Raw genomic sequence first — 57,476 nt, 5'->3', positions numbered from 1 at the left:
GTCAGCTGCGCGACCGCGCCCGCCGGCACGTGCTGTCCCGGGTCGACCGCGAGCAGCACGGACTGGACGGGGTGCGCAGCCGCCCGGCCCTGGCCGCCCCGCACCGGATGCTGGACGGGCGCGGGCAGGAGGTGGACGGCCTGCTGGAGCGGGCCCGGCGCACCCTGCGGCACCGGCTGGACCACGCGCAGAGCGACCTCGGCCACACCCTGGCCCGGGTGGTGGCGCTCTCCCCGGCGGCCACCCTGGAGCGCGGCTACGCGGTGCTCCAGCGGGCGGACGGCACGGTGGTGACCGACCCGGCGCAGGTCGCGCCCGGCGAGGGGCTGCATGCCCGGGTGGCGGGCGGCGGCTTCGACGTCACGGCGGCCGACGCGGGCTGACGCTGTCACCCGCACCCCCTACGCTGGCACGCATGGCAGAGCAGCAGGAGCAGCAGGACGCGGCGGCGCCGAACCCGGACGACGCGCTGGGCTACGAGCACGCCCGGGACGCGCTGCTGGACGTCGTCCGGCAGCTGGAGAACGGCGGGACGTCGCTGGAGGAGTCGCTGGCCCTGTGGGAGCGCGGCGAGCAGCTGGCGAAGGTGTGCCAGCGCTGGCTGGACGGCGCCCGGGCCCGGCTGGACGCCGCCCTGGCCGCCGAGGAGGGCGCGGGCCCGGGCGGGGAGTGAGGCAGGTCACATTCGCTTGGGGAATCGTTGAAACTTCACCTATGTTGGATGAAGTGACCGGCTGCGGCCGATCATACCGACGAACCCCCTTTCGCATGAGGTGCAGAAGCATGACCACCGACGCCCTGGTACTCGACGCCGCCGCCCAGGACCTGCTGTTCCGCGAGGCCCGCACCGCGAACACCTTCACCGACGAGCCGGTCACCGAGGAGCAGGTCCAGGCCATCTACGAGCTGGTCAAGTACGGCCCGACCGCCTTCAACCAGCAGCCGCTGCGCGTCGTCCTGGTCCGCTCGGCCGAGGGCCGCGAGCGCCTCGTCCAGCACCTCGCGGACGGCAACAAGGCCAAGACCGCCGCCGCCCCGCTGGTCGCCGTCCTCGCCGCGGACAACGAGTTCCACGAGGAGCTGCCGACCCAGTTCCCGCACTTCCCGCAGGCCAAGGACGTCTTCTTCTCGGAGCGCAGCGTCCGTGAGCAGTCCGCCACGCTGAACGGCGCCCTGCAGGCCGCGTACTTCATCATCGGCGTGCGCGCCGCCGGCCTGGCCGCCGGCCCGATGACCGGCTACGACGCCGAGGGCATCAACAAGGAGTTCTTCGGCGACGGCGAGCACTCGGTGCTGGCCGTGGTCAACATCGGCAAGCCGGGCGACGACGCCTGGTTCCCGCGTTCGCCGCGCCTGGCCTACGACGAGGTCGTCACCACCGTCTGATCCGCCCCGCGCGCAAGGGCCCCGCACCGGTTCGTCCGGTGCGGGGCCCTTCGGCGTCGTCCAGGGTGCTCCGGCGCGTGCCGGGCGGGGTGGAACGGGGGCGGGCTACTTGAGCGCCTGCGCCAGTTCGGCCAGCTCCTCGTAGGAGGCGGTGCCGGTGAGCAGGGTGGTCCCGGGGCCGGTCTGCACGGTCAGCGCGCGGGCCTTGTCGCCCTGCACGCGCTCCCAGGCGCGGCCGGCCACCTCGGCGGTGCCGTCCGGCTTGGCGCCCGTCACGTAGGCGGCCAGCAGGGAGTCGCGCGGCACGTCGCTCTGCTCGACCGCCGCATACTGGCCGGAGGGGGTCACGAAGCCCAGGTGCCAGGCGTTGCCCCTGCCGTTGTTCTGGTCGGCCGGCTTGTAGCTGACCGAGGTGGCCCGCCACTTGTCGGACAGCCCCTCCGGGGAGAGCACCGGGTACGGCGCCGCACGCCTGGCGGTGGAGGTCTCCACCTTGTACGCGACCTCGTGCACCGGGTCGCCGTTGGCGTCGTGCGGGAGGAACAGGTACCCGATCCAGACGACGAAACCGACCACCAGCATCGACAGGACCATGTCCCGTACGGTCTGCCGGCCCCTCATGCCCTTGTTGTCTGCTGCCACCCCCACATGGTGACTCATCCACATCCCGGGGCGGTCACCAGGGGTATTCACGTCCGGGTGAAACGGGATGAACAGGCGTTTTCCGCCACAGAGCAGCGACCCGCGCCACAGACAGTCATCTCGTGGGCAGATACGATCGCAATACCCTCACCACGGCGTTCGACCTGGCAGTAGTCGGGCGCTCACTGGTCGTCGCGTACAGAGAGGTAACGACGATGTCCACGCAGTACCCGCACCAGCTTCCCAGTGCCCTGGAGGTCGCGCCCGAGGCTCCGGACCGGAACCTCGCGCTCGAACTCGTCCGGGTCACCGAGGCGGCCGCGATGGCCGCCGGCCGGTGGGTCGGCCGGGGTGACAAGAACGGCGCGGACGGCGCCGCCGTGAAGGCGATGCGCACCCTCGTCTCGACCGTCTCGATGAACGGCGTCGTCGTCATCGGCGAAGGCGAGAAGGACGAAGCCCCGATGCTCTACAACGGCGAGCGGGTCGGCGACGGCACCGGCGCCGAGTGCGACGTCGCGGTCGACCCGGTGGACGGCACCACGCTGACCGCCAAGGGCATGAACAACGCGGTGGCCGTACTGGCCGTCGCCGACCGCGGCACCATGTTCGACCCCAGCGCCGTGTTCTACATGGACAAGCTGGTGGCCGGGCCGGAGGCGGCCGAGTTCGTCGACATCACCGCCCCGGCGGCGGTCAACATCCGCCGGGTCGCCAAGGCCAAGGGCAGCGCCGTCGAGGACGTCACCGTCGTGGTGCTCGACCGCCCGCGCCACGACGGCCTGGTCCGGGAGATCCGCGAGGCGGGCGCCCGGATCAAGTTCATCTCGGACGGCGACGTGGCCGGCGCCATCATGGCCGCCCGCGAGGGCACCGGCGTCGACCTGCTGATGGGCGTCGGCGGCACCCCGGAGGGCATCATCGCGGCCTGCGCGATGAAGTGCATGGGCGGCGTGATCCAGGGCCGGCTGTGGCCCAAGGACGACGCCGAGCGGCAGAAGGCCCTGGACGCCGGCCACGACCTGGACCGGGTGCTCACCACGGACGACCTGGTCAGCGGCGAGAACGTGTTCTTCGTCGCCACCGGCATCACCGACGGCGAGCTGCTGCGCGGCGTGCACTACCGCTCGGAGACCGCCACCACCAGCTCGCTGGTGATGCGCTCCAAGAGCGGCACCATCCGCGAGATCAACTCCACCCACAAGCTCTCGAAGCTGCGGGCGTACAGCGCGATCGACTTCGACCGCGCCAACTGAGCCCGGGTAGGCGGTAGCCCGGTCCGCCTGGCTACCGCCTGCCGGGCCCCACGGCGACGTGCTTCGCGGCCCCGGCGGAATCCCCCTCCGCCGGGGCCGCGGCGCACCGTCCTCCCGCTCTCGGGCCCGCCCTCACCCGGCTATCCGGCGCCGACCGGCCGCCGTCACCCGGGCCGCCTCGCGCAGCTCCGCGTCCCGGCGGCGGCGCCGGGCCAGCACCACCCGCCGCTCGGCGGCCGTCAGCCCGCCCCAGACCCCGTACGGCTCCGGCTGGGCCAGCGCGTGCTCGCGGCACTCCAGCAGCACCGGGCAGCGGGCGCAGACCTGCTTGGCCTGCTCCTCGCGCGACAGCCGGGCCGCCGTCGGCTCCTTGGAGGGCGCGAAGAACAGCCCCACCTCGTCCCGCCGACACGCGGCACCGGTGTGCCAGGGATTGTCCTCGCCCGCGGGGGAACCCGCCGGGCCGCCCGGGGGCTGCGGCTGCGGCCGGACGCCGGGGCGGCGCTCCAGGACCTGCGCGGCGGCGACTGGCGAGGTGGTGCGGGACTCGATCGGATGCAGCACGGCCGTACTCCTGACGAGGCTCTCGGACACGGGGACCCCTCGCTCCCCCGCCGGCTGCGAGCCCCCGCTGTCCAACCCCGGCACGGCCGCTCGGCCGCCTCCGGTGCGCAGCCGTCCAAGAAGCGATGTGCGGAAGGAACTACCCCGCTCGGCCGCGATTCATGCACACTGCACGCAATCGACTACGCAGAGCACTGGCCGCAACGCCGAGCGCCCGGCCGGGAGTTGGCTCCCGGCCGGGCACTGTGCAGGTCAACGACGGTCAGTCGGTGCCGAGTTGACGGCGCACCCACTCCTTCAGCTTCTTGCCGCGGCGCGGCTTGGCCTCGCAACCGCCGAACAGCGCAAGGCCCTTGACCCGGACAACCGGAGCGTACGGGTCCGCCGCGGTCTGCTCGCGGACGTCGAAACCGCCGAAGATGCCGATGCCGGACCCCTGGAGGCTCACGTTCTCCGGGACCCGGATCTGGACCCCGCCGAAGATCGCCGTCACCGTGATCTCCACCTCGGGGGACTCGAACACGGCGTCGCTCAGGTCGATGTCCACACCACCGAACGCGGTGAAGGCGCTCAGGTGCGAGCCCACCCGCCAGCGGCCCTTGCGGGACGCGCCGCCGAAGATCGCCACCACCGTCGGGGCCTCCTGGCGCGCCGGCTGCTGCGGCGGCGGCCCCTGCGGGGCGCTCAACGGCTGCTTCTCGAAGGACAGCGGGCGGGCCGGCAGGTCCCGGGTCAGCGGCGCGAGGTCGCCGAAGGTCTTCGAGGCGTACGCGGCCTCGATCCGCTCGGCGTGCTCGTCCGCGTCCAGGCGCCCCTCGGCGTAGGCGTCGCGCAGCAGCTCCGCGACCTTCTCGCGGTCGGCGTCGGAGACGCGCAGCTCCGCCTCCGCGGCCGGCGCGTGCGGCCGCGCCGCGGCCCCGGCCTCGGGCCTGAGTTCGGGTCTGCTCTCTGACTTGGGTTCGGGTTTGGTCATCGGTACGGGCGCCGGCACCGGCGGCTGCCCCGAATCGTCGTGCGACGGCGAGTTGTCCACGGGGTCAGCCTAGTCGCTCGCACTCCTGCGCGAGTGAGCCCGGTCACGCAAGGCTGCCCTGTCCGCGTGCCGACTTCCGGCGGGTCCTACCCTGGATGGTGCTTCGCCGACGCAGCCGCACCACTGGACCCCTAAGGACCGCCCCGATGGCTCCCACGCCAGACTTCGAGTACAGCGACCTGCTCCCCCTGGGCGCTGACCCGACCCCGTACCGCAAGCTCACCTCCGAGGGCGTCTCCACCTTCGAGGCCGGCGGTCGCACCTTCCTCCAGGTCGAGCCCGAGGCGCTGCGGCTGCTGACGGCCGAGGCGATGCACGACATCTCGCACTACCTGCGCCCCGCCCACCTCGCCCAGCTGCGCCGCATCCTGGACGACCCGGAGGCCAGCCCCAACGACCGCTTCGTCGCGCTCGACCTGCTGAAGAACGTCAACATCTCGGCCGGCGGCATCCTCCCGATGTGCCAGGACACCGGCACCGCGATCGTCATGGGCAAGCGCGGCCAGAACGTGCTGACCTCCGGCGGCGACGACTCCGCCATCGCGCGCGGCGTGTACGACGCGTACACCAAGCTCAACCTGCGGTACTCCCAGATGGCCCCGGTGACCATGTGGGACGAGAAGAACACCGGCAACAACCTGCCGGCCCAGATCGAGCTGTATGCCACCGACGGCGACGCGTACAAGTTCCTGTTCATGGCCAAGGGCGGCGGCTCCGCCAACAAGTCGTACCTGTACCAGGAGACCAAGGCCATCCTGAACGAGGCGAGCATGCTCTCGTTCCTGGAGCAGAAGATCCGCTCGCTGGGCACCGCGGCCTGCCCGCCGTACCACCTGGCCATCGTGATCGGCGGCACCAGCGCCGAGTTCGCGCTGAAGACCGCCAAGTACGCCTCGGCGCACTACCTGGACAACCTGCCGACCTCGGGCGACGCCAAGACCGGCCACGGCTTCCGCGACCTGGAGCTGGAGGCCAAGGTCACCGAGCTGACCCAGAAGATCGGCATCGGCGCCCAGTTCGGCGGCAAGTACTTCTGCCACGACGTGCGCGTGGTCCGCCTGCCCCGCCACGGCGCCTCGCTGCCGGTCGCGATGGCGGTCTCCTGCTCCGCCGACCGCCAGGCGCTCGGCAAGATCACCGCCGAGGGCGTCTTCCTGGAGCAGCTGGAGACCGACCCGGCGAAGTACCTGCCGGACACCACCGACGAGCACCTGGACGACGACGTGGTGCGCGTCGACCTCGACCAGCCGATGTCCGCGATCCGCGCCGAACTCTCCAAGTACCCGGTGAAGACCCGGCTCTCGCTCACCGGCACCCTGGTGGTCGCCCGCGACATCGCCCACGCCAAGATCAAGGAGCGCCTGGACGCCGGCCAGGGCATGCCCAAGTACCTCCAGGACCACCCGGTCTACTACGCGGGCCCGGCCAAGACCCCCGAGGGCTACGCCTCCGGCTCCTTCGGCCCCACCACGGCCGGCCGGATGGACTCCTACGTCGACCAGTTCCAGGCGGCCGGCGGCTCGATGGTCATGCTCGCCAAGGGCAACCGCAGCAAGCAGGTCACCGACGCCTGCGCCCAGCACGGCGGCTTCTACCTCGGCTCGATCGGCGGCCCGGCCGCCCGCCTCGCCCAGGACTGCATCAAGAAGGTCGAGGTGCTGGAGTACGCCGAGCTCGGCATGGAGGCGGTCTGGCGCATCGAGGTCGAGGACTTCCCGGCCTTCATCGTCGTCGACGACAAGGGCAACGACTTCTTCCGCGAGACCACCGAGGGCCCGCTGATCACCAGCCTGCGCGTCCGCTCCAAGGAGTAACCCCGCGCGGGACCAACCCCGCACGCCCCCGAACCGCCCCGGCCGCCCCGCGCCCGGGGCGGTCTTCGTTCACCAGTCGCATGGCATCCGGTACCGGGGACTCGCACCATTGCGGTACGGACATCCGGTACCCGAGTGGAAGGCCGTCCCATGGCGATCAGTGCGAGCGAGGCGCGCACGCAGCTCTTCCCGTTGATCAAGAAGGTCAACGACGACCACGCGCCGATAAGGATCACCTCCAAGGGCGGGGACGCCGTGCTGATGTCCGCGGAGGACTACGACTCCTGGCAGGAGACGATCCACCTCCTGCGCTCCCCCGCCAACGCGCAGCGGCTCATGGAGGCCGTCGCCCGCGACAGGGCCGGCCACCCCGGCGTCACCAGGACCATGGAGGAACTGGAAGCGCTGGCGGGTGAGGTGTGAGGAGCGTCCATTTCGACCCCGACGGCTGAGAGGACTTCCTGTTCCGGCTCGGGTCCAACCGGAAGATGGCTCAGCGGATCACCCGCCTGACCGGCGAGATCCAGCGGGACCCCTTCGACGGCATCGGGAAGCCCGAGCCGCTGAAGGGCGACCTGGCCGGCTACTGGTCGCGGCGGATCGACGACGAACACCGGCTGGTGTACCGGGCGGACGAGAAGGAGGTGAAGATCCTCAAGGCCCGCTACCACTACCAGTAGCAACCGCGGGCCGACCCACCCGGCTCAGGCGTCGAAGTCGTACTCCAGGACGTAGGAGGCGGCGTCCAGGATCATCTCGTTGAGCTCGACGACCTGGCCCTCGTCGGCGAAGGCGGTGCGGCAGATCAGGATGACCGGGGTGCCGGCGGACAGCTCCAGGCGGGCGGACTCGTCGGCGCCGGGCATCCGGGAGCGGACCTCCTCGCGGAAGTGCACGGGCTTGGCGCCGATCTCGGCGAGCCGGGCGTAGGTGCCGCCGGGGCCGGTGTCCTCGCGGGTGATGGCGGTGCCGGAGACCAGCACGGCGGGCAGGTAGGAGGTCGAGAGCAGCACCGGCTTGCCGTCCAGGACGAAGCGGCGGTGCCGCACGCACATCGGGGCGCCCGGGTCGACCCCGAGCACCCGGGCCACGTGCTCGGGCGCGCCCCGCTCGGTGACGGACACCTGGTCGACCACCAGGCTGCGGTTGTCGATGTCCGCCGACCATATCGACCGGCCGGACCCCCACTGCCCCTGCGCCAGCCGCTGGATGCCGCGCCGGCGCAGCGGCCGGAAGTCCCGGACGAACACCCCGGCGCCGCGGCGCGCCTCGGCGATGCCCTCGCTCTGCAGCACGCCCAGCGCCTGGCGGGCGGTCATCCGGGCCACGCCGTACTCGTCCATGAGGTCGTTCTCGCCGGGCAGGCGGTCGCCCGCGCGGTACCGGCCGGTGTCGATGGCCTCCTTCAGCGCTTCGGCGATCCGCTGGTACTTGGGCTGCTTGTCGCCATTGCTGCCGGTCATCGCCGCTCCCTCTGCCTGGGACAAATCGTAGGCGTGCCCGCGGTCGCCGGTAAGGAGATACGACCGTTGACATCTCTAGAGATATTAGCTTCTCTAGAGATGCTGGCCAGTCGCCGACCAGAGCGAGGAGCAGCACGGTGAGCACCCGACAGCGCAACGCCCCGGCCTACCGGCCCCACGTGGGTGAACTCGTCCTCGACCGGAGGACCGGACGCACCGGCATCTACATGGACACCATCGGCGGCGAGCACTACCTGCGCCCCGAGGGCGGCGGCCGGGAATGGGCCGCGGAACCGCACCACGTCGCCCCCGCCCCCGAGACCCGCGATTCAGCCGAATACGATCTTCCCCGCCAATTTCGGCAAAACGCAGACAAACGGCAGCATTCCGACCACCGCAATACCCCCGGGTGAATCGGTAATTCCGGAACGTGCCCCGGCCACCGTCGGGCACGTTACGGATATCGCCGGTCACCATGAGTGCACCACTGGTGCGTTTCGGCCACCGGCCGACACCGACGCGGAATTGGCGTGCCCATAACCGACCGCGCCCCCACGCCCGGACGGGGGCGCGGGGGCACCGGGGCCGCGACCCGCTTACGGGTGGCCCATGATGATGTTCTCCGGCTCGTACGTCTTGCTCGGCTTGCCGGTGGCCGGCTCGGTCGGCTGGTCCAGGTACTCGCCCTCGTCGCCGAACGTGCCGTTCTCGAACGCGTCCTTCTGCTCGTCGGTCGGCGCGGCGTACTCGGCCGGGTTCGAGGACACGGCCACCGCGTCCTCGACAGCCTTGCCCGCCTCCACAGCGGCGGCCGGGGCCTCGGTCTTCGTCCCGTTCTCGGGCGTCGACAGCACCGGGGTCTCGCTCTGGTCGTTGGCCATTGGGCGGCCGCCTTTCGGTCATCAAATGTGTTCAGCCCGACCTTCGTGGCGCGGGCGCGGGGACAGTATCGTAGGGTTGATTAAATGTCCGATAAACATCGTGCGGCTTGCGGTGCCGTCCGGCAGAGTCGGGCGTCCGCCTAAGCTGAAGCACCGCGGCGGACCGCCGAGCGCCCTTTCACGGAATCAACACCACAGGCCATCGGGGGACTTCATGGAGTTTCGGGAGACGCCGCAGACCCCTGCGCTGCGCTTCCAAGTCCTCGGTCCGGTCCAGGCCTGGCTCGACGGCAAGCCCCTCTCCCTCGGGTCCCCCCAGCAACAAGCCGTTCTGACCACTCTTCTGCTGCACTCCGGGCGCCCGGTCACCACACAGGACCTGGTCGATTCGCTCTGGGGCGAACGGCCCCCGGCTCAGGCCGTGGCCGCACTCCGCACGTACGTCTCCCGTCTGCGCTCGGTCATCGAGCCCCGCCGGGAGGTCCGCAGACCAGCCGAACTCCTGGTCTCGGTCGCCGACGGCTACGCCCTGCGCATCCCCGGCGAGGCTCTCGACCTGGCAATCTTCGAACGGCTCTCCGCCGACGCCGCGGCCGCCCGCACCTCGGGCGACAAGCACGAGGCGCACCGACTGCTGACCCAGGCGCTGGACCTGTTCAGCGGCCGCCCGCTCACCGGCATCCCCGGCCCCTATGCCGACACCCAGCGGCTGCGGCTCGGCGAGCGCCAGGTCGACGCCGCCGAAGAGCTGTGCGCCGCCGCCCTCGACATCGGCCTGCACGCCGAGATCGTCGTCGAGCTCAACAACCTGACGACCGAGCACCCCCTGCGCGAGCGTCTGCGCGAGCTGCTGATGCTGGCGCTGTACCGCTGCGGTCGCCAGGCCGAGGCACTCGGCGTCTACACCGACACCCGCAAGCTCCTGATCGAGGAGCTCGGGGTGGAACCGGGCGTCGGCCTGTCCTCGATGCACAATCGCATCCTCGCGGCCGATCCGGCGCTCACCCTCCCGGCCGTACCCGCTCCCGCAGCTCGCGAGGACGGCCCGGCCGCGCCCCCCGCTCCAGCCCAACTCCCGGCTGACGTCTCCGACTTCAGCGGCCGTTTGAATCTGGTGGGCGACCTCTCCGCGGTCCTGATGAACGCCACCGGCCAGGCCGTGGTGGTGACCTCACTGGCGGGCATCGGCGGCGTCGGCAAGACCACCCTCGCCGTGCACGTCGCCCACCGCGTCCGCGCCGAGTTCCCGGACGGACAGCTGTACGTCGACCTGCGCGGAGCCGGCTCCTCGCCCGCCGACCCGGTGGTCGTCCTGGGCGACTTCCTGCACGCCCTCGGCGTCGCGGAGAGCCCCGACTCGCTGGAACAGCGCGCCGCCCTCTACCGTTCGCTGCTCGCCAGCCGACGGATGCTGATCCTGCTCGACAACGCGCGCGACGCCGACCAGATCCGACCGCTCATCCCCGGGGTCTCCGGCTGCGCGGTGCTCGCCACCAGCCGGTCCCGGCTGGCCGGCATCCCCGGCGCCCAGCTGTTCGACGTCGAGGAACTGACCCCGGAGGAGGCGCTGGCGCTGTTCTCGGCCATCGTCGGGGAGCAAAGGGTCGCCGCCGAGCCGGAGGCGGCCATGAAGGTCGTCACCGCCTGCGGCTTCCTGCCGTTGGCCGTCCGCATCGCCGCCGCCCGGCTGGCCAGCCGCCCGCGCTGGAGCGTCTCCGACCTGGCCCGTCGGTTAGCCGACCAACGCCGTCGGCTGGACGAACTCCAGCTCGGCAACCTCGCTGTGGAGACCACCATCGGGCTCGGCTACGGACAGCTGTCCGTGGACGAGGCCCGCGCCTTTCGGCTGCTCGCCCTGATCGACTCCCCCGATATCCCGCTGGCCGCCGCCGCGGCGCTGCTCGGGGTGGACGAGTACGCCGCCGAGGACCTCGCCGAGGCGCTGGTCGAGGCGAACATGCTGGAGTGCTTCACCCCCGGCCGCTACCGCTACCACGACCTGCTTCGGCTCTACGCCCAGCGGAAGAACGAGCGGATCGGGGACACCGGGGAGCAGGAGCGGGCGGTGTCGCGGCTGCTCGACCTGTTGATCCCGACCGTCCGCAACGCGGCCCGGACCATCGAACCGGACGACACCGAGCCCGAGCTGCTGGCCACGCCCTCCTCACCGGGAATGGGCCTGCCGACCAGCGGCTCCGCCCAGGACTGGCTCCGGACCGAGGGCGCCCTGCTGCTCAACGCCATGGCCGCGGCGGCGAACGGGCCCAGCAGCGCCCAGCACGCGGCGATCGACCTGCTGATCCTGCTGTACGGTCTCGGCCCCGACCCCACCCACGGTCCTCAGGTACGGCCGATCCTGGAGACCCTCGGCCACGCAGCGGAGCAGCGCGGCGACTCCGCCGCACTCGCGCGGGTCCATTTCGCCCTCGGCGCCCTGAAGTCCGTCACCAGCGACTTCCAGAACGCCGAACACTCACTGCGCCGCAGCCTCGACCACCAGGCTCCGGACGACCCGTCGGTCCTGCTACTGGCCACGGCCAACACGCTGGGCGTGATCCTGAGCGTGGGGAACCGCCCGGCCGAGGCCCTGCCCTTCCTCGAACAGGCCCTGGCCATCAACCGGCAGGTCGGCACGGCGTTCGGGGAAGCGCGGATCGTCAGCAACATCGCCCGGGTGCAGCACCGCCTCGGCATGACCGAGACGGCGATCCGGTCCGCCGGTGAAGGCGTCGCCGCCGCCCGGGCCTCCAAGAACGGCCCGCTGCTCGCCCAGACCCTCTACCAGCTGGGCGTGGTGCTCTCCGGTGCCGAGGCCGTCCCGCACCTGCGGGAGGCGCACCGGCTGTACCGGGCCCAGCGGAACCCGCTGTGGGAGGGCTACACCCTGGCCCGCTTGGCCTCCGCCCTGCTCGTCGCCGACCAGCACGCCGAGGCGGCCTCGGCGGCCGGCGAGTCACTGGCGCTCGGGCAGGAGATGGACTCCGCCTACTGCCAGGGCCTGGCGAACGCCGCACTGGGCGAGGCCCTGTTGGCGCTCGCCCAGCCGGCTCGTGGACTCGCCTGCCTCCAAGAGGCCCATGCGATCTTCACACGGCTCGGTGTGCCTGAGGCCTCCCCCGTGGCGGACCTCATCTCCCAGCAGCACACCGAGCCCTTCTCTCCCCCCGCGCCGTAAGGCTTCCGCTCCCCCACGGACAACCTCCCCCGTTCCGCGCGTCGGCGCCCCCGCAGCCCCCCGGCTGCGGGAGCGCCCTCAACGCTTCCCCGGCGCTGGACTCCACTGTGCACCGCGCCGATTGACGTTCGATAAACGTCCGATAGTCAGCCCGCGGATGGACAAAACCGCAGGTCATCGACCTTCCCCGGGCGCATCGTCCGGCGTGCGGGGCCACGCGCACAACCCCGTCCGCACCCTCGTGCTTCCGCAACCCGGGCCACAACGGCCCAAGCACGGCGAGTTGGCCGGAAACGGACCCCATGGCGCAGTGATCACGCATATTCTCAGATGCCAGTACGCACACGAGTGTCGGCCGGAAACGCGTCGGGGTGCAGTCCGTCCGTGTGGTGCGGAGAGCGTGACGTACCGCCACCGGCAGCGGCCCCCGGGGCCGCGGAGGAGCCACCGGAGGCCACGGGTGGAAGGGTGCCTCGCAACGTGACGACCGGACAGATATCCGACCCGTTCCCCGTCGGCGAGGACGCCGGCGACGACGAGCCCGAGGTACGGCGGCGGCGGGCGGCCCGGGCGCTGCAGGCGGTCGCCTTCGACACCATCGGCGCCGGGTACGGCGAGGCCTTCCCGGCCAAGGACGGCCAGCTGGCCTGCGGCCGTCGGCTGCTCGCCGAGCTCGAACCGGGCGCCCGGGTGCTGGACGTCGGCTGCGGCACCGGTGACCCGACCGTCCGCCAGCTGGCCGCGGCCGGTCTGCGGGTGACCGGCGCGGACCTCTCCGACGGGATGCTCACGCTGGCCCGGCGGACCGTCTTCCCGGGCGGGTTTGCGCCAGTGTTCCATCGGATCGACCTGTACGATCTGGCCACCGAGCGGGCGGACCGGGTCTGGAACGCCCCCGACCTGGGGTCGGAGGGCCGGGGCCGCTTCGCCGCGATCACCGCGTTCTTCTCGCTGATCCTGCTGCCGCAGGACGAGATCCCGACCGTGCTGGGGCAGCTGCGCGAACTCCTGCGGCCGGCCGGACTGCTGGCGCTCGGTATGGTCGAGGCGGACCTGGATCACGTTCCGCTTCCGTTCCTTGGCAGAGAGCTGCGGATCAGTGGGTATCTGAGGGAGGATCTGGAGCGGGTTCTGGTCTCGGCCGGCTTCGCCGTCGAGGAGTGCTCGGGGCATCCGTACGCACCGGCCAGTACCTCGCTGCCGCCGGAGGAACAGCTGTTCCTGTGCTGTCGACGCGTCGGCTGATCGAACCGGGACAGGACCGGCCGCACCCGTGGCCGACGCAACAGAACAGCTCACCGACCACACCGAATCCAGGACAGGCAGCCGTGCGCGACCAGCTCAAGACCGAGGCGGAGCAGCCGCCCGCCGTCCCGGGCCAGCGCCGCCAGGTCCCGGCCGCGACAGCGGGCCCGACACCGCCGGCCCCGGGCCTGACGGCGGCCCCGGTCCCGGCCCTGGCAGCGGCCCCGGCCGCCGCGCGACGGACGGGCGCACGACCGGAGCGCACCGAGATGGCGGACCGCCTGGCGTACCTCGACTCGGCGACCCGGCGGATCAACAGCGCCCTCGACCTCGCCGCGACGCTGCGCAACATCGGCCGGGTGCTGGTCCCGACGCTCGCCGACGCCGCCGTCATCCACCTGCGCGACCCGCTGCCCAACGTCGAACGCGAACCCGGGTTCCCGGAGGAGCTGCGGATACACCACAGCACCGGCACCCGGATCGGCCGCCGCGGCCGCCCGAGCGGCATGGACGACCGGCGCCGCTCCCGCTACGGCGCCCGCTCGACCGCCGACGGCGGCCCGGCCACCCCGGTGACCCGCGGCGGGGCGCTCGCCCACGCCCTGCTGAGCCGCCGCCCCGCCGACCCCGCCGTCCTCGGCACCCCCTCCGCCGAGCGCGCCGAGACGCTGCTGCGCGAGCTGTACGGCACCCGCGGGGTGGCCCGGCTGGCCGCCGGCACCTCCGTCCTCGCCCTGCCGCTGCGCGGCCGCAAGGCCGTGCTCGGGCTGCTGATACTGATCCGCCGCCCTCCCGAACGCACCGGCCGCCCGGTCTTCGACGCCGCGGACACCGCGACCGCGGCGCACCTCGCCACCCAGGCCGGGCTGGCCGTGGACACCGCGCTGCGCTACGCCCGCGAGTGGGAGATCGCCAACGAGCTCCAGCGCAGCATGCTGCCGCTGCGCCTGCCGCAGTCGCACGGCGTCCGGATCGCCCAGCGCTACCTGCCCGGTGAGCGCGGCGCGCAGGTCGGCGGGGACTGGTACGACGCCGTCCCGCTGCCCGGCAACCGGGTCGCCCTGATCGTCGGCGACGTGATGGGCCACTCGCTCACCTCGGCCGCCATCATGGGCCAGCTGCGCACCAGCGCCCAGACCCTGGCCGCCCTCGACCTGCCGCCGCACGAGGTGCTCTACCACCTGGACGAGCAGGCCCAGCGGCTCGGCCGCGAACAGCACCTGGCCACCTGCGTCTACGCGGTGTACGACCCGATCGCCAACCGGGTGGTGATGGCCAACGCCGGGCACGTCCCGCCGGTGCTGGTCCGCCCGGACGGCACCGCCGAGCTGGTCGAGCTGGACTCCGGGGCGCCGATCGGCGTCGGCGGGGTGGACTTCAACTCCGTCGAACTGCCCGCGCCGCCCGGCTCGGCGCTGCTGCTGTTCACCGACGGCCTGGTGGAGACCCGCACCCGCCCGATCAGCGACGGCCTGGAGGTGCTGCGCGCCCGGATCGCCGCCGCCCGCTGGCAGTCCCCCGAGCAGCTGTGCCAGGAGGCGCTGCGGATCCTGCCGCCCGGCGACCGGGGCGACGACATCGCGCTGCTCGGCGCCTGCTTCGACGGCATCCCGGCCGGGGACGTCGCGCACTGGTACCTCCAGCCGCGCAACGAGACGCCGGGCCGGGCCCGCCGGCTGGCCGCGCACACGCTGCGCCGCTGGGGGCTGGACGAGCTCAGCGAGGCGACCGAGCTGATGGTCAGCGAGCTGGTGACCAACGCCGTCCAGCACGCGACCCGGCCGGTCACCCTGAGCCTGGTGCGCACCACCCGGCTGCGCTGCGAGGTCGGCGACGACAGCCCGCTGCTGCCGCGCCCGCGCCGCACCGGGCCGGAGGACGAACGCGGGCGCGGGCTGCAGATAGTCGCCCGGTGCGCGGACCGCTGGGGCGCGACCAGGCTGGGCACCGGCAAGGTGGTCTGGTTCGAGCAGCGGCTGCCCGTCCAGACCTGACGGCGCCCGGCGGGAACGGGTCCCGCCGGACGCCCGGACTGCCCCCGGGCCTCAGACCCGGGCGGGCTCCCGCGCCGGCCCCTTCTCCAGCTCGGCGATCAGCTGCTCGCCCTCCATGTCGACCTTCGGCACGACCTTCTCCAGCCGCTTCGGGAACCACCAGGCGGCCCGGCCGAACAGCGCCATCGCGGCCGGCACCAGCGCCATCCGCACCACGAAGGCGTCCACCAGCACGCCCACCGCGAGGGCGAAGCCGATCGGCTGGACGATCGGGTCGTGGCCGAAGACGAACGAGCCGAACACCGCCACCATGATCAGCGCGGCCGCCGTGACCACCCGGGCCCCGTTCTTCACCCCGCCGACGACCGCCTCGCGCGGCGCCGCCCCGTGGACGTGCTGCTCCTTCATCCCGGAGACCAGGAACAGCTCGTAGTCCATCGCCAGTCCGAACAGCACGCCGATCAGCAGGATCGGCACGAAGCTCACCACCGGCCCGACCTTGGGCACGTCGATCAGCCCGTCCAGCCAGCCCCACTGGTAGACCGCGACCACCGCGCCGAGCGAGGCGGTGATGCTGAGCAGGAAGCCGGCCACCGCCTTGAGCGGGACGAGCACCGAGCGGAACGCCAGCGCCAGCAGCACCAGCGCGATCCCGACGATCACCGCGAGGAACGGCGGCAGCGCCTGGCCGAGCTTGGTGGAGACGTCGATGTTGGCGGCGGTGGTGCCGGTGACGGCGATGTCCGCGCCGGTCGCCGCCCTGAGCTCCGCCTTCTGGCCGCGGATCTCGTTGACCAGCGCCTTGGTGTCCTCGTGGTCCGGGCCGGTCCGCGGGATGACGGTCACCAGCGCGGTGCCGCTCGCCTGGTCGACGGTCGGCGGCAACAGCGTCGCCACGCCGTCGAGGGTCTGGAGCTTCGCGGCCACGCCCTGCACCGCCTGCTCGGGCCGCGGCGCGCCGTGGGCGTCCACCACGACCACCAGCGGCGCGTTGAAGCCCGGCCCGAAGGCCTCGCCCACCAGGTCGTACGCCTTGCGCGCGTCCGTCCCGGCGGCCTGCGAACCGCCGCTCGGCAGGCCGAGGTTCAGGCTCGCGGCGGGCACCGCCAGGGCGCCCAGCCCGGCCAGCCCGACCAGCAGGACGGGCAGCGGGCGGCGGACCACGAAGCGGCCCCAGCGCTCGCCCAGGGTGGTGCGGCCGTTGGTGGCCAGGGCCCGCTTCCAGACCGGCAGCCGGTCGATGGCCCGGCCGGTGAAGCCCAGCACGGCGGGCAGCAGCGTGATCGCGACCAGGACGGCCACCACGACGGCCGCGGAGGCGGCCAGGCCCATCACGGTGAGGAAGGGGACGCCCGCGACGGAGAGCCCGGCGAGCGCGACGACCACGGTCAGACCGGCGAAGACGACGGCGCTGCCGGCGGTCGCGGTGGCCCGGGCGGCGGCCTCCTCCGGCGCCAGGCCCTCGTCCAGGTGGCGGCGGTACCGGAAGAGGATGAACAGCGCGTAGTCGATGCCGACCGCGAGGCCGACCATCAGGGCCAGCACCGGCGCGGTGGTGATGATCTCGAAGGAGCCGGTGAGCGCCAGCAGGCCGGCCATCGTCACGCCGACGCCGACCAGCGCGGTCAGCAGCGGCAGCCCGGCGGCGACCAGCGTGCCGAGGGTGACCACCAGGACCACCCCGGCCACCACCAGGCCGATCGCCTCGCTGGCGCCCTCGATCTGGGCCATGGTGTTGTAGGCGTCGCCGCCGAAGGCCACCTCCAGGCCGGCCGCACGGGCCGGCTCGGCGGCGGCCTTCACGGCCTCGCGCTGCCCGTCGGTGACGTCGGCGAGCTTGTGGTCGAAGGAGACCAGGGCGATCGCGACCTTCCCGTCCGGCGAGAGCGCGCCGGTGGCGTACGGGTCGGGCACCGCGGCCACGCCCGGCACCTGGGCCATCCGGGCGACGGCCTCGCCGACCGCCCGGCCCGCCTCGGGCGTCCCGATGCCGCCGGGGGCGCCGGCGGCGAAGACGACCTGCGCGGAGCCGTGGCCCTGCGCCGGGAAGGTGTCCTTGATCCGGTCCAGGGTGGCCTGCGCCTCGGTGCCCGGGACCTTGAACTCGTCGGTGGTCTTGCCGGCGAAGGCGCCCGCGGCCCCGCCGACGGCGATGAGCAGGGCGATCCAGACGGCGACGACGGCCCGCCGTCGCCGGAAGCAGAAGCGGCCCAGTCGGTACAGGTACGTGGCCATCGGCGGTCCCTCGGGTCGGTCAGGGCAGGTCGCGTCCCACCGTAGACCGAACTTTGTCGGGTGACAAAGTTGGCCGACAAGATCGTGCGACGCAGTTGCCCGACCATGGCGCTACCCTGGCGGGATGGCACACGTCCCCGCCTCCGAACGCCGACCGCAACTGGTCCAGGCCGCCATCGACCTGATGACCAGGGAGGGGATCGCGGCCGGCAGCACCCGCGCGATCGCGGCCGAGCTGGGCGTGGCGCAGGCGACGGTGCACTACACCTTCGGCACCAAGAAGGACCTCTACCGGGCGATCGTCGAGCGGCTGACCTCCGACTTCGTCGGCGAGGTGCGCGCCGCCTCCCCGGGCGACGGCGCGTTCGGCGAGCAGGTCCGCACCCTGGTGCAGGCGCTCTGGGAGGCCGCCACCGGCGAGCACGGGCACTGCGTGCTGCTGAGCGAGTTCGGGGCGCTGGCGCTGCGCGACCCGGACATGCGGGAGATCATGCTGGAGATGCAGCACGACATCGAGGGCACCGCCGTCGAGATGCTCGACGCCCTCGCGGCCGCCCACGGCCTGACCCTGGCACTGCCCGCCCGCCGGATCGCCGTCCACTTCCTCGGCGGCTTCGACGGCCTGACGGCCCGCCACCTGACCCTGCGCAACCCCGGCGACCGGCCCGACCCGGACACCCTGGAGGCGCTGGAGCTGCTGGTCGCCACGACGGTCGGGCTCTGCCTGGGCACCCCGGCCGCCCGCCCCGAGCCGGGCTGGCACGGGGACCGGGACGGGCTCTGAGCCGGGACTGGCCCTAGGACACGATCCGGACCGGCAGCTCCACCAGCACCTCGCGCAGCGCGGCCGCGAAGCGCTCGTACTCGGCGCTGCGGGCCGAGCCCGGCCGGACGGCCAGCCCGATCCGGCGGCCGGGCGCCGGGGCGGCGAAGCGGACGGCGGCCAGCCGGTCGGTGCGCCCGGCCTCGACGTCCAGTGCGGTGGCGGGCAGCAGGGTCACCCCGAGGCCGCCGGCGACCAGCTGGACCAGGGTGGACAGGCCGGCCGCCCGGGTGGTCGAGCCCGCCGGGTCGGCGCCGACCTCGCGGCAGATGTCCAGCGCCTGGTCGCGCAGGCAGTGGCCCTCCTCCAGCAGCAGGACCTCCAGGTCGAGCAGCACGTCGCGCGGTACGTCGATCCGACCGGCGAGCGGGTGGGTGGGCGGCGTGAGCAGGACGAAGTCCTCGTCGAACAGCGGGATGTCCCTGGTCGGCGAGGTCCCGCCGGCCGGCAGCGCGAGCAGCAGGACGTCCAGCCGCCCGGCGGCCAGGCCCTCCAGCAGCGAGGGGGTGCGCTCCTCGTGGACGTGCGGCTCCAGGTCCGGGAAGCGGTCGCGGACCAGCCGCAGCACGGTGGGCAGCAGGTAGGGCGCGACGGTCGGGATGACGCCGAGGTGCAACGGCCCGGTGAACGGGCGGCGGGCGGCCTCGACCTCCTCGGTGAGGGCCTGCAGCGAGGCGAGCACCCGGCGGGCGTGCTGGTGCACGCGCTCCCCCAATGGGGTGACAATCACCTTGCGCGTCGTACGCTCGACCAGTTGTGCGCCCAGCGACTCCTCCAGCGCCGCGACCGCCCCGGACAGCGCGGGCTGGCTGGTCCCGGTGGCGGCGGCGGCCTCCCGGAAGTGCCGGTGCTCGGCCACCGCGACGAAGGCCCGCAGCTGGGCGACGGTCGGGGTGCGCGGGCTGCGGACTGTGGCGCTCGACACAGTCGGGTCGGCCTTCGTGCCGCCGCTCCTGCGGGAACCCGGCCGCGACGTGGGGGATTCGCTACTGATAACAATCTCCGATCAGACACATCCAGTGTAGCTATTTCCCTGATCAGTCCACGATGTGGAACTGTGAGCGGTGTCCGGATTCCGGACAAAGCTCCCCTCATCTCACTTCAGGAGAAGCGAACGTGCTCACGATCGGTGACAAGTTCCCCGAGTTCGACCTCAAGGCCTGTGTCGACCTGGATGCCGCGAGCGCCTTCGCCGACATCGACCACAAGTCCTACGAGGGCAAGTGGAAGGTCGTCTTCTTCTGGCCGATGGACTTCACCTTCGTCTGCCCGACCGAGATCGCCGCGTTCGGCAAGCTGAACGACGAGTTCGCCGACCGCGACGCCCAGATCCTCGGCGTCTCCGGCGACTCCGAGTTCGTGCACCACGCCTGGCGCAAGGACCACAAGGACCTGCGCGACCTGCCCTTCCCGATGCTGGCCGACATCAAGCACGAGCTGATGCGCGCCTGCGGCGTCGAGGGCGAGGACGGCACCGCCCAGCGCGCCGTCTTCATCGTCGACCCGAACAACGAGATCCAGTTCGTCATGGTCACCGCCGGCTCCGTCGGCCGTAACCCCAAGGAGGTCCTGCGGGTGCTGGACGCCCTGCAGACCGACGAGCTGTGCCCGTGCAACTGGAACAAGGGCGAGGACACCCTCGACGCCCAGGCCCTGCTGGCGGGCTGACCCATGGCTCTCGACGACCTGAAGGCCGCCCTCCCGGACTACGCCAAGGACCTCAAGCTCAACCTGGGCTCGGTCATCGGCAACTCCGACCTCCCCGCCCAGCAGCTCTGGGGCACCGTGCTGTCCTGCGCGATGGCCACCCGCAGCCCCGGCCTGCTGCGCGAGCTGGAGCCCGAGGCCAAGGCCAACCTCTCCCCGGAGGCGTACACCGCCGCCAAGGGCGCGGCCGCGATCATGGGGATGAACAACGTCTACTACCGGACGCTGCACCTGCTCTCCGACAAGGAGTACAGCACGATGCGGGCCGGTCTGCGGATGAACATCATCGGCACCCCGGGCGTCGAGAAGGTCGACTTCGAGCTCTGGTGCTTCGCGGTCTCGGCCATCAACGGCTGCGGCCAGTGCCTCGACTCGCACGAGGCCGTGCTGCGCAAGGCCGGCGTCGAGCGCGAGGTCGTCCAGGCCTCGATGAAGATCGCCGCCGTCCTCCAGGCCGTGGCCGGCGTCCTCGACTCCGAGGCCGCCCTGGCGGACGTCACCGCCTGACGCACCCCGGCACCCCGACGGGCCCCTCCCGGACACCATGTCCGCGAGGGGCCCGTCGTCGTTCTCCCGCGCCGGTCGCCCCGGCACGGCGGGGGGTCAGTCGGTGGCGGGCGCGGCCGACGGGGCGGGGTGGGCGGCCGCGGTGCGCTCGGCGGCGGGTTCGGCCGTGCGCCCCGCCGTGCGCTCGGCGGCCTCACGGGCGGCTTCGAGCGCGGTGAAGACGGCCTGGCCGGCCTCGTTGCGACGGCGCAGGTGGGCGACCACGGTGTTGGTGACGGCGATCAGCGGGACGGCGACCACCGCGCCGCCGATGCCGCCGATGATGCCGCCGGCCGCGACGCCGAGGACGACGCCGAGCGGGTGGACCCGGACGGCCCGGCCGAGGATCAGCGGCTGGAGGATGTGGCTCTCCACCTGCATCACCGCGACCAGCACCACCAGCACCATCAGCGCCGTCCACGGCCCCTGGGTGACCAGCGCGATCAGCACCGCCACGGTGCCGGTGATCAGCGCGCCGACCAGTGGGACGAAGGCGCCCAGGAAGATGATCACGGCCAGCGGCAGCGCCAGCGGCACGCCCAGCAGGTCGACGCCGATGCCGATGCAGAGTGCGTCGATGAAGGCCACGCAGACCGTGCCGCGCACATAGGCGGTGAGCGTCGCCCAGGCCTTCGGGCCGGCCCCGGCCATGGCGAACCGGGAGTGCCGGGGCAGGCCGCGCAGCGCCCAGTTCCAGATCTTCGCGCCGTCGTAGAGGAAGAAGAAGGTGGTGAAGAAGGTCATCAGCAGCGCGGTCAGCACCTCGACGGCGATCTGCGCGCCGGTGATCGAGGCCGAGGTGAGCTGATCGGTGTTGGTGGTGATGGCCTTGGTGATCTGGTTGGCGAAGTCGGTGATCTGCTGCTGGGTCAGGTGCAGCGGCCCGGTGACCAGCCAGTCCCGCAGCTGGTTGACGCCGGTCTTCACCTGGGTGGTGACGTCCGAGAGGTTGGTCGACACCTGCCAGACGACGAACCAGCCGACCAGCCCGATCCCGGCCAGACCGCTGAGGAAGACCCCGCCGGCCGCCAGCGAGCGCGGCACGCCGTGCCGGCGCAGCCAGGAGACCGAGGGCTCCAGCAGCGCGGTGATCAGCAGCGAGGCCAGCACCGAGAAGGCCACCAGCCGCAGCATGTCGACCACGTAGAAGACGACGTAGAGCGCGGCGCCGAGCAGCAGCAGCCGCCAGGTCGACTCGGCGGCCACCCGCAGGCCCCACGGCACCGCCTCGGCGGGCGTGGCCGGGCGGCCGGGGTGGTACTCCCGCCCGAGCCCGACGTGCGCGGCCGGGGCGGCCGGGGCCGGTTGGGCCACCGGAGCCGTCGGGGCCGGCGCGGCGGACGGCGGGACCGGCTCGGCCGCCGGGGCCGGGTCGGCCTGCGGCACCGGAACGGCCCGCGGGACCGGGACGGGGCCCGGCGCCTCGACGAGTGCCGGGACGTGCCCGTCCACGAGCGCCGGCACCGGCCCTTCGGCCAGTGCCGGGAGTGCCGGTTCGTGCGGGTCGGCCGCCATCGCGGCACGCCGGCGCCGTTCGATCACGGCGGCCGCGCTCGCCACCACGGCCATGCCCTTGGCCACGGCCTTGAAGGCCTTTCCGCCCCGCGCCATCCTCGCTACCACCGCTCCCCTGCCGAACCCGCCGTGTCCGGCGGTACGCCGCGGGTCCTGCCGCGGCCGTCAGGGATGACGCTACCCGCCGGAGGAGCGGCGAGTCCGGTCGCCGGTCCGTTCGACTCGAACCGTCCATCCCGATGAACCGGACAAAACGCAAGGTTCCATGCGGTTTCGGACACGGTTCACCGGGGAGGAGTCGGGACGAGACCCCGGAGCCCAGCCGCCGAGGTCGCCCCACGGCCAACTGCCGGCGGACCGGCCGGTGCGGGGAGCAACCAGGACCCCTCCCCGCGCCCCGCGTCCGCAACCGGGGCCGCACCGCCCGAGGGCGCACTGGTCAGCGCCGCCCGGGCGGCGCGGTCCGCCCCCTCGCCGCGAACCGAAGAACAGCCGAACCGGAGAACGTCCTGGCCGGAGAACGCCACGGCCCCCGGTCGCTCGCCCGAGGAGGGCGAACGGCCGGGGGCCGGGTGGAACCGCGCCGCCGGAGCGGCAGCCGTTTCCTAGTACCAGTTGTGCGCCTGCCAGAACGACCACGCACCGCAGGGGCTGCCGTAGCGGGAGTTCATGTAGCCGACGCCCCACTTGATCTGGGTGGCCGGGTTGGTGCGCCAGTCGGCACCGGCCGAGGCCATCTTGGTGCCGGGCAGCGCCTGGACCAGACCGTAGGCACCGGAACTCTTGTTGGTCGCGGTGTAGTCCCAGCCGCTCTCGCGCTTCACGATCTGACTGAAGCACTGGAACTGCGCGTCGTTGCCGACGATCTGCCGGGCCAGGTCCTGGACCGAGCCGGGGCTGACCGAGACGGGCGGCGCGCTGTCCTCCACCGCGCTCATCGCGGAGCGGGACTTGGAACGGTTCGCGGCGGCCTCGTCGGCCTTGCGCTTGTCGTCCGCGGCCTTGGCGGCCTTCTCCGCGTCGGCCTTGGCCTGGGCGTCAGCCTTCGCCTGGGCGTCCGCGGCGGCCTGCTGGCGCGCGGCCTCCTCGGCGGCCTTCTGCTCCGCGGCGGCCTTGGCGGCAGCGTCGGCGGAGGCCTGCTGGGCGGATGCCTGCTGGCCGATGTTGTCACTGATGGTCTGCGCCTGGGCGCCAGAGGGGACTTCGGCAAGCAGGGTCGCGCCCGCGACGTCGACCGTCTGCGTCGTCTTGCCCTCGCTGCCCGAGGCCATGCCCACGACGGCACCGACAGCGGTGACGGCGGTGGCGGAGGCCACAGCGACTCCCCGGACCGAGATCCGAGTCACATGGATTCCTTCCAGCATCGCCCACGCGTGACCGTACGGGCGCAACATGCCCCTTGACACTGACCTCCGCACGGTGCACTGGTCACGGGAGGTGCTGGCCCGGCGTCCGGCCGAGGTGAGTCGACCAGGCGTTGGAATCGGGCGGCGTACGGCTCAACGTTCTTCAATTGTGCGTCCACCGACCGGAGTTGGTGGACCTTCCGGGGCCTGACCTCCGGTGGCCGGAAGCCCTGCCGCGCCGTACGCGGGGCCTGACAGAACCCTCACCATGCCGCACCGGGTACGGTCGACGCAATTCCCGCCCGCGTGGCGCATGTCACATTCACCGCACGGCAGTTCCCCGGACGGAAAGCACTCGATGTGATGAAACGGACGGGGCCCGCTCCCTCAGGAGCGGGCCCCCGGCCATGAGTTGACCGTATTGTCCGACTATGCCCTCGGAGGGCGGATCACGGGTGGATGTCCTCCAGCATCTCCGTGACCAGCGCCGCGATCGGCGAACGCTCCGAGCGGGTGAGCGTGATGTGGGCGAAGAGCGGATGACCCTTCAGCTTCTCCACCACCGCCACCACGCCGTCGTAGCGGCCCACCCGGAGGTTGTCCCGCTGCGCCACGTCGTGGGTGAGCACCACCCGCGAGCCCTGGCCGATCCGGGACAGCACCGTCAGCAGGACGTTCCGCTCCAGCGACTGCGCCTCGTCCACGATCACGAAGGCGTCGTGCAGCGAGCGCCCCCGGATGTGGGTCAGCGGCAGCACCTCCAGCATCCCGCGGGAGATGACCTCCTCGATCACGTCCGGGGTGGTGACGGCGGAGAGGGTGTCGAAGACCGCCTGCGCCCAGGGGCCCATCTTCTCCGCCTCGGAACCGGGCAGGTAGCCCAGCTCCTGCCCGCCGACCGCGTACAGCGGCCGGAAGACCATCACCTTGCGGTGCTGCCTCCGCTCCAGCACCGCTTCCAGCCCCGCGCACAGCGCCAGCGCCGACTTCCCGGTGCCGGCCCGGCCGCCCATCGAGACGATCCCGATCTCCGGGTCGAGCAGCAGGTCCAGCGCCACCCGCTGCTCGGCGCTGCGCCCGCGCAGCCCGAACGCCTCGCGCTCCCCGCGCACCAGCCGCACCCGGCCGTCGCCGGTAACCCGGCCGAGCGCGCGGCCGCGCTCCGAGGTCAGCACCAGACCGGTGTGGACCGGCAGCTCGGCGGCCCCGTCGACGTCCACCCCCGCGTCGTGGCCGACCGAGAAGAGCGCGTCCACCTGATCGGCCGGGACGTGCAGCTCGGTCATGCCCGTCCAGCCCGAGGTGATCGCCAGCTCGGCCCGGTACTCCTCGGCGAGCAGGCCCACCGAACTGGCCTTGATCCGCAGCGGCAGGTCCTTGGACACGACGGTGACGTCGTAGCCCTCGGCCTGGAGGTTGCGGGCGACCGCGAGGATCCGGGTGTCCGCCTCACCGCCGCCGGCCCGGTAGCCGACCGGCAGTATCGACACGTCGGAGTGGTTGAGCTCGACCCGGATGGTGCCGCCGAGCTCGCCGACCGGGATCGGCTCGTCGAGCCGGCCGTGCCGGATGCGGTAGTCGTCGAGCAGCCGCAGCGCCTGGCGGGCGAAGTAGCCCAGCTCCGGGTGGTGCCGCTTGGCCTCCAGCTCGGTGACGACCACCACCGGGAGGACGACCTCGTGCTCCTCGAAGCGGGTCATGGCGAGCGGGTCCGCCAGGAGCACGCTGGTGTCGAGAACGTACGTGCGCCGGTCTGGTGTCCGGCGGCTCTTGGAACTGACCACTAGGCCTCCAGAGCGGATGACCCTGCGTCATCCGCGGCAAGCCGGCCCCCGCTGCCCCGGTGGCCTCGGGACCGGACTGACTGGAGTATTCCCAGGCGGGGAACGGTGCATTCGCGCCCCCGGCGAACTGACGGATCATTGCCGGTGAACGTTTGGCCTCGCCCGGGCGCCGGGTAGGCCAGGCCTACGGCGGTCATTTCCTCCGGACGGCCGGACCTGGGACGACGGCCCCCCGGACACGGGGTCACCGCCCCCGAGGGCGCGGGGCACCGGCCCCGGGAACGCGGGGCACCGGCCCGGGGACGCCGGGCCGGAACCGGCCGATCCGGGACTACAGCCCCAGCCGCCGGTGGCGCTGCTCGTAGGCGCGCAGCGCGCGCAGGAAGTCGACCTTGCGGAAGGCCGGCCAGTACGCCTCGCAGAAGTAGAACTCGCTGTGCGCGCTCTGCCAGAGCAGGAAGCCGGACAGCCGCTGCTCGCCCGAGGTGCGGATGATCAGGTCCGGGTCGGGCTGGTTGCGGGTGTACAGGTGCTCGGCGATGTGCTCGACGGTCAGGACCTCGGCCAGTTCCTCGATCGAGGTGCCGCGTCCGGCCTGCTCCTGGAGCAGCGAGCGGACGGCGTCGGCGATCTCGTGCCGACCGCCGTAGCCGACCGCGACGTTGACCGTTATCCCGTCGATGTCGGCGGTCTGGTCGGCGGCCCGCTTGAGCACGTCGGCGGTGTGCTGGGGCAGCAGGTCCAGCGCGCCGACCGGGTTGACCCGCCAGCGGCGGGCGGCGGCCAGGCCGGTGACGGCGTCCTCGATGATGCCGAGCAGCGGGACGAGCTCGTCGGCCGGGCGGTCCAGGTTGTCGGTGGAGAGCATCCAGAGGGTGACGACCTTGACGTGGGTCTCGTCGCACCAGCCGAGGAACTCGCTGATCTTGTCGGCGCCGCGCTGGTGGCCGTACGCGGTGGAGCCGCCCGCCGCCTTGGCCCAGCGGCGGTTGCCGTCCAGGATCACGCCGATGTGGCGCGGGGTGCTCGCGAGGTGGACCTCGACCCGTCGCCCGTAGAGCCCGTACATCCCGCCGAGCAGGGTGCGCAGCCCCGGCGTCCGTTCGGCGACATCGCGCAGACCCATGTTTCCCGGCCCCTCCGTGCTCGTTGCAACTGGTGCGTCTCCGCCCCCGGCGCAGCCTACTCCGGCGCGCAGGTGCACAGTAAAGCCGCAGGTAGCGGTCTGGTCACGGTCCTGTACGAAGTCTGTCCCGACGGGCGTGTCGGGGGTCCTCCGGACGGGTGGCGGGGTCTCCGCGGGGCCGCCGCAGGGCCTCCCGGGCGCGGACACGGAACGGTCTCCGAATCCTTAACGGAACCGTAAGCCGTTCTTCCGATGCTTGACGACCAGCAATGGTCTAGTCCAGCTTTTGATCCGGGACGGAACGATCCTCCTGCTCCGCCCCGCAGGCTCACTTCGGACCTCCCCTCCCCCACACGCGGCCGCCGCGCCCCCCACCGCGGCGGCCGCTCCTCCCCCAGGAGCGTCACCCCATGGCCCGTACGCTGAACCAGCCTTCGCACAAGCGCCGGCGCAGCCCCCTCCCGGCCGTCGCGGCCGGCGCCACCGCCCTCGCCCTGGCCGGCGGCGGCCTCGCCCTCTTCGCCGGCGGTGCCAGCGCGGCGGTCGGCAACCTGGTCGCCAACGGCGGCTTCGACGGCGGGCTCGGCGGCTGGACCTGCACCGGCGCCGCGACCACGGTGTCCTCCCCGGTCCACTCCGGCACCGGCGCGCTCCAGGCCACCCCGGGCGCCGGCGACACCGCCGAGTGCGCCCAGACCATCAGCGTGCTGCCCAACACCAGCTACACGCTGAGCGCGTGGGTCCAGGGCCCGTACGTCTACCTCGGCGCGCGCGGCACCGGCGGCACCGACCCGTCCGTGTGGTCGAACCAGAACAGCTGGAACCAGCTGTCCACCACCTTCACCACCGGGGCGAACGCCACCAGCGTCACCGTCTACCTGCACGGCTGGTACGGCCAGAGCGCCTACCTCGCCGACGACGTCGCACTGGTCGGCCCCGGCGGCACCGGCACCCCGTCGCCGACCGCGACCCCCACGCCGACCCCGACGCCGACGGCCACCGCCTCCCCCACGGCCACCGCGACGCCCACCCAGACGGCGACCCCGACCCCCACCGGGACGCCCACCCAGACCCCGACGGCGACCCCCACCGCCACGCCGACCAGCACCACCCCGCCGGTCACCGGCCTGCCCGCCCACGCGGTCACCGGCTACTGGCAGAACTTCGACAACGGCTCGACCGCGCAGCGGCTGAGCGACGTCCAGAGCGCGTACGACATCATCGCGGTGTCCTTCGCCGACGCCGTGCCGACCAGGACCGGCGCGATCAGCTTCACCCTGGACCCGGGCCTGTCCAAGGCCCTCGGCGGCTACACCGACGCCCAGTTCCGCGCCGACGTCAAGGCCAAGCAGGCGGCCGGCAAGAAGGTCATCCTCTCCATCGGCGGCCAGAACGGCGCGATCACCGTCGGGGACGCCACCGCCGGCGCCAACTTCACCAACAGCGCCTACGCGATCATCAAGGACTACGGCTTCGACGGCATCGACGTCGACCTGGAGAACGGCGTCCAGGCCGGCCCGCTCGGCGACGCGCTGCACGCCCTGCAGGCCAAGGTCGGCCCCGGCTTCGTCCTGACCATGGCCCCCGAGACCATCGGGATGTACAACACCTCCGGCGCCTACTTCCAGCTGGCGCTGAAGACCAAGGACATCCTCACCGTCGTCAACACCCAGTTCTACAACTCGGGCGGCATGAACGGCTGCGACGGCAAGGTCTACAACCAGGGCACCATCGACTTCATCACCGCGCAGGTCTGCACCCAGATCCAGGGCGGCCTGCGGCCGGACCAGGTGGGCATCGGCGTCCCGGCCTCCAGCCGGGCGGCGGGCGGCGGCTACGTCTCGCCGACCGTGGTGAACAACGCGCTGGACTGCCTGGCCACCGGTAACAACTGCGGCAGCTTCGTGCCGCCGGCCAAGTGGCCGACCATCCGCGGCGCGATGACCTGGTCGACCAACTGGGACGCCAACAACGGCAACGCGTTCTCCAACACGGTCGGCCCGTTCGTCCACAAGATGCCGTGACGGCCGGGAGGCCGTGACCCCCTAGAGCCCAACTCCCCCGGCGCGCCGCTCCTTGAGGGTGGGGCCTGCGCGTCGGCGGCGGGGCCCGTCGTACCGACCGGTACGGCGGGCCCTTCCGTTTCCCCTGTCCCCTCTATTAGGGGCGGGGTCCGGAAGGGGCGGTGGCGGGGTCCTCCGGGGGCCGGGAGCGGGGCCGGGAGCGGGGTGGACCGGAGGCCGGGGCGGCTCCCGGTCGTCGCCTGGTACGGCTCCGCTCACCGCGCCAGGACCGCGGTGAGCGCGCCGAGCAGCAGGAACGGGCCGACCGGGAGGTCGAGCCCGCGCACCGGGCGGCGGCGGGCCAGCGCGGCGGCGGCCCGCAGGGTGCCCCACAGCCCGGCGAGCACCATCGCGGCGAACAGCCCGCCGAGCGCCACCGACCAGCCGAACCAGCCGAGCAGCCCGCCCAGGGCGAGCCCGAGCGGGGAGTCCCCGGGGCCCAACGCGCCCAGCCAGACGGCCAGTTCGAGGACGCCCCCGACCGCCAGCGCGACCAGCAGGCAGCGCAGCAGCGCACCCGGGTCCCGCTCGGCCTGCGCCGCGACCAGCAGCAGCGCCGCCACCCCGCCGAGCAGCGGCACGGTCAGCCCGTACGGCAGCCGGCGCACCCGCGCGTCGACGAAGCCGAGCGCCACGCCGAGCGCCGCCGCCCAGCCCAGGGCCAGGGTCACCACCACCAGGCGGTCCGCCGCGTACGCCACCGCGACGGCGACCGCCGCCGCGACCGCCTCCACCGTCCAGGGGCCGGCGCCCAGCCGCTCCCGGCAGCCCGGGCAGCGCCCGGTCGGCGGCAGCAGCCGCACCGCGCGCCCGCAGGACGGGCAGGCCTCGCACCAGGGCTCGCCCTCCGGCACCGCGAAGCGGGCGATCCGCCCGCGCAGCGGCGGAGCCGCCAGGAGACCGACCAGCACCGCCGCGACCACGACCGGGACCACCGGCGCACCCCCTCCTCGACCGACACGACCGACACGACCGGCCACATCCTCCCGCGCCGGGCGTGTGCCGTCCGTCTCGTTCCACGGAACGGCGCGGCGGCGCTCCTCGCATACAGGAGCATTCCGGACATTCGACTGCCGGTTCACAAGGCCGCCCGCCGCCCTCGCCTGCCGATCCAAGGGGGCCGTTCCGACCCTCCGAAGCACCCCCGCGGAGACCCGCCGCACGGCCCCTCCGTACCCCTAAAGTAGGCGGACATGCAGGTCATCCAGTCCAGCAAGCTCGCCAATGTCTGCTACGACATCCGCGGACCGGTACTCGACGAGGCGATGCGGCTGGAGGAACAGGGCCACCGCATCCTCAAGCTCAACACCGGCAACCCGGCCACCTTCGGTTTCGAGGCGCCCCCGGAGATCCTCCAGGACATCCTGCGCAACCTCGCCACCGCGCACGGCTACGGCGACTCCAAGGGCCTGCTCTCCGCCCGCCGCGCGGTGGTCATGCACTACGAGGACCGCGGGCTGCACGGCCTCTCCGTCGACGACGTCTTCCTCGGCAACGGCGTCTCCGAACTGATCCAGCTGGCCATGACCGCGCTGCTGGACGACGGCGACGAGGTGCTCGTCCCGGCCCCGGACTACCCGCTGTGGACCGCCTCGGTCTCGCTGGCCGGCGGCACCGCCGTGCACTACCGCTGCGACGAGCAGTCCGAGTGGTACCCGGACCTCGCCGACATCGAGGCCAAGGTCACCGACCGCACCAGGGCCATCGTGGTGATCAACCCGAACAACCCGACCGGCGCGGTCTACCCGCGCGAGGTGCTGGAGGGCATCGCCGAGATCGCCCGCCGGCACGACCTGGTGGTCTACGCGGACGAGATCTACGACAAGATCCTCTACGACGACGCCGAGCACGTCCCGCTGGCCACCCTGGCCCCGGACCTCTTCTGCGTCACCTTCAACGGGCTGTCCAAGGCGTACCGGGTCGCGGGCTTCCGCTCCGGCTGGATGGTGCTGTCCGGCGACCGGCACCGGGCCCGCAGCTACATCGAGGGCCTGACCGTGCTCGCCTCGATGCGGCTCTGCGCCAACATGCCCGCCCAGCACGCGGTGGCGGCCGCGCTCGGCGGGCGGCAGTCGATCCGCGACCTGGTGCTGCCCGGCGGCCGGCTGCACGCCTCGCGCGACGCCGCGTACAAGCTGCTCAACGACATCCCCGGGGTCAGCTGCGTCAAGCCCAAGGGCGCGCTGTACGCCTTCCCCCGGCTGGACCCCAAGGTCCACAAGATCAAGGACGACGCCCGGATGGTGCTCGACCTGCTGCGCTCCCAGCGCATCCTGCTGGTCCAGGGCACCGGCTTCAACTGGCCCGAGCCGGACCACTTCCGGCTGGTCACGCTGCCCCGGCCGGAGGAGATCACCGACGCGGTGACCCGGATCGGCGACTTCCTGAGCGGCTACGTCCAGCCGTAGCCACCGGGCCCGACGACACCCGGGACGGCTCCTGGGACGGCTCCCGGGAAAACACTACGGCCGGAGTTCCGGCCCGGGCGATCTCCTTGGTCGGGGGAAAATCGCCCGGCGGAACTCCGGCCGTCCTGCCGCTCGGCGGGGCGCGCGGTTCGTGCCGCGCGCCCCGCCGCTACCGCGGCTGAGGCTCAGGCTCAGCCGAGGCGCGCGACGAGGTTCCGGTACTCGTCCCACAGCTCCTTCGGGGTGTGGTCGCCGAAGGTCTCCAGGTGGGCCGGCACGAGCGCGGCCTCCTGGCGCCAGATGTCGGCGTCCACGGTGAAGAGCAGGTCGAGGTCCTCCTTGGAGAGGTCCAGGTCGCCGAGGTCGAAGCCCTCGACGGTCGGCAGCACGCCGATCGGGGTCTCGACGCCCTCGCCGGTGCCCTCCAGGCGCTCGACGATCCACTTGAGCACGCGGCTGTTCTCGCCGTAGCCGGGCCAGACGAACTTGCCCTCGGCGTCCTTGCGGAACCAGTTGACGTAGTAGATCTTCGGCAGCTTGGCGGCGTCCGCCTGGGCGCCGACCTTCAGCCAGTGGGCGAAGTAGTCGCCCATGTTGTAGCCGCAGAACGGCAGCATCGCGAACGGGTCGCGGCGCAGCTCGCCGACGGTGCCCTCGGCGGCGGCGGTCTTCTCGGAGGCGATGTTGGCGCCCAGGAAGACGCCGTGCTGCCAGTCGAAGGACTCGGTCACCAGCGGGACGGCGGTGGCGCGGCGGCCGCCGAACAGGATCGCCGAGATCGGCACGCCCGCCTGGTCCTCCCACTCCGGGGCGATGGTCGGGCACTGCGCGGCCGGGACGGCGAAGCGGGCGTTCGGGTGGGCGGCCGGGGTGCCGGACTCGGGGGTCCAGTCGTTGCCGCGCCAGTCGGTCAGGTGCGCCGGGGGCTCGTCGGTGAGGCCCTCCCACCACACGTCGCCGTCGTCGGTGAGGGCGACGTTGGTGAAGACGGTGTTGCCCCAGAGCGTCTCGATGGCGTTGGCGTTGGTGTCCACGCCGGTGCCGGGGGCGACGCCGAAGAAGCCGGCCTCGGGGTTGATGGCGTACAGGCGGCCGTCGGCGCCGAAGCGCATCCAGGCGATGTCGTCGCCGATCGTCTCGACCTTCCAGCCCGGGACGGTCGGCTGGAGCATGGCCAGGTTGGTCTTGCCGCAGGCCGAGGGGAAGGCCGCCGCGACGTACTTGACCTCGCCGCTCGGCGGGGTGAGCTTCAGGATGAGCATGTGCTCGGCCAGCCAGCCCTCGTCGCGGGCCATGGTCGAGGCGATGCGCAGCGCGTAGCACTTCTTGCCGAGCAGGGCGTTGCCGCCGTAGCCCGAGCCGAAGGACCAGATCTCCTTGGTCTCCGGGAAGTGCGAGATGAACTTGGTGCTGTTGCACGGCCACGGCACGTCCGCCTGGCCCTCGGCGAGCGGGGCGCCGACGGTGTGCACGGCCTTGACGAAGTCGCCGTCCTCGCCGAGCTGGTCCAGCACGGCCTGACCCATGCGGGTCATCACGCGCATGGAGACGGCGACGTAGGCGGAGTCGGTGATCTCGACGCCGTACGCGGCCAGCGGGGAACCGACCGGGCCCATCGAGAAGGGCACGACGTACATCGTGCGGCCCTTCATCGCGCCGCGGAAGAGGCCCTGCTCGCCCTGGAAGATCTCCCGCATCTCGGCGGGGGCCTTCCAGTGGTTGGTCGGTCCGGCGTCCTTCTCCTGCTCGGAGCAGATGAAGGTGCGGTCCTCCACGCGCGCCACGTCGGACGGGTCCGAGGCGGCGTAGTAGGAGTTGGGGCGCTTCTCCTCGTTGAGCTTCTTGAAGGTGCCCTGCGCCACCAGCAGGTCCGCGAGGCGCTGGTACTCCTCGTCGGAACCGTCGCACCACTCGATGCGGTCCGGCTGGGTGAGCTCGGCGATCTCGCTCACCCAAGCGAGCAGCTGCTTGTGGCGGGTGGGCGCGGATGCGCTGAGAGCAGAGATCTCGTACGACACGATCGCTCCGTTTCACGCCATCTCGGCGTGGAGATGGCGTCGCGGGGGTCTGAGGGTGCTTGCAGCGTAGCTCCGGACTCAAGGCCGGAACGCGGCGAAGCGTCGAAATTGACGCACCCTTTACTACAGCCAGTATGATTACTCATCGGTAACATGCCGACCGACCCCGCGACGGAGTGCGCGGCGCCACACTCCAAATACTCCAAAACGTCTAAGAGTGATGATCGCCACTTCCTACGCGTGAGTAACCTACGGAGCCGTAGGTAACGGGTAGCATGCTGCGCATGACTGCTGCTGCGCTCGCGGAGAGTGCACTCACGGAGAGCAAGCCGAAGTGGCGCGGCTGGCTGCACGCCGGAATGTTCCCCGCCACGGTGGCCGCCGGGATCGTGCTGATCTGCCTGGCCGACTCCACCCCCGCCAAGATCGCCTGCGCGATCTACTCGGTCAGCGCCTGGCTGCTGTTCGGGGTCAGCGCGGTGTACCACCGCTTCAACTGGGGGCCGCGCGGGGACGCCGTACTGCGCCGGCTGGACCACGCGAACATCTTCCTGATCATCGCGGGCACCTACACGCCGTTCACCATGCTGCTGCTCAAGGGCGCCGACCAGCAGGTCCTGCTCTGGGTGGCCTGGGGCGGCGCGCTGGCCGGGATCGCGTTCCGGGTGTTCTGGGTCGGCGCGCCGCGCTGGCTGTACACACCGGTGTACCTCGCGCTGGGCTGGGCCGCCGCCTTCTTCCTGCCGGACTTCCTGCGCGCCGGCGGGGTCGCCGTCCTGGTGCTGATGATCGTCGGCGGGGTGCTCTACAGCATCGGCGGCGTGGTGTACGGGCTCAAGCGGCCCAACCCCTCACCGCGCTGGTTCGGGTTCCACGAGGTGTTCCACGCCTTCACCCTGGGGGCGTTCATCGTCCAGTACGTCGGCGTCTCGCTGGTGGCCTACAGCACCACCGGGTGAACACCGGTGCCGTACGCCACGGCCGGTCGGCCACCGGTGGCGTACGGCACGGCCGGGTGATCACTGGTGGCGTACGGCACGGCCGGTCGATCCCGGCGCACCCCGACGGGCGGTCGAACGGTCCACGGACCGGACGGCCGCCCGTTCCGCCGTCCAGGGCCGCTCGTACGGGGCCCGGAGCTGCGGGCGGCGCGGGTAGGCCGCGTGGTCGGCCGCGCCGGCCTCCGGCTGCGGGCCCGGATCCTGCAGCGGCCCGTGCGCGTGGTGCTGCTCGCCGTACCCGTGGTGCTGCTGCCCGCCGTGCGCGTGGTGCTGCTCCCCGTGCGACTCCCGGTGGGGCTCGCGCGGCGGCCAGGCCGGCGCCGGGAGCGCCTCGGGCTCGGGCCACCGCACCGCGCCGACCGCACGGCCCCGCGCCTGCCGGGCGTCCAGCGCCTCGCGGGCCCGGCGGCAGCGCTCGCAGTGCGCGGCGTCCGGGATGCCGCGGCGCGGACGGTGCCGCACCGGGGCCGGCCCGCCGCGCATCGCGCGCCAGCGGCGGGCGACATAGACCATCAGCAGCAGGGTCTCCACCCCGGCGACCGCCAGGACCAGTGGGGCACCCTTGATCAGATAGGCCGCCACCACGGCCAGCGCAGAGCCCACCACCACCGCCGAGCCCCACACCTGGGAGCTCATCTGCTTGTCGTCCGCGTCGGCCACCTCGGTCCCCTTTCCCGGTGCCGGGCTCGTGGTCGGCTCCCGCCGCCCCACCTCTTCTCCGCTCTCGGCACGCGTCGGCCAGCACTGACCGATTGCCACATCGTATCTACCGTCAGTCATGGCCAACCGCCCCCAGGCGGCGAACGACAGATCAACGTTGCGTCAATTCCTTGTGCGGAAGCAGCACTTCCAGGACACATCACGGAACGTGACCACGGCAAGGCGCCCGGCCGGGAGAACCCGGCCGAGCGCCTCGGTGAACCTCTCGCGACCCCGCCCGCCGTCAGCCGCGGCGGACGCCCCTCCGCCGCAGCACGGCACCCGCGCCCACCAGGGCGGTGGCCCCCAGGGCGGCCGCCGCCGTCACGGCCGGCAGTGCCGAACCGCCGCCCGCGGGTCGCGGTGCGACCGCGAGTTGCGGGCCCTCCCCGGGCTGCGGTGCCGTCCCGGACCGCGGCGCGGCCGCGAGTTCCGGCGCGGCGTCCGCCTCGTAGCCGCCGCCCTTGCCCGCCCGGTCGTACGCCGAGCCGGGCAGCTTGTCCCCGTACCGCTGGTGCACCAGCTGCTGGTACGCGGCCAGCGTGACCCCGCCCGCGCCCACCGAGCGCCGGGCCTCGTCGTCCAGCGGCAGCACCCGGCCGTCACGCAGCACGTACCAGGCGTTGACCTGCGGCTCGCGGAAGGCGGTGCCACCGCCGCTGCCCGCCGCCTTCGCCGCGTAGTCGCTCTCGTCACCGCCCGAGGCGATGTTCACCACCTTCCAGCCGTCGCCCTGCCGGACGGTCCAGACCGAGGCGCTCTGCCCGTCCGCCGCGACCACCTTGCTGGCGGTGAACTCCGACGTCGCCACCGGTGCGCCGGGGGTACCGGCCACGAAGCCGGGGTCCAGGACGTACACCGGCACGGTGTCGCCGACCAGCCGCGGCGCGGCCTCGCCCGCCGCCCGGGCCTCCTCGGCGGCGCCGATGGTCAGCTGCCGGGTCGGCGGGACGCCCTTGCGGGCGAAGAAGTGGCCGACCTTGTCGAGGACGGCCGGGTCCTGGACCGCGCCGCGGGCCTGCGCCAGCTCGGCGGCGGGCACCGGGGCCGGGGCGGACGGGGAGTCCGCGTGCGCGGCCGGGGCGAGCGCCAGCGCGAGGCCGGCGGCGAGCAGGGCGGTGGCGGTCGCGGTGGCGGCCCGACGGCGGCTCTTGGTCTCGGTCATGGCCGCCCTCACGCGCCGATCCGGTACAGGGAGTGGGTCCACGAGAACGTGTTGTTGTTCACGTAGTACCCGTAGTCCGCCCAGTTGTAGCGGTAGTTGGAGGGCCACGGATCGCCCCAGTAGACCCAGTTGCTCGACGTGTCGTAGCCGTACAGGACGTGCATGTGGCCGCCGCCCGAACTCCACTGGATGCGCGTCTCGATCGGGCGGTCCGCGTTCACCTCGGACTGCACGGTGCCGTAGTTCAGGTACCCGTTGACGTACGAGCCCGGGTTGATGCCGACCCAGTTCAGCCCGTTCTGCACGTCGCCCAGCGTGGCCTGGCTGTTGGGGCAGCTGGAGTTGGCGGAGCGGCCGAACGCGGCGTTGCAGAACTGGTTCTGGCTGTAGTTGTAGCCGAACCAGGTGGCGATGGTGTTCCCGCTCGCCGCCCAGCACCAGTTGGTCTGCTGTTGCTGCTGCATGGTGATGTTGAGCTTCTTGAAGGTGCCGGCCAGGTCGGCCGTGCTGCCGGGCGCGGCGGCCTGGCGGACCTGGTGCGCGGCCCGGTCCTGGGCCTGCGTCTGGGCCTGGGTCCGGTCCTGGTACTGGGCCTGGGCCTGGGTCCGGTCCTGGTACTGGGCCTGGGCCTGGGTCTGCTGCCCGGCCGGGGCGGCGATCGCGGGCGCCGCCACCGCGGCGGTGAGCGCCGGGCCCAGCACGCCGAGGGCGAGCAGCGAGACCGCGCGGCGCAGCCGTATTCGTGGAACTGGCATGGCGGGAAAGCCTCCTTGCACGAGTGGAGCGAGGTGCTGTGTGGGGGCGCGGTCCGGATCGCGCCCCGAGCATCGCGCCTCGTCAGGGACAGGTCAACGGCCCTCCGCGGGGCCCGGACCGAGGTGTGAACGGGCCGACGCGGATGTGAACGGCGCCCGGAGAACCACCGCGCAGCAGGCCCGGACCGGTGACAAACCACCGCACCGATGTGAATATTCACGGTCAAACGCCGCTCCGTCCGAGCCGCCCGCACGCCGGTCCGCCCGTCCCCCAGGAGGCCGCCATCCACAAGAGCGACCCAGCCGACCTCGCCGCCGCCCTGCGCACCGGCCCCTTCCACCTCGCCCTGCGCACCGCGATCTCCGCCCGGGGCCTCGCCCTCCACCGCATCCGCCGCCACCTCGCCCTGCGCGGCGTCACCGTCGGCCTCACCAGCCTCAGTTACTGGCAGCAGGGCCGCCGCCGCCCCGAACGCACCGAGTCACTGCGCGCCGTCGCCGCCCTGGAAGAGGTCCTCGACCTGCCCGAGCACTCCCTCACCCGGCTGCTCGGCCCCCGCCGTGCCGCCGGCCCCGCCCCCGCCGGCCCGCCCGTCCGCCCCTACCGCGACCTCATCTCCCCCGCCGTCGCCGTCGACGACCTGCTCGCCACCCTCGCCGGCCCGCGCGACACCGGACTGCACACCATCACCCACATCGAACGCATCCGCGTCGGCCCCGACCGCCAACTCGCCCGCCGCGACTCCCAGCACGCCCTGCGCGCCCACCGCGACGGCATCGACCGCTACCTCGCCCTCTACCAGGGCGACCCCGGCAGCGACATCACCCGCGTCGGCGTCCGCGCCGAGGAGAACTGCCGCCCCGGCCGCATCCGCCGCGACCAGGCCCACCACCTGCTCGCCGCCGAACTCCTCCTCGACCGCCGCCTACGCGCCGGCGACACCCACCTGCTCGGCTACGGCTTCGACGACGCCCCCTCCCCCGACCCCAGCTGCGAATACGTCCGCGGCTTCAACTCCGGCGCCGGCCAGTACGTCCTCCAGGTCACCTTCCACCCCGCCGCCCTCCCCGTCCGCTGCCACCGCTTCGCACTGCACTCACCGGGCGCCGCCCCGTACGAGACCGAGGAACTCACCCTCGACGGGCACCACTGCGTCCACCTGGTGGCGACGGCGGTACGGCCGTGCCTCCTGGGGATCCGGTGGGACTGGGAGTGAGGGGGGGTGGGGGTCAGTGCGACCAGTACGGGTCGTCGACGGGGTCGATCACATAGCCGTCGGCGTCGTACGGCGCACGGCCCAGCGGGGGGAGGGGCTTGTACTCGTGGGCCGGCTGGTACAGCACCCCGGCAGTCCCCACCAGGAACTTCACGCGGTACGTCGAGTCCTGCTGCGGCTTCGCGAGGAACGTCAGGTACGTCTCACCGTCCGCGTTCCCCATCCCGTCCATGCCCTGGATCTCGTCAGCGGGCTTCGACCGTTCGACCACCCTGTTTCCGAGGCCCTTCCAGGCCTGCGCCACCTGGTCCATCAGGGCCGGAAGCTTCGCCCGCGAGACCACGGTCCGAACGACCACGATCTCGGTCAGATCCGACCCCATGCTCGGCTCGCCGTCCCAGAGATCGGGTTTCCTCAGCACCTCGAAGTCGGCCCCCGCATAGCTGAGGGCGGGCGTGATCCCGTCCATGGTCACGCGCAGCGCGCGGTCGACCCGGTCCTTCGCCTGGCCCGTCCTCACCCAGTCCGACCGGCCGGCCAGTGCCAACGGCCCGTAACCGTTCGAGAACAGCGCCCAGCCACCGACCACCGCGACGACGAACGACAGCACCACCGCGCCGAGCACCTTCCACCGGGGCTTCATCGTCCCCCTGTCAGATGAACGTCGTCAGGGTTGCCCGCGATGATCGCGGCGACGTTGCCCAGCGAAGGACCACCGGTCTCCGGAGCCAGGTACTTGGTGTGCATGCCGAAGTCCCCCCAGCTCCACCACTGGCTCCAGCCGTCGACAGTGAAGCGCTTGGCCCCGAAGGAGCCGCTCGCCGGATCCCTCCCGTAGTAGAGGTCGTGCGGGTCCGCCCCGACCAAGCCGCCGAAGGGCCAGGGCACCGCCGCCGCGGTCGGCGAGGGGATCTGGGTGACCGGGTCGTCGCCGGCCGCACCCGCCCACACATGACCTGCGGGCATCCCGAGGTCCGAGGCGTGCTTCACCCCGACGCCGGGGCTCCCGATGATCACCACGTCGTCCGGCAGCGTGTAATTCCCTTGGTGGGCGGCCAGCTTCGTGGCCTGGCCGACGAGGAGCGAACCGTAGCTGTGGCCCATCGAGGTGATGTGCGGGTTCTGACCACTGCTGTTGGCAGCCCGGAGCCCACTGACGAACCTCGCGTAGTCGGGTGCGCCGGCCAACGCCCGCTCGGGAGTGGTTGCCTTGAGGTCCATGTCCGGTGGGTCGTAACCGAGCCAGACGATGGAGGCCACCGAACCGCCGGGCTTGACCTTCTTGTTCGCCTCCCGCCAGACGTTCAGCGCGTTCTCCGCCTCGTTGGTACCGGGCTTGCCCGGCCCCGCCGGGCCGAGCGAGTCCGGGGTTGTGGTGATCCCGGGCACGTAGGCGGAGATGTCGGTAGCGGTGTCGGGGTTCCCGAAGGAGAGGATCGCGCGGCCCTGGCCCTCGGTGCCGATGCCGAGCAGATAGGTGCGCGGTCGACCGTCATTCGCCGCGGCGTCCTGCTTGAGGCGCTCCCAGACGGGCACGAGCTTCGCAAGCTCCGCCTGCTCTTCCTTCGTCCGGTCCTTCTTCTCACGGAGCTCGCGCAGCCGGTTTGTCAGGTAGCTCCGGTTGACCTGGTCCCGCACGTCCGCCGGGATCCCGTCCAGGTTCCCGACCTTCTCCGGGTGGTGGTCGATGAACCACTGCCGGCCCGCCGGGTCGAGGCCGTTCCACCAGCTGTTGACCTCGGTGGGCGGCGCTCCCGCGGCCGGCATGTCCCTCAGGTACGGGGCGCCCGACTCGTTCGCCGTCCGCTGGTCGGCCTCGGCGACCGCGAGGGTCAGGCCCGACTTGCTGGTGGCGTGCTGGGTGAAGCCCCTGAGCAGCCCGGCGAGGGTCTGGTCGGCCGTCCCGGCCTCGGTGAGGGCGGCGGTGATCCGCTTGGCGATCTCCTCGGCCGCCGCCTTCTGCTTGGTCTCCCAGTTCGCGTCCACCGGGCCGGTGGGCGCGGGCCAGCTCACCGTGCCGTTGTCGCTGACGGTCAGGCCCTTGGCGCCGGCGTCGACGACGGCCTGCCGGAGTTTCGACTGGGCGAGTCCGAAGAGGTCGGCGTAGTCCCGCAGGGTCTGGCCGAGTGCGGCCAGTTCGGTTTCGGCGGCGTGCAGTTGGGTGGTCGTGCCGTCCAGTGAGGGGATCGCGGCGTCGGCTGCCGGTCCGCTCCAGCCCGACCCGTGGACCCGGTCGGTGGTGCCGCGCTTCCAGTCGGCGGTGTGCTGCGCGAATGCCTTGTGGAGCGCGTCGTACGCGTCGCCGGCCGCGTGGAGGTCCCCCGGTCTGGCGTTCTTCAGGCTCGCGAAGTCGAGTCGGCCCGCGCCGGCCCGCTGATCCGGATCAGCCATGAGTGCTCCCCCCGATACTCACCGCTACCATAACCCACGTCTGCCACAGCGGCATTGGGGGAAGAGCGATGGGTGACGGCAAGGGATTCACTGTCAAACCAGGCGAGTTGACCGCCGCCGGGAACAACGCGCTGGCGGTGGCCGGGAAGGTTCCGGAGGAGACGGCGAAGCTCGCGGAGCCGGGCGACAAGGCGGCCGGGGGGCTGGCGGGGTGGCAGAGCGGGGCGGCGCTGCAGGGGTGCGGCACCGCCTGGAAGTCGCTGCTGGACGGGCTCGCCGGCGACATGAAGTCGGCCGGCGGCAACCTTCTCACCTGCGCGCAGACGTACCTCGGTGCCGACCGGCTGCCCGCGCCCGCCACCACGGCGGCCGCCACCGATCCCTTCGGCACGAAGGTGGCCGGGGTGGCGGGTGTGCATCTGACCAGGGACGCGTAACTCCGTTACCGGGGCCGGAAGTCCACGATCAGGGAGTCCTCCACCGGCAGATAGCCGATCTGCTGGTAGATGGAGTTGCTGGTCGGGTTGGCGAGGTCGGTGTAGAGCAGGACCTCGGTGGCGCCGTGGGCGAGGAGGTGGGCCGAGACGGCGGCGGTGACGGCGGTGCCGTAGCCGTGGCCGCGGCTTTCGGCGGGGGTGTAGACCGGGCCGATGCGGGACATGCCGGCGAGCACCGGGCTGCTGCCGGCCAGGGCGACCGGGCGGCCGCCGTCCTCCCACAGGTGCAGGCAGCCGTTCGCGGTCCGCTCGTCCACCGCCCTTGGGACGTCGGGGAGTTCGACCTCGACCTCGGCCAGGAACTCCTGGTACCAGCGGATCGCCAGTTCGCGGTCGGCCGGTTCGGCCAGCCGGTGGCGGCCTGCGGGCGGGCGCGGTGGGTCGGTCAACTCGCCGAGCCGGTAGAGCCGTTCGTCGACGCGGACGGACTGTTCGGTGCCGGTGGCCGCCGTCCAAGCGGCGGCGAAGGCGCGGACCGCTTCGGCTCCCCCGCCGACCCCGGCCACCGTGGTGAAGCCGGCTCCGGCGGCGGCCAGGCCGGTCGCCAGTTCGGCGGCCGCGGCCGGCGGCATGAAGGAGAGCCGGGGGGCGAACGGCGGCGTCTGGAGGAAGGCGCCCGCGACCGGACCTCCCTGCTCGGCCCGCCACCAGCCGAAGACCGGCGGCTCGCCGAACACCGTCAGGCCGGACTCGGCCAGCCGGTGCGCGATGGTGAGCAGGACGGTGTTCTCGGCAGGGCGGGCGGCCAGGAAAACGCCCGCCTGGTCGCGGAACTCGTCGAGGGAGGTGCTGAAAGTCCAGGTCATGGCCCATGGTGGACCCGGCCGGACCCCGCTCGCCAACGATTATCCGGCCGCCGCCGAACCCCTGCCCGCCCCACCGTCGACGGCTTGCCCGCCCCCGCCGGGACGCCCGCTACTCGACCGCCACGCCCAGCTTCCCGGCCAGTTCCGCCGGATCGGTGGTCGGGGCGTCGCAGGCGAAGTGCCGGCAGACGTACGCCGCGGGGGCGCCGCCGACCAGCGGCCGGTCGGCCAGCAGCGGCACCTCGGGCTCCCCGGGCGCGCCGACCGCGACCACCGCTCCCGGCGCCGTCCCGAGCAGCGCGGCCCGTCGCAGCGCCGCCGTGGCCGGGTCGCCGTCCGGGCCGACCACGGCGACCTCGCGCGGCCCGTCGAGCAGCGCCTCGGCGACGGCGAGGCCCCAGCCGATGAACCGCGGTGCCCGGCCGGCGAGGGCGCCGACCACGCCGAGGGCCCGTTCGGCGGCCGTGCGGTGCCGGTCGGAGCCGGTGTACGCGGCGTACGTGAGCAGGGCGCCGGCGGCGGCCGTCCAGCCGGACGGGGTGGCGTTGTCGGTCGGGTCCTGCGGGCGGCGGATCAGCTCCTCGGCGTCGTCGGCGGTGTCGTAGAGCGCGCCGGAGGCCTCGTCGGTGAAGTGCTTGAGCACGGTGTCGAGCAGGCCGCCCGCCAGCTGGAGCCAGGAGGCGTCGCCGGTGACGGCGTACAGCGCGAGGAAGCCCTCGGCGGTGTCCGCGTAGTCCTCCAGCACGCCGGCGTTGGCACCGGCCCGGCCGTCCCGGGAGGTGCGCAGCAGCCGGCCGTCGGGGGTGAGGTGGACGGCCAGCAGCAGGTCGGCGGCGCGTTCGGCGGCCTCGACCAGGTCGGGGCGGTCCAGCAGCGCGCCGGTCTCGGCGAGCGCGGCGACGGCCAGGCCGTTCCAGGCGGCGACCACCTTGTCGTCCCGGGCCGGGGCGGGGCGGGCCGCCCGGGCCTCGGCCAGCCGCGCCCGGATCGTCTCGTACTCGGCGAAGTCCTCGGGGTCGGCGAGGAGTTGGAGCACCGAGGTGCCGTGTTCGAAGGTGCCCTCCGCGGTGACGGTGAACAGCCGGGCGGCGGTGGCCGCGTCGGCGGGGCCGAGCAGGTCGACCAGCTGGCCGGGCTCCCACACGTAGTACGCGCCCTCGGCGGACTGCCCGGTCTCCTCGTCCAGGCTGTCGGCGTCCAGGGCGGAGGCGAACGCACCCTCGGGCGTGCGGAGTTCGCGCAGCAGGAAGTCCGCCGTGGAGAGCGCGACCCGGCGGGCCAGGGCCGATCCGGTGGCCCGCCACAGGTGCAGGTAGGCGCGCAGCAGCAGGGCATTGTCGTACAGCATCTTCTCGAAGTGCGGCACCACCCAGCCGGCGTCCACCGCGTACCGGGCGAAGCCGCCGCCGAGCTGGTCGTGGATGCCGCCGCGGGCCATCGCCTCACCGGTGCGGACGGCCATCTCCAAGGCCGCCTCCGAGCCGGTCCGGGCGTGGTGGCGCAGCAGGAACTCCAGCACCATGGCCGGCGGGAACTTCGGCGCGCCGCCGAAGCCGCCGCGGCTCTGGTCGAAGTCCCGGCTGAGGGCCACCAGCGCCTGGTGCAGATCCGCCTCGCCGGGCGGGTTGTGGGCACCGGCCGAGTACACGGCGGCCCGCTGGGCGAGGTCGGCCCGGATCCGCCCGGCGACCTCGCCGACCTCCTCCCGCCGGTCCCGCCAGGCGGCCTCCACACCCTCCAGCACCTGCCGGAAGGACGGCATCCCGTGCCGGGGCTGCGGCGGGAAGTAGGTGCCGAAATAGAACGGCTCCTTGTCGGGCGTGAGGAACACCGTCATCGGCCACCCGCCCTGCCCGGTCGCGGCCTGCACCGCCTCCATGTACACGGCGTCGACGTCCGGCCGCTCCTCCCGGTCCACCTTGACCGGGACGAACCGCTCGTTGAGGTACTCGGCGAGCCCGGCGTCCTCGAAGCTCTCGTGAGCCATGACATGACACCAGTGACACGCGGCGTAACCGACCGACAGCAGAACGGGCACACCGCGGCGCCGCGCCTCCTCGAAGGCCTCCGGCGTCCAGGGCCACCAGTCCACGGGGTTGTCGGCGTGCTGGAGCAGGTACGGCGAGGTCGCGTCCGCGAGACGGTTCGGCATGCCCCCCATCCTCCCGCATCCGGGCCCCATGCGGCCTTACACCACGTCAAGGATCTCAGTGAATGGCGTCGATGTGGCTCTACCGAAGACCAAGACCGAAGATGCGCGGCTACTCCCATCATGGCGGCGCCAGCCCTGGGCCCGCCCGAGGGGAAGCACGGCATCACTTTGCTTCACCCCACAAAGGCATGTCTCAGCAGCCAGGAACGTAACCGAGCCGTCCTCCGCCTCACCTCCGAGCCCTCGCTGACGTTCGGCCATCAAGCCGAGCGTCGTCAAGAGAACGAGGTGCACCGGCTCGCCCACCAGTCCACTGCGCCACCCCGGTTTCACATCCCCTCAGCAGCATGCCTTGAAGCCACCCCGCCGTCACCACCACCAACAAGACAAGCGACTACGCTCCCCAACCACACAGATCCCCCGTGAACAGGCACTTGGGACCGCAGCCCTCCCAGTAGAACACTGCTAGGGAGCGGCTTCAGACAGGATCTGGTGACGTCGAATCGCGGCACCCCGCACCATCGGATGCGGGACGGGACGGGTCCTACCGGTCACTACCGCCGGCGCAGGCCCCAGGTCAACGTTGAGCCCATCCAAAGCTGGTCGAGTCAAGCGCAGAACGATCCTGGCACTGGCGACTACACCACGGGGAGCCACCAGAGGGCATCAATCACCCGGGAGAGATCCTCACAGTAACCCCGAACATCAATCTGCGTTACAAGGCTTCAGATGCAGCTCATCTCACGGGAAAAGCCGCACAGGCAGCAACTGCCGCATCTGATCTCAAATTCATCAGATTAGACGGCAGTAGTTCATATCCCGCCCCCACGTCCACCGAAGCGGGCATGAGGGCGGCAGGGACCCTTTAGCGGAGGGCCCCTGCCAGACAGCCAGTCCCACAAGAAGGAGGCCTGTCGTGATTCATCTTGGACGCCCAGTCCCCGAAAAGCCATCGGCAATTCGCGCCAGCGGCACGCGTGAAGCATTTTCATTCTCCGCGGCTGCCGTACGCTCCGGCCACCAAGAACCCGTCTGCGGCCCGCCGGTCCACAAGGTAGATCGGAACTCCGCCAATAGCTGCAACACGAGCAGGAGAGTCGCAGTCCTCCTGCTATCCAGGGTGGCAATTTCGGTAGCCACAGCCATCATCCGCAGGGTCGCGCTTCACATCGACGCCGAAGACCTGACGGCAATCTCATGGATGCACAACCCTCTCAGCCGGACGTTCGCGACTCTTCGTCGCTTCATCGACTGAGCACACCAGCTGCATCAGTGGCAAGCGGCCAGCCGGACTCTGCTTCCCCGCCAGCCGGCTGGCCGCTTGCGCCATGGACACCTGGACTCGCACTGATGCTCCGATCCGCCAAGCAAGCCATCCCATCATAGGGGTGATACGTCACTTGGACGGGTGACACTGGCTTGGACTTGGCCCAACCCTCCTGTTGATATGGGCGAGCGCAGCCCGCAAACCCCGAACCCCAGGTTGGAGCCCAACAGTCGTGATCATGAACCGCGTTCCCGAGCAGGCGGTATTGCCGATGCCCATGCGGGAGCTGATCACCCCTACCGAGGCCGCTGACATCCTTCGGCTCACACGCACACACGGGTGCAACCTACGACGCCTCGATCCCGCGCACGCAAAGCGACTTGCTCGCGACATGACCTCCGGCGGCTGGGATGACCGCATCCCTGAAGTCATCTCACTATGCGACCACGGAGCATGCCTCCAGGGTCAGCACCGACTTGAGGCAGTGGTCATTAGCGACACTGCGCGTTCCTTCCTGGTCTCGCGAGATGTTCCCCATGATTCAGCCGCAAACATGGACAACGGGAAAGCGCGACCGATGGCCTTGGCCCTAGGCCTGGTAGGAGTTGAGCGCGGCCGCAAGGAGATCTGCTCAGCCGTTCGACTGCTTCACCTGTACGATGAAGAGCGCACGAAATCTCCGTGGAGCTCCTGGCGAAACACTCGGTACACCACGTCCGAGATCCTTAGGTTCTATGACGCACGATACCGAGATCTGCCGGATTTCCTCCCACTGATGTACACGCTCAGGACTGGCCTGCATGCTGCACCTGCAGCGTCCCTCGCATGCGCCTACCTGATCTCGCGCGGAGGTGGGGATGCTGATGCATCCATCGAGTTCATCGAAGGCCTGGCCTCAGGTGCGAACATCGGAACGAAGGATCCTCGCTGGGTTCTACGTCGCTGGTTCAACAATCCCAACCGGCCTCGGCGCGGGAGTACCATCAGCGCCCTGCAAATGGGCATGATCATCAAGTGCTGGAACCTGTGGGCGACCCAATCCACCTGGGAAATCGCCAGCATGAAGCCGAGCGAACGCCTTCCTGACGTCAAGCGCTTCGCCCCTTCAAGCGTCCATCGAAGCTCAGGCGTACCGAGGCTCGAGAGCCTCCCCAGCATCGCCCCTCAACAGCGTGCTCAGCGAGCTCGAGGCGCGCACGACAGCGCACTTCCATTTTCTCTGGCTCAGTAGGCAGCCCTGTCTGGCACATCCTGCTCGCGCGTACCCGGGTCCATTTGGGCCGCAGCCGAAGGCGTCCAGGTTGGCACTGGCCAGCGCGCGGGGGTTGCCGCCGAGGAGTTGGGGGACGGCGGCGTGCCGGACGAGGGTGACGGTGGCGGTGCCGCGGGGAGGTGGCGGGGAGTCCGGCGGCACGCTGGGCAATGTTCGAAGCCTCGGATGCCTGGCTCACCCACCCCGTTCAGATCCGAGGCAGCCTGGCCGCCGAGATCGCGGACCTCTACCGGGAGATCCGAATCGGCGTGGAGCAGGTCGACTGGTTGATCCGGCACCTCGCTGAGGACGCAGGAAATCGCCACAACAACGGCACCTTATTCGACCAGCACTGCCAGAACCAGACCCGGGCAGGACCAAGGCTCTGACCGTTGGCAGCCATTGCCGTTCTCGGTGTCACAGTCCTGGCCGCGTTCGGCGCGGCGATCTCGGACGCTGCCCGACCACGGTCGTTGTGGGCGTTCCTGGCCGTGCCCGGTGCGGCCCAGTCCGGGCATGCGATCGCCTCCGGTGGCTGGAAGTCCAGTGAGAGGAGCGCCGGTCGGCCCAGAAAATTCAGGAGTGCCGCGAACAGCTGACCGTTCACGTACCTGGTCCTGCCCAAAGTCTGCGCACCCGCGTTCTGGTGCTGTCCCGCTGTTCAGCCCCTGCTCGTACTCACTTCCCTCGTGCAGACGCTCGCCCCGACCGCACTGGGCTCGCAGTTCCTGCGCCGTACGGAGCGGTATCCCAGCCCCACTTGACCCCGCTCCACGCACACATACGACGCTTCCACTGCGCGGAGGAGCGGGCCAGGATCCAACGTACCGCCAGCAAGGATCTGGCTCGGGTCGGAGCAGCTCGTCTAGGCCGAGGGTGTAGTTACGTCCGCCGGCCAGCTCGATGGGCAGCTTGCCCGAGCCGCACGTGTGCGCGTGGGGCGCAATGTAACCCGGGCCGGTCGGCTGGGTATGGACGGCGACCTGTGCGGCGTACCGGTCCACCACTACGTAGATCGGGGTGCTGATCGGTACGCGCAGACCAGCACCGCCTCTTTCTGGCGGATAGAGCAGAGTGCCAATGGTGTTCCGCTCCTCCACCCCTACGTCCTCGACCCCGCAAGCTGCTCCTACTGCGACGCGGACGTGTTCACGGGCACGATCAAGACGACCGCTCCGTTCGCGGTCGAGATCGGCCTCAGCATGATCTGACCATCCTCGGCCGTTTGCACTGGCCAACCTCGGGCCTACCCGGTACACCTGCGCACGTGTCCGCGCCAGCACTCCTTGAAAACATCCCAGGTCAGGACTACACGGGCACACCGCGGCGCCGCGCCTCCTCGAAGGCCTCCGGCGTCCAGGGCCACCAGTCCACGGGGTTGTCGGCGTGCTGGAGCAGGTACGGCGAGGTCGCGTCCGCGAGACGGTTCGGCATGCCCCCCATCCTCGCGCATCCGGCGGTCGGCGCGCGGCAGGTCAGGCCGGTCCGGACCAGTAGCTGATGCCGAGGTTGGCGTCGAAGGTGCGCATCCGCCCGAGCACCTGGTCGGGGGTCGGGCCGAGGAGTTCGTCGACGATGCGGCCGTCGGCGAGGAAGACGACGCGGTCGGCGTACGAGGCCGCCACCGGGTCGTGGGTGACCATCACGACGGTCTGGCCGAGTTCCCGGACGCACCGGCGCAGCAGCGCGAGGATCTCGGCGGCGGAGCGGGAGTCCAGGTTGCCGGTCGGTTCGTCGGCGAAGACGATCCGGGGCCGGCCGGCCAGCGCCCGGACGCAGGCGACGCGCTGCTGCTGGCCGCCGGAGAGCTGGGCCGGGCGGTGGCCGAGCCGGGCGCCGAGGCCGGCCGCCTCGACCAGGGTGTCCAGCCACTGCCGGTCGGGGGTGCGGCCGGCCAGCGTCAGCGGCAGGGCGATGTTCTCCGACACCGTCAGGGTGGGGATCAAGTGGAAGGCCTGGAAGACGAAGCCCACGTGGTCGCGGCGGAGCCTGGTCAGCTGGCCGTCGCTCAGCCGGGTGAGGTCCGTGTCGCCGATCCGGGCGGCGCCCGAGGTGCAGGACTCCAGTCCGGCGAGGCACTGGAGCAGGGTGGACTTGCCGGAGCCGGACGGGCCCATGATCGCCGCGAACTCCCCCTCCCGGAAGGACACCGAGACCCGCTCCAGCGCCACCACCCGGGCGTCGCCCGACCCGTGCACCTTGGTCAGGTCGACGGCCGACGCGGCGGCGGGGGCGTGGTTCGCGGCGGCCCGGGGGCCTCCGGGACGGGACGGGCCTCCCGCGAGGGACTGGGGCTCGGTCATCGGTGGTGCTCTCCTCGGTTGGACACGGGCTGAGGTCAGGACTGCGGTCTGGGCCGGGGGCCGGGCGGACCGGCGGGCAGGTCGGCGGGTGGCAGCAGGCCGGTGCCGGCGGCCAGCAGGGCGAGGGAGCGGACCGCGAGCTCCCGTCCAGCCGCGGCCGGACGGCCCTGGTGGCCGCCGCTGTCGTGGTGGTCGAGCAGGACCGGCGCCGCCCCGGTGGAGGCCTGTCCGAGCGCCGCGCAGAGCTTCCAGGCGTGCCAGGGCGGCACCCGTGCGTCGTTCGCCCCGGTGGCGAGCAGCACCGCCGGGTAGGCCGTCCCGGGCACCACCCGGTGGTACGGGGAGTAGTCGAGCAGCGCCCGCAGCGCCCGCGGGTCGGCCGGATCGCCGTACTCCTCCGCCCAGAGCCGGCCGAGGCCGCCGACCTGGTAGCGGGCCAGGTCGGTGAGCGGGGCCACGCACACCGCGGCGGACAGCAGACCGGGCTCCCGGGTGAGCGCGGCGGCGACCACCAGCGCCCCGTTGCTGGCGGCCAGTGCGCCCAGCCCGCCGGCCGGGGCCTCGCCGCGTTCGACCAGCATCGCGGCGGCGGCCCGGAAGTCGTCCACGGTGGCGCTCTTGCCGGGGCCCCGGCCGGCGGCCGCCCAGGCGGGGCCGAGCTCGCCGCCGCCGCGCGCGTGCACCCAGGCGATCCGGCCGCCGGCCCGCAGCCAGGCCTCCATGGCCGGGTCCCAGGAGGGTTCCAGCGGGAGGCCGAAGCCCCCGTAGACGGTGAGCAGGGTGGGCGCGGGGCGGCCGCGGTCCCGCGGCCCGGGGTCGCAGACCGTCACCGGGACGGGCGCGCCGTCCCGGCCGACGGCGGTGAGGGTGCGCAGCGCGGCGCGGCGCTCGGGGGGTTCGACCGGGCCGGAGCCGTCCAGGCTCCTGGTCCAGGTGCCGTACCGGGGGTCGTCGGCGAGCAGCCAGACCGACCCGCCGACCCGCCCGTGCCGGTCGTACGGGGTGGCGCCGAGGCGCAGCCGGGCGGGCCAGTGCAGTGCGGTGGCGCCGCCGCCAGGTGCCTCGCCCGGCGCCCCGCCGGGTTCCCCACCCGGTATACCGCCCGGCGCCCCGCCCGGCCGGTGCAGGTCGAGCCGGTGGGTGGTCCCCAGCCGGCGGAGCAGCGCCAGGCCGGGCATCCGGCCGGGGCCGAGCACCCGCAGGGCGGTGACCGGGCCCGCCTGCGCTTCACCGGCGGCGGGCGGTTCACCGACGGCGAGCGGCGCGACCACGGCGGGCCGCCCGGTGGCGCCCCGGGCCAGCTCGTCCAGGTCCAGCGCGAGCAGCTCGTCGGCGGCGAGGAAGCAGACCGTCTCGTTCAGGTCCAGGGCGGTGACCCGCCGCCCGTCGAGGTCGAGCGGCTGCCAGTCGGGCACCGCCCGGCCGGTCCACCGGGTGGCCCACCAGCGCGCCGGGCCGGACGGCTGCGGGCGGGTGCGCAGCAGCAGGTTCCCGCCGGGACCGCCGTGGAGGGTGAGCCGGACCGGGCCGGGCACCGGCAGGGCGAGCCGGCGGGCCGGGCCGCCGTCCGGGTGGCGGGCCGCCAGGGTGTGCTCGGTGCGGGTGCCGGCGGTGTACACCAGCGCCTCGCCGGTGAAGGCGAGGGTGGCGTACGGGGCCGCGTCGGGCAGGTGGTGGGGCCGGTCGCCCGGGCGGGTGGGGAGCAGGTGCAGGCCGCCGTTCTCGGCTCCGTCCCGGTGCAGTTGGACGGCGATGAACCGGCCGTGCGGCTCGGGCTGCCAGCCGGCGATCCGGTCGCCGGGGCCGATGACGCCCTCGGTGGGCGTCCGGCGGGTGCCGTCGGGGTTCCGGACGGTCAGGACGTCGCCGTCCGGGCCGCGTTCGTGGCGGAAGAGCAGGCCGCCGGCCTCGGCGGGCGGGGTGGGCGTCCGGTCGGGCGCCTCCCGTTCCACCCGGTCGAGCAGGGCGGCCCAGGCGGGCTCGTCGGAGCGCTGCGGGCGGGCGGCCAGCAGGCGCCGCTGCTCGGCGAGCCAGGCCCGGGTGCGCGGGGTGTCCGCCTCCTCCAGCCATCGGTACGGGTCCGCCGGCGTGAGGTTCGGCGCCGCCGGCGCGGGGTTCGGCGCCGCCGGCCCGGGCGGCGCGGCCCGGTGGTCGAGGTCAGCCATGGACGGCCTCCGCGGGGTTGTCGTTCCGTCGTTCCGGGGCACCCCCGGCCCCGGTCGGACCGGCGGCGGGCCCACCACCGGTCCGGCCCGCGGTGGCGGCCAGCCCGACCGCGGCGAGGACCACCACGACCACGGCCGCGCCGGCCACCGTGCCGGTCAGTCCGAAAGCGTGGGCGCACAGGCCCGCGAGGGTCGGCCCGGCGGGCGCGACCAGTTGGGCGAGGAAGCCGATGCCGCTGTGCACCCGGCCCTGCAGACCCGGCGGGGTCACCTCCATCTGGGTGACCGCGATCAGCACGGTGACCACCGGCCCGGCGGCCGCGGCGAGGGCCAGCGGAAGGACCGCCGTCCAGTGCCCCTGGGCCAGGGTGAAGCCGGGCAGGGCGAGCGCGACCACGGCCGTGCCGAGGGCGATGCCCCGGGCGGGCGGCAGCCGCCGGGCCAGCGCCGGTGCGAGCAGCGATCCGGCCAGCCCGCCGGTGCCCAGGGCCGCGGTCAGCACCCCGATGTGCACGGCACCCCCGCCCGAGGCCACCACCACGATCAGCAGCCCGTTGAACACCAGGTTGAGCACGGCCGCGTTGACCACCGCGTAGCGCAGGAAGGGCACCCGCCAGATGAACCGGACGCCTTCGGCCAGCGCGGCCCGGACGCCGGGCGCGGCCGGCTCGTCCCCGGGGCGCTCCCGCCTCCCCTTCGGCAGCAGTGCCACGCAGCAGACGGCCGCCAGGTAGCTGCCGGCGTCGACGGCGAACACCCAGGACGGGTGGACGGCCAGCAGCGCACCGCCGGCCACCGGGCCGGCCATCGCCGCGACGGCCGTCCTGCTCTGCAGCAGGCCGACCGCGCGGGGAAGGTGCTCGGGCCGCACGAAGCACCGCACCACCACGTTCTCGACGGGTGCCAGGGTGCTGCCCACCGCGCCGAGCAGCAGGGCGGCGACCAGCACCGCCCACAGCGGCGGCATGCCGCCGGAGGCAGACAGGGCCAGCGCGGCCAGGACGAGTGCGCCGGCCGCGTTGCCGGTCAGCAGCACCGTCCGCCGCTCGCGGCGGTCGGCGAGGACGCCGGCCGGCAGCCGGGCCAGCAGCACCCCGACGGAGAGCGCCGTACCGGCCAGTCCGGCCTGCCGGATGTCACCGCCGGCCCGCAGCGCGACCACCGGGAGGGCGATCACCGAGGCGGCGGTGCCCAGGGCCGAGGCGGACTCGCCGCCGTAGAGCAGCCAGAACGACCGCCCCAGCCCTCCGGCGGCCGCCGCGCTCACGCCGACCCCGTCGCGAACTGTCGCCGGATGCCGCGCAGCGGACGGGCCGCCAGCGCCGCCGGGACGGCGGTGGCGACCAGCACCCCGACCAGGACGCCGACCGTCCACGGCACGTCCAGGGCGGGCAGCGCCCCCTGCCCGACGGCCCGGGCCAGCGGCACCAGGCAGATCCCGGCCGTCGCCACCGCCAGGACCGTCCCGACCAGCGCCGAGGCCAGCACCTCGTACACCACGCAGCGCAGCAGCTGCCCGCGGCCGAGGCCGAGGGCCCGCAGGTGGGCGCGCTGGGAACGGCGGTCCCGCTGGGCGATGGCGCAGGTGTTGGCGAGGGCGAGCAGCGCGTACCCGCCCACCACGGCGACGATCAGCCGGGAGGCCATGTCGTCCTGCACGTTGCGCGGCCGCAGGTGGGCCAGGTAGTCGGCCCGCGTGGCGAGCCGCTGGCCGGGCCGCAGCTCCCAGGCGCCCGGGTCACCGCGGAGCAGCACCCGGTCGGCGTACGGGGCCGGGGTGTGTTCGAGGGCGAGGTCGGCGGGGAGGACGTACGAGGGGAAGGCCAGGTCCCGCTGGTAGACGGCGACGAGCCGCAGCTGCGCCTGCTGTCCGTCGGCGAGCGTGAAGGTGACGTCCTGGCCGAGCTTCCAGTGGCGCGCGGTGGCCTCGGTGCTGCCCGCGGCGAACGTTCCGGGAGCCAACTCGTCCAGCCGGCCCTGCTGTTCGCCGAGGTCCAGGGCGCTCCGCAGGGCCGCCCCGTCGACGCCCCAGGCGCGGGTGGGCTTGGGCTTGTCGTCGTAGAAGCTGGGCGGCGCGGTCACCTTGGTCGCGATCGGCGCGACGGCCGTCCCGCCGGGCAGGCCGGCGGGCCGGGCGGGCAGCTGGTGGCCCGGCTCGGCCGTCACCACCGCGTCGGCCCGCAGCGCCTGCTCGGTCTGCTGCTGCACGGCGGCCCCGATGGTGGCCCCCGAACCGAGCAGGCAGACCACGGTGCCGACGGCCAGCAGGACGGGCACCGCGATCGCGGCCGTCCGGGCGGGCGCGGCCCGCAGCCCCGCGGCGGCGATCCGGCCGGCCTTGCGGTCGAGCAGCAGCAGCACCGCGCAGCAGGGGCCGACGAGCAGCGGCACGAACCAGGGCGCGAGCACCGCGAGCGTGGGGATGACGGCCGTGGCCAGGCCCATCACCAGCGCGCCCTGGAGCACCGGCGGCAGGTCCATCACGACCATCAGGGCCACGAGCGGCCCGCAGAGCATCAGGACCATGGCGATGCCCGCCACCAGTCGGCCGACGTTGCGGCGGGGCGGGGCCAGGGCCAGCGACTGGTCCTTGAGGAGGTCGATCGGCTGGACCCGGCCGGCCGCCAGCACGCTGGCCAGCGCGGCCAGCACCGCGACCGCGCAGGTGCCGAGGCAGGCGCCGACCGCGATCGCCCAGGTCTGCCCGGCGGAGGGCAGGTCGACCGCGGCGGGGAACAGCTCGCGCTCGATCAGCAGGCGCCGGCCGAACCCGGCCACCGGGACCGTCCCGGCCACCGCGGCGACGGCGGAGGGGGCCAGCGCGACCAGCGCGACGTCCGCGACGACCAGGGCCCGCAGCCGGCCGGCCGTCACCCCGAGGGCGCGCAGCACGGCGAACTGCCCGAGCCGCTGGTTGGTCCAGAGCGCGACCGTCGACCCCGTCACCAGCACCGCCGACATCAGCAGCATCGTCAGCAGCAGGCCCAGCAGGTTCTGCGCGTCCTTGGCCGCCGCCGCGGCGGACGAACCCTCCGGGTAGGACGGGCCGCTGACCGCCGCGAGCAGCAGCAGGCAGGCGCCCACGCCGGTGGCGGTGAGCGCGCAGGCGACCGCGACACCTATGACCCGCCCCGGGTACGCCCGTACCTCGGCGACGCACAGTCGCAGCGCGCCGAGCGGTCCGCTCGGACGAGTAGTCGGTTCTGATGCCACGGCCACGGTTAACTCACCCCAAAACGGTAAACAGAATGCAGAGCCGGGGAAGGCCGCATGTGCCGCGGCCTTCCCCTCTCTGTCACCCGGTACTGCCGGACCCAGGGGGTCAGCAGCTGAACACGCTGTACGAACTGAACGGGGCGTCGACGACGATCTCCTCGTCGAGCTCCTGAAGCGCCAGAATGTCGGCCATCACAATCACCTCCTCCTCACCGTCTCGCCGGAACGCGGCACCGGGCCACAGGGGTCAGCAGTTGAACGCGCTGTACGAACTGAACGGGGCGTCGACGACGATCTCCTCGTCGAGCTCCTGAAGCGCCAGGATGTCGGCCATCACAATCACCTCCTCCTCACCGCCTCGCCGGTACACGGCACCGGGCTGCCGGGATCAGCAGCTCCAGTAGCTGAGCGAGCTGAACGGGGCGTCGACGACGATCTCCTCGTCGAGCTCCTGAAGCGCCAGAATGTCGGCCATCACAATCACCTCCCCTCGTCGTCTCGCCGGAACGCGGCACCAGGCCACGGACATCAGCAGCTGAACGCACTGACCGAGCTGAACGGGGCGTCGACGACGATCTCCTCGTCGAGCTCCTGAAGCGCCAGGATGTTGGCCATTACAGTCACCTCCCCTCGTCGTCTCGCCGGGACGGGGTACCGGGCTCGGCCCGCTCCGGCGTCCACCCGTGGACGGGGTGGGCGCCGGGGAGCAGGCACTGCCCGGGGCTCTTGGCGGCGGCCAGCGCCAGCAGGGCGCCGGCGGAGCCGGTGGCCAGGTCGGTGGAGAGCCGGATCAGCTGGTCCCCGTGCAGGACGCTGCCGTCCTGATGAGGGGCCAGGTGGAGATCCACCAGCCGGAGTTGCTCCTCCGCCTCGGCCCGCCAGCGCGGCAGGCGGGCGGCGACCTGGAACAGGGTGTAGGCGAGCCCGGCGCGGCCGTTGAACAGCCCGCCCTGGACGACCACGCGGACCGCGCCGGCCCGGGCCGCGGCCTCCAGCACCCGCTCGGCGTCGAGGGCTTCGGCCTGCGCGGCGGGCAGGGCCAGGACGGCGAGCGCCACTCCGGCCGAGCCCTCCGCCAGGTACGGCAGCAGCCGGCCCGAGCTGTACGTCTGCAGCATGTCGTCGACCAGCCGGCCGTGCCGCAGGTCGCAGCGGACGGCGCGTTCGGCGGCCTCGGCCCAGGCCGTGTCGCCGGTGAGGCGGGCGCAGCGGGCGAACAGCACCGCCGGTCCGGACCAGCCGCGCAGCAGACCCGGGCGGTCCAGCAGCCCGGCCTCGCCGATCCGCCCGGCGGCCTTGGCGGCCAGGGCGAGCGCCTCGTCCGTCGCTCCGGCCTCCAGCAGCAGCTGGGCGACGCCCGTCAGGCCGCCGTACAGGCCGAGCGAGGAGGGCGGCGGGCCGGCCAGCAGCCGGTCCACCACGTTCGCGGCGTCCGGATGCCCGAGCCGGTGGAACAGCCAGCCGGCTCCGGCCAGCCCGTCGTACAGCCCGACGGGCGTGTCCGCGGGGGCGCGCCGCACGGCGGCGGCGAGCCAGTCCAGCTGTTCCCCGCCCGGTGCGGCCCCGGCCAGGTGCCGGGCGAGGAGCACGCCGGAGGAACCGTACGCCAGCCCGAGCGCGCCGCCGGGGCGCAGCCCGGCCACGTCGCCGGGGTGGAGGCGGTCCTCCCGCTCCGGGGTCGCCGCCGCGTCGATGCCGCGCAGCAGGGCCACGGCGGTGAGCTCCGCCCGGGCGCCGGCCGCGGGCCGGGCCCCGAGGTGGGGGCGCAGTGCCGGGGAGAGGGCGAGCCGCCCCGTCATCCGTTCGGCGAAGCCGGCGGGCACCGTCGGGAAGCACTCCGCGACGAGGTCCAGCAGCCCGCCGACGACGGCCGGGTTGCGCCTGGTGAGCGTGGTCAGCGCGACGAAGGCGGCGAGCTGGCAGCAGCCGAGCGCGAACAGGTCGGCCTCGCGGGCGTCGGTGATCTCCGGGTCGGTGAAGCCCGGTGCCCCGAGGGTGCGCCGGCGCGGGGTGTCCAGCGGCGTCGAGAGTTCGAAGTCGATCAGGGCGACGGTGCCGTCCGGGCGGATCATGATGTTGCGGTGGTGGAGGTCCCCGAAGGCCACCCCCTCCCGGTGCAGCGCCGCGACGCACTCCTCGACCAGCGCGAGCCGGGTGACCGCGAGCCCCGCGAAGTCGGCCAGCGCCCGGGCGTCCGGCCGGTGCCGGGTGAGCGGGTACTCCCGGCCCAGCCAGGCGCTGAAGGACTCGCCGGGGATGTACTCCATCACCAGGTAGTGGTGCTCCCAGCTGGTGAAGTACTCGTACAGCTCCGGCACGAACGGCAGGTGGCCGAGCCGCTCCAGGGCGTCCCGCTCGACCAGCAGCCGGGCCACCGCGTCCGTCTCCGAGGCGTCCAGCCCGGCGTGCGGGCGGGCCTCCTTGATGACGACCTGTCGGCCGCCCTCGTCCTCGGCGAGGTAGACCCCGCCGGCGTTGGAGAAGTGCAGCGCCTTGACCACCCGGTAGCGGCCGAGGCCGGCTCCCGCGTCGTCGGCGGCCGCGGCGATCCGCGCGGCCAGGAAGTCCGGGGTGGAGGCCCACTCCGGGACGGTGAAGCGCGGGCGCCGGGCGTCCGGCACCAGCCGGCCGTCCGGGTCCTTCACCGCGGGCACCCTGGTGCCGTCCGGCAGCTCGCACCACATCAGGGCGAAGCCCCCGTAGCGCACCGATACCGGGCCCTGGTTCCACCGCAGGTCGGACAGGACGTACGGGCCGGGGCGGCCGCCCAGCGCCTCGTCCAGCTCGGCGAGGACGGTCTCCAGCTCCTCGGCCGTCCTCGGGTAGACGGTGACGACCTTGCCGCTGGCGGACCGGTCGGCGTACTTGGCGTTCGTCACCGCGACCACCAGCCGGCTGCGCAGGTACTTCCAGGGCAGCCCGAGCCGGCGGCAGACCCGCCAGGCCGTCTCGATCGTCTCCTCGGCGGATTCGGGCGTGGCGCTGACGTGGACCTTCCAGCCCTGTTCCGGCAGCTGCGGGGCGCCGGAAGGCGCCAGCACCTCCCACACACCCTGGGTGCGGCCGCGCCAGCCCTCGGGCAGCGCGCCCCCGCCCGGTGTGAACCGGGAGGCCCGGTCGTCACACCGCTCCAGGGCGTCGTACCACACCGGGTCGGCTATCGCATACGACTCGTATTTCGCGTCCACTTCGCCGTCCGCCCCCTTTCGAATATCCGCTGAACCGAATTCCGGTTTCCGCCGGAACCTTCGAAGCTCCGACTCCCCGTTCCGACAGGAACCATCCTTCCCGGACTCCCCGTCATGTGACAACGGTGTTAAGCGGAAACTGAATCCGGCGCATACCAGGCGGAATCCCGGCCTTCACTTCGGGGGCGCCGAAAGCCCGTGCGATCATGACGCCATGAAGACGCGTGTCGTGATCGCCGACGACCAGGCGAGCGTCCGCCAGGGGTTCCGGCACATCCTGGCGGCCCAGCCCGACATGGAGGTCGTGGCCGAGGCCGCGGACGGCCTGGAGGCCCTGGAGGCCGTCCGCACCCTGCGGCCGGACGTCCTGCTGGTCGA

General features: G+C 72.7%; 49 protein-coding genes and 1 pseudogene (2 of these 50 running past the window's edge). 22 read left to right on the top strand and 28 right to left on the bottom strand.

Annotated features, from left to right (window positions below; all coding sequences use genetic code 11):
* The 3 genes from xseA to AMK13_RS05085 form a co-directional block, all read left to right on the top strand.
* A protein-coding gene (xseA, locus tag AMK13_RS05095) for an exodeoxyribonuclease VII large subunit (protein WP_049651724.1) crosses the window boundary here: on the top strand, positions 1-383 show its 3' portion. 832 nt of this gene lie to the left of the window's left edge; only the last 383 of its 1,215 coding nucleotides appear in the window; its start codon lies beyond the left edge, outside the window; its stop codon occupies positions 381-383.
* Between the two features lie 32 nt (positions 384-415).
* Entirely contained in the window at positions 416-673 is a 258-nt protein-coding gene (locus AMK13_RS05090; protein WP_049651723.1) for an exodeoxyribonuclease VII small subunit, read from the top strand.
* Positions 674-783: 110 nt separating this feature from the next.
* The gene (locus tag AMK13_RS05085) at positions 784-1,386 is read left to right on the top strand and encodes a malonic semialdehyde reductase (protein WP_049651722.1); all 603 of its coding nucleotides are present in this window, start codon (positions 784-786) and stop codon (positions 1,384-1,386) included.
* Positions 1,387-1,491: 105 nt separating this feature from the next.
* Here the strand turns inward: AMK13_RS05085 and AMK13_RS05080 are convergent, their stop codons facing one another.
* A complete protein-coding gene (locus AMK13_RS05080) occupies positions 1,492-2,028 on the bottom strand; it encodes a DUF4245 domain-containing protein (RefSeq protein ID WP_338016246.1) in 537 nt (178 codons plus the stop codon).
* A gap of 215 nt (positions 2,029-2,243) precedes the next feature.
* On the opposite strand from AMK13_RS05080, the gene glpX reads away from it, so the two are divergent.
* On the top strand, positions 2,244-3,284 hold the full coding sequence (gene glpX, locus AMK13_RS05075; RefSeq protein ID WP_049651720.1) for a class II fructose-bisphosphatase: 1,041 nt from the start codon (positions 2,244-2,246) through the stop codon (positions 3,282-3,284).
* Between the two features lie 132 nt (positions 3,285-3,416).
* Here the strand turns inward: glpX and AMK13_RS05070 are convergent, their stop codons facing one another.
* Both AMK13_RS05070 and AMK13_RS05065 read right to left on the bottom strand, forming a co-directional pair.
* Positions 3,417-3,794, bottom strand: a complete 378-nt coding sequence (locus AMK13_RS05070) for a WhiB family transcriptional regulator (RefSeq protein WP_049651731.1) — start codon at positions 3,792-3,794, stop codon at positions 3,417-3,419.
* A 316-nt stretch (positions 3,795-4,110) separates the two neighbouring features.
* Positions 4,111-4,881: a DUF1707 SHOCT-like domain-containing protein gene (locus tag AMK13_RS05065; protein ID WP_234348375.1), complete on the bottom strand. Its 771-nt coding sequence runs from the start codon at positions 4,879-4,881 to the stop codon at positions 4,111-4,113.
* A 146-nt stretch (positions 4,882-5,027) separates the two neighbouring features.
* Here AMK13_RS05065 and AMK13_RS05060 point away from each other — a divergent pair, with 146 nt between their 5' ends.
* The 3 genes from AMK13_RS05060 to AMK13_RS05050 all read left to right on the top strand — a co-directional run bounded on the left by AMK13_RS05060 (position 5,028) and on the right by AMK13_RS05050 (position 7,375).
* A complete protein-coding gene (locus AMK13_RS05060) occupies positions 5,028-6,695 on the top strand; it encodes a fumarate hydratase (RefSeq protein WP_049651719.1) in 1,668 nt (555 codons plus the stop codon).
* A 150-nt stretch (positions 6,696-6,845) separates the two neighbouring features.
* Complete coding sequence (locus tag AMK13_RS05055) at positions 6,846-7,118, top strand: type II toxin-antitoxin system Phd/YefM family antitoxin (protein WP_074001332.1); 273 nt, start codon at positions 6,846-6,848, stop codon at positions 7,116-7,118.
* Between the two features lie 38 nt (positions 7,119-7,156).
* Complete coding sequence (locus AMK13_RS05050) at positions 7,157-7,375, top strand: Txe/YoeB family addiction module toxin (protein WP_274538669.1); 219 nt, start codon at positions 7,157-7,159, stop codon at positions 7,373-7,375.
* 24 nt (positions 7,376-7,399) lie between these two features.
* On the opposite strand, the gene AMK13_RS05045 is transcribed toward AMK13_RS05050, so the two are convergent.
* Positions 7,400-8,158 (bottom strand): GntR family transcriptional regulator, encoded by a 759-nt coding sequence (locus AMK13_RS05045; RefSeq protein ID WP_049651716.1) that lies wholly within the window; start codon positions 8,156-8,158, stop codon positions 7,400-7,402.
* A gap of 137 nt (positions 8,159-8,295) precedes the next feature.
* Between AMK13_RS05045 and AMK13_RS05040 the strand changes: the two genes are divergently transcribed.
* Positions 8,296-8,571, top strand: a complete 276-nt coding sequence (locus tag AMK13_RS05040; RefSeq protein WP_074001331.1) for a hypothetical protein — start codon at positions 8,296-8,298, stop codon at positions 8,569-8,571.
* A gap of 183 nt (positions 8,572-8,754) precedes the next feature.
* Here AMK13_RS05040 and AMK13_RS05035 read toward each other — a convergent pair whose 3' ends face one another.
* Positions 8,755-9,039: a hypothetical protein gene (locus AMK13_RS05035; RefSeq protein WP_074001330.1), complete on the bottom strand. Its 285-nt coding sequence runs from the start codon at positions 9,037-9,039 to the stop codon at positions 8,755-8,757.
* A 214-nt stretch (positions 9,040-9,253) separates the two neighbouring features.
* On the opposite strand from AMK13_RS05035, the gene AMK13_RS05030 reads away from it, so the two are divergent.
* From AMK13_RS05030 to AMK13_RS05020, 3 genes are all read left to right on the top strand, one after another.
* Complete coding sequence (locus AMK13_RS05030; protein ID WP_074001329.1) at positions 9,254-12,214, top strand: AfsR/SARP family transcriptional regulator; 2,961 nt, start codon at positions 9,254-9,256, stop codon at positions 12,212-12,214.
* A gap of 573 nt (positions 12,215-12,787) precedes the next feature.
* On the top strand, positions 12,788-13,459 hold the full coding sequence (locus AMK13_RS05025; protein WP_234348376.1) for a class I SAM-dependent methyltransferase: 672 nt from the start codon (positions 12,788-12,790) through the stop codon (positions 13,457-13,459).
* Positions 13,460-13,542: 83 nt separating this feature from the next.
* Complete coding sequence (locus tag AMK13_RS05020; RefSeq protein WP_107418672.1) at positions 13,543-15,453, top strand: ATP-binding SpoIIE family protein phosphatase; 1,911 nt, start codon at positions 13,543-13,545, stop codon at positions 15,451-15,453.
* Positions 15,454-15,504: 51 nt separating this feature from the next.
* Here AMK13_RS05020 and AMK13_RS05015 read toward each other — a convergent pair whose 3' ends face one another.
* The gene (locus AMK13_RS05015) at positions 15,505-17,688 is read right to left on the bottom strand and encodes an MMPL family transporter (RefSeq protein WP_074001328.1); all 2,184 of its coding nucleotides are present in this window, start codon (positions 17,686-17,688) and stop codon (positions 15,505-15,507) included.
* A gap of 124 nt (positions 17,689-17,812) precedes the next feature.
* Between AMK13_RS05015 and AMK13_RS05010 the strand changes: the two genes are divergently transcribed.
* Complete coding sequence (locus AMK13_RS05010; RefSeq protein WP_074001327.1) at positions 17,813-18,472, top strand: TetR/AcrR family transcriptional regulator; 660 nt, start codon at positions 17,813-17,815, stop codon at positions 18,470-18,472.
* 13 nt (positions 18,473-18,485) lie between these two features.
* On the opposite strand, the gene AMK13_RS05005 is transcribed toward AMK13_RS05010, so the two are convergent.
* Positions 18,486-19,436, bottom strand: coding sequence for a LysR substrate-binding domain-containing protein (locus tag AMK13_RS05005; RefSeq protein ID WP_074001326.1), 951 nt, complete (start codon positions 19,434-19,436; stop codon positions 18,486-18,488).
* 191 nt (positions 19,437-19,627) lie between these two features.
* Between AMK13_RS05005 and AMK13_RS05000 the strand changes: the two genes are divergently transcribed.
* The gene (locus AMK13_RS05000) at positions 19,628-20,179 is read left to right on the top strand and encodes a peroxiredoxin (protein ID WP_074001325.1); all 552 of its coding nucleotides are present in this window, start codon (positions 19,628-19,630) and stop codon (positions 20,177-20,179) included.
* A 3-nt stretch (positions 20,180-20,182) separates the two neighbouring features.
* Positions 20,183-20,725, top strand: a complete 543-nt coding sequence (locus tag AMK13_RS04995) for an alkyl hydroperoxide reductase (RefSeq protein ID WP_049659817.1) — start codon at positions 20,183-20,185, stop codon at positions 20,723-20,725.
* 96 nt (positions 20,726-20,821) lie between these two features.
* Here AMK13_RS04995 and AMK13_RS04990 read toward each other — a convergent pair whose 3' ends face one another.
* From AMK13_RS04990 to AMK13_RS04975, 4 genes are all read right to left on the bottom strand, one after another.
* Positions 20,822-22,375 carry an AI-2E family transporter gene (locus AMK13_RS04990; RefSeq protein ID WP_074001324.1) on the bottom strand — a complete coding sequence of 518 codons (1,554 nt, stop codon included), beginning with the start codon at positions 22,373-22,375 and terminating at the stop codon, positions 20,822-20,824.
* A gap of 509 nt (positions 22,376-22,884) precedes the next feature.
* Complete coding sequence (locus AMK13_RS04985; protein WP_181970664.1) at positions 22,885-23,643, bottom strand: transglycosylase SLT domain-containing protein; 759 nt, start codon at positions 23,641-23,643, stop codon at positions 22,885-22,887.
* 431 nt (positions 23,644-24,074) lie between these two features.
* Positions 24,075-25,409: a PhoH family protein gene (locus AMK13_RS04980; RefSeq protein ID WP_049657856.1), complete on the bottom strand. Its 1,335-nt coding sequence runs from the start codon at positions 25,407-25,409 to the stop codon at positions 24,075-24,077.
* A gap of 331 nt (positions 25,410-25,740) precedes the next feature.
* Positions 25,741-26,535: an isoprenyl transferase gene (locus tag AMK13_RS04975; protein ID WP_181970663.1), complete on the bottom strand. Its 795-nt coding sequence runs from the start codon at positions 26,533-26,535 to the stop codon at positions 25,741-25,743.
* 410 nt (positions 26,536-26,945) lie between these two features.
* On the opposite strand from AMK13_RS04975, the gene AMK13_RS04970 reads away from it, so the two are divergent.
* A complete protein-coding gene (locus tag AMK13_RS04970; RefSeq protein ID WP_074001323.1) occupies positions 26,946-28,559 on the top strand; it encodes a chitinase in 1,614 nt (537 codons plus the stop codon).
* Positions 28,560-28,813: 254 nt separating this feature from the next.
* Here the strand turns inward: AMK13_RS04970 and AMK13_RS04965 are convergent, their stop codons facing one another.
* The gene (locus AMK13_RS04965; protein ID WP_079271861.1) at positions 28,814-29,533 is read right to left on the bottom strand and encodes a hypothetical protein; all 720 of its coding nucleotides are present in this window, start codon (positions 29,531-29,533) and stop codon (positions 28,814-28,816) included.
* A gap of 258 nt (positions 29,534-29,791) precedes the next feature.
* Between AMK13_RS04965 and AMK13_RS04960 the strand changes: the two genes are divergently transcribed.
* On the top strand, positions 29,792-31,006 hold the full coding sequence (locus AMK13_RS04960) for a pyridoxal phosphate-dependent aminotransferase (protein ID WP_074001322.1): 1,215 nt from the start codon (positions 29,792-29,794) through the stop codon (positions 31,004-31,006).
* A 191-nt stretch (positions 31,007-31,197) separates the two neighbouring features.
* On the opposite strand, the gene AMK13_RS04955 is transcribed toward AMK13_RS04960, so the two are convergent.
* Positions 31,198-33,024: a phosphoenolpyruvate carboxykinase (GTP) gene (locus tag AMK13_RS04955; RefSeq protein ID WP_049659026.1), complete on the bottom strand. Its 1,827-nt coding sequence runs from the start codon at positions 33,022-33,024 to the stop codon at positions 31,198-31,200.
* Positions 33,025-33,308: 284 nt separating this feature from the next.
* On the opposite strand from AMK13_RS04955, the gene trhA reads away from it, so the two are divergent.
* Positions 33,309-33,983 carry a PAQR family membrane homeostasis protein TrhA gene (gene trhA / locus AMK13_RS04950; protein ID WP_049659028.1) on the top strand — a complete coding sequence of 225 codons (675 nt, stop codon included), beginning with the start codon at positions 33,309-33,311 and terminating at the stop codon, positions 33,981-33,983.
* A gap of 60 nt (positions 33,984-34,043) precedes the next feature.
* Here the strand turns inward: trhA and AMK13_RS04945 are convergent, their stop codons facing one another.
* The 3 genes from AMK13_RS04945 to AMK13_RS04935 form a co-directional block, all read right to left on the bottom strand.
* Positions 34,044-34,685, bottom strand: a complete 642-nt coding sequence (locus AMK13_RS04945; protein WP_074001321.1) for a hypothetical protein — start codon at positions 34,683-34,685, stop codon at positions 34,044-34,046.
* A 283-nt stretch (positions 34,686-34,968) separates the two neighbouring features.
* On the bottom strand, positions 34,969-35,889 hold the full coding sequence (locus AMK13_RS04940) for a hypothetical protein (RefSeq protein ID WP_074001320.1): 921 nt from the start codon (positions 35,887-35,889) through the stop codon (positions 34,969-34,971).
* 8 nt (positions 35,890-35,897) lie between these two features.
* Positions 35,898-36,644, bottom strand: a complete 747-nt coding sequence (locus AMK13_RS04935) for a papain-like cysteine protease family protein (protein WP_079271860.1) — start codon at positions 36,642-36,644, stop codon at positions 35,898-35,900.
* Positions 36,645-36,928: 284 nt separating this feature from the next.
* Here AMK13_RS04935 and AMK13_RS04930 point away from each other — a divergent pair, with 284 nt between their 5' ends.
* On the top strand, positions 36,929-37,861 hold the full coding sequence (locus AMK13_RS04930; RefSeq protein WP_049658495.1) for a hypothetical protein: 933 nt from the start codon (positions 36,929-36,931) through the stop codon (positions 37,859-37,861).
* A 13-nt stretch (positions 37,862-37,874) separates the two neighbouring features.
* Here the strand turns inward: AMK13_RS04930 and AMK13_RS04925 are convergent, their stop codons facing one another.
* A complete protein-coding gene (locus tag AMK13_RS04925) occupies positions 37,875-38,504 on the bottom strand; it encodes a hypothetical protein (RefSeq protein WP_074001319.1) in 630 nt (209 codons plus the stop codon).
* On the bottom strand, positions 38,501-40,252 hold the full coding sequence (locus AMK13_RS04920) for an alpha/beta hydrolase (protein WP_074001318.1): 1,752 nt from the start codon (positions 40,250-40,252) through the stop codon (positions 38,501-38,503). The genes AMK13_RS04925 and AMK13_RS04920 overlap by 4 nt, the downstream gene beginning before the upstream one ends.
* Before the next feature lie 68 nt (positions 40,253-40,320).
* On the opposite strand from AMK13_RS04920, the gene AMK13_RS04915 reads away from it, so the two are divergent.
* A complete protein-coding gene (locus AMK13_RS04915) occupies positions 40,321-40,689 on the top strand; it encodes a hypothetical protein (protein WP_158077670.1) in 369 nt (122 codons plus the stop codon).
* Between the two features lie 5 nt (positions 40,690-40,694).
* On the opposite strand, the gene AMK13_RS04910 is transcribed toward AMK13_RS04915, so the two are convergent.
* Both AMK13_RS04910 and AMK13_RS04905 read right to left on the bottom strand, forming a co-directional pair.
* Entirely contained in the window at positions 40,695-41,555 is an 861-nt protein-coding gene (locus AMK13_RS04910; RefSeq protein ID WP_074001316.1) for a GNAT family N-acetyltransferase, read from the bottom strand.
* A gap of 109 nt (positions 41,556-41,664) precedes the next feature.
* Positions 41,665-43,707 (bottom strand): thioredoxin domain-containing protein, encoded by a 2,043-nt coding sequence (locus tag AMK13_RS04905; RefSeq protein ID WP_074001315.1) that lies wholly within the window; start codon positions 43,705-43,707, stop codon positions 41,665-41,667.
* Between the two features lie 2,689 nt (positions 43,708-46,396).
* Between AMK13_RS04905 and AMK13_RS04895 the strand changes: the two genes are divergently transcribed.
* Together AMK13_RS04895 and AMK13_RS04890 are read left to right on the top strand one after the other, a co-directional pair.
* Positions 46,397-46,615 (top strand): hypothetical protein, encoded by a 219-nt coding sequence (locus AMK13_RS04895; protein ID WP_074001314.1) that lies wholly within the window; start codon positions 46,397-46,399, stop codon positions 46,613-46,615.
* Between the two features lie 582 nt (positions 46,616-47,197).
* Entirely contained in the window at positions 47,198-47,437 is a 240-nt protein-coding gene (locus AMK13_RS04890) for a hypothetical protein (RefSeq protein ID WP_198959316.1), read from the top strand.
* Positions 47,438-47,537: 100 nt separating this feature from the next.
* On the opposite strand, the pseudogene AMK13_RS04885 reads toward AMK13_RS04890, so the two are convergent.
* The 8 genes and pseudogenes from AMK13_RS04885 to lanKC form a co-directional block, all read right to left on the bottom strand.
* Positions 47,538-47,660, bottom strand: a pseudogene (locus AMK13_RS04885) (DUF255 domain-containing protein); the annotation flags it as partial.
* 41 nt (positions 47,661-47,701) lie between these two features.
* Positions 47,702-48,529 carry an ABC transporter ATP-binding protein gene (locus AMK13_RS04880; RefSeq protein WP_079271858.1) on the bottom strand — a complete coding sequence of 276 codons (828 nt, stop codon included), beginning with the start codon at positions 48,527-48,529 and terminating at the stop codon, positions 47,702-47,704.
* Positions 48,530-48,564: 35 nt separating this feature from the next.
* Positions 48,565-50,694, bottom strand: coding sequence for a prolyl oligopeptidase family serine peptidase (locus AMK13_RS45745; RefSeq protein ID WP_074001313.1), 2,130 nt, complete (start codon positions 50,692-50,694; stop codon positions 48,565-48,567).
* Positions 50,687-51,961, bottom strand: coding sequence for an MFS transporter (locus AMK13_RS04870; RefSeq protein ID WP_049659081.1), 1,275 nt, complete (start codon positions 51,959-51,961; stop codon positions 50,687-50,689). The genes AMK13_RS45745 and AMK13_RS04870 overlap by 8 nt, the downstream gene beginning before the upstream one ends.
* The gene (locus AMK13_RS04865; RefSeq protein ID WP_143204488.1) at positions 51,958-53,913 is read right to left on the bottom strand and encodes an FtsX-like permease family protein; all 1,956 of its coding nucleotides are present in this window, start codon (positions 53,911-53,913) and stop codon (positions 51,958-51,960) included. The genes AMK13_RS04870 and AMK13_RS04865 overlap by 4 nt, the downstream gene beginning before the upstream one ends.
* Positions 53,914-54,298: 385 nt before the next feature.
* Positions 54,299-54,388 (bottom strand): class III lanthipeptide, encoded by a 90-nt coding sequence (locus AMK13_RS44005; protein WP_198959315.1) that lies wholly within the window; start codon positions 54,386-54,388, stop codon positions 54,299-54,301.
* A gap of 50 nt (positions 54,389-54,438) precedes the next feature.
* Positions 54,439-54,534, bottom strand: coding sequence for a class III lanthipeptide (locus AMK13_RS44000; RefSeq protein ID WP_198959314.1), 96 nt, complete (start codon positions 54,532-54,534; stop codon positions 54,439-54,441).
* Complete coding sequence (gene lanKC, locus AMK13_RS04860) at positions 54,531-57,098, bottom strand: class III lanthionine synthetase LanKC (RefSeq protein ID WP_143204487.1); 2,568 nt, start codon at positions 57,096-57,098, stop codon at positions 54,531-54,533. Before lanKC ends, AMK13_RS44000 begins: the two co-directional genes overlap by 4 nt.
* A 214-nt stretch (positions 57,099-57,312) precedes the next feature.
* Between lanKC and AMK13_RS04855 the strand changes: the two genes are divergently transcribed.
* Positions 57,313-57,476, top strand: partial view of a response regulator gene (locus AMK13_RS04855; protein ID WP_049659617.1) — the 5' portion only. Its footprint extends 484 nt past the window's final position; the window shows 164 of its 648 coding nt (coding positions 1-164); its start codon is at positions 57,313-57,315; its stop codon lies off the right edge, out of view.

Origin of the sequence: Streptomyces sp. CB02056 (genome assembly GCF_001905545.1) — a bacterium.
GTDB lineage: Bacteria > Actinomycetota > Actinomycetes > Streptomycetales > Streptomycetaceae > Kitasatospora.
The sequence above is the reverse complement of the archived record's forward strand: the minus strand, read 5'-3'. Positions and strand labels throughout refer to the sequence as shown.

Coding starts and splice junctions, on each gene's coding strand:
- AMK13_RS45745 (WP_074001313.1), bottom strand. CDS start 50,694: ATGGCTGACCTCGACCACCGGGCCGCGCCGCCCGGGCCGGCGGCGCCG.
- AMK13_RS05015 (WP_074001328.1), bottom strand. CDS start 17,688: ATGGCCACGTACCTGTACCGACTGGGCCGCTTCTGCTTCCGGCGACGG.
- AMK13_RS04905 (WP_074001315.1), bottom strand. CDS start 43,707: ATGCCGAACCGTCTCGCGGACGCGACCTCGCCGTACCTGCTCCAGCAC.
- AMK13_RS05030 (WP_074001329.1), top strand. CDS start 9,254: ATGGAGTTTCGGGAGACGCCGCAGACCCCTGCGCTGCGCTTCCAAGTC.
- AMK13_RS04940 (WP_074001320.1), bottom strand. CDS start 35,889: ATGACCGAGACCAAGAGCCGCCGTCGGGCCGCCACCGCGACCGCCACC.
- AMK13_RS04985 (WP_181970664.1), bottom strand. CDS start 23,643: ATGCTGGAAGGAATCCATGTGACTCGGATCTCGGTCCGGGGAGTCGCT.
- AMK13_RS04935 (WP_079271860.1), bottom strand. CDS start 36,644: ATGCCAGTTCCACGAATACGGCTGCGCCGCGCGGTCTCGCTGCTCGCC.
- AMK13_RS04925 (WP_074001319.1), bottom strand. CDS start 38,504: ATGAAGCCCCGGTGGAAGGTGCTCGGCGCGGTGGTGCTGTCGTTCGTC.
- trhA (WP_049659028.1), top strand. CDS start 33,309: ATGACTGCTGCTGCGCTCGCGGAGAGTGCACTCACGGAGAGCAAGCCG.
- AMK13_RS05090 (WP_049651723.1), top strand. CDS start 416: ATGGCAGAGCAGCAGGAGCAGCAGGACGCGGCGGCGCCGAACCCGGAC.
- AMK13_RS04915 (WP_158077670.1), top strand. CDS start 40,321: ATGGGTGACGGCAAGGGATTCACTGTCAAACCAGGCGAGTTGACCGCC.
- AMK13_RS05085 (WP_049651722.1), top strand. CDS start 784: ATGACCACCGACGCCCTGGTACTCGACGCCGCCGCCCAGGACCTGCTG.
- AMK13_RS04970 (WP_074001323.1), top strand. CDS start 26,946: ATGGCCCGTACGCTGAACCAGCCTTCGCACAAGCGCCGGCGCAGCCCC.
- AMK13_RS05035 (WP_074001330.1), bottom strand. CDS start 9,039: ATGGCCAACGACCAGAGCGAGACCCCGGTGCTGTCGACGCCCGAGAAC.
- AMK13_RS04975 (WP_181970663.1), bottom strand. CDS start 26,535: ATGGGTCTGCGCGATGTCGCCGAACGGACGCCGGGGCTGCGCACCCTG.
- glpX (WP_049651720.1), top strand. CDS start 2,244: ATGTCCACGCAGTACCCGCACCAGCTTCCCAGTGCCCTGGAGGTCGCG.
- AMK13_RS04880 (WP_079271858.1), bottom strand. CDS start 48,529: ATGACCGAGCCCCAGTCCCTCGCGGGAGGCCCGTCCCGTCCCGGAGGC.
- AMK13_RS04995 (WP_049659817.1), top strand. CDS start 20,183: ATGGCTCTCGACGACCTGAAGGCCGCCCTCCCGGACTACGCCAAGGAC.
- AMK13_RS04910 (WP_074001316.1), bottom strand. CDS start 41,555: ATGACCTGGACTTTCAGCACCTCCCTCGACGAGTTCCGCGACCAGGCG.
- AMK13_RS04890 (WP_198959316.1), top strand. CDS start 47,198: ATGGACGGCGACCTGTGCGGCGTACCGGTCCACCACTACGTAGATCGG.
- AMK13_RS04920 (WP_074001318.1), bottom strand. CDS start 40,252: ATGGCTGATCCGGATCAGCGGGCCGGCGCGGGCCGACTCGACTTCGCG.
- AMK13_RS04990 (WP_074001324.1), bottom strand. CDS start 22,375: ATGGCGCGGGGCGGAAAGGCCTTCAAGGCCGTGGCCAAGGGCATGGCC.
- AMK13_RS04895 (WP_074001314.1), top strand. CDS start 46,397: ATGTTCGAAGCCTCGGATGCCTGGCTCACCCACCCCGTTCAGATCCGA.
- AMK13_RS05060 (WP_049651719.1), top strand. CDS start 5,028: ATGGCTCCCACGCCAGACTTCGAGTACAGCGACCTGCTCCCCCTGGGC.
- AMK13_RS05045 (WP_049651716.1), bottom strand. CDS start 8,158: ATGACCGGCAGCAATGGCGACAAGCAGCCCAAGTACCAGCGGATCGCC.
- AMK13_RS05010 (WP_074001327.1), top strand. CDS start 17,813: ATGGCACACGTCCCCGCCTCCGAACGCCGACCGCAACTGGTCCAGGCC.
- AMK13_RS05055 (WP_074001332.1), top strand. CDS start 6,846: ATGGCGATCAGTGCGAGCGAGGCGCGCACGCAGCTCTTCCCGTTGATC.
- AMK13_RS04960 (WP_074001322.1), top strand. CDS start 29,792: ATGCAGGTCATCCAGTCCAGCAAGCTCGCCAATGTCTGCTACGACATC.